The 56112-nt window shown below is 64.1% G+C and carries 57 protein-coding genes and 1 pseudogene (2 of these 58 running past the window's edge); 34 read left to right on the top strand and 24 right to left on the bottom strand.

Going from position 1 to position 56112, the window contains the following annotated elements:
- Positions 1-769: the 3' end of an ABC transporter ATP-binding protein gene (locus IVB42_RS40875; RefSeq protein ID WP_247472156.1), read on the top strand. It extends 869 nt beyond the left edge of the window; the window shows 769 of its 1638 coding nt (coding positions 870-1638); its start codon lies beyond the left edge, outside the window; its stop codon occupies positions 767-769.
- Positions 770-775: 6 nt separating this feature from the next.
- Here the strand turns inward: IVB42_RS40875 and IVB42_RS40870 are convergent, their stop codons facing one another.
- Complete coding sequence (locus tag IVB42_RS40870) at positions 776-1666, bottom strand: NlpC/P60 family protein (RefSeq protein WP_018454692.1); 891 nt, start codon at positions 1664-1666, stop codon at positions 776-778.
- Complete coding sequence (locus tag IVB42_RS40865) at positions 1659-3032, bottom strand: leucyl aminopeptidase family protein (protein WP_085361623.1); 1374 nt, start codon at positions 3030-3032, stop codon at positions 1659-1661. The genes IVB42_RS40870 and IVB42_RS40865 overlap by 8 nt, the downstream gene beginning before the upstream one ends.
- Before the next feature lie 202 nt (positions 3033-3234).
- Here IVB42_RS40865 and IVB42_RS40860 point away from each other — a divergent pair, with 202 nt between their 5' ends.
- The 3 genes from IVB42_RS40860 to IVB42_RS40850 all read left to right on the top strand — a co-directional run bounded on the left by IVB42_RS40860 (position 3235) and on the right by IVB42_RS40850 (position 6150).
- Positions 3235-3438 (top strand): hypothetical protein, encoded by a 204-nt coding sequence (locus IVB42_RS40860; RefSeq protein WP_018454690.1) that lies wholly within the window; start codon positions 3235-3237, stop codon positions 3436-3438.
- A gap of 281 nt (positions 3439-3719) precedes the next feature.
- The gene (locus IVB42_RS40855; protein WP_247472154.1) at positions 3720-5228 is read left to right on the top strand and encodes a metallophosphoesterase; all 1509 of its coding nucleotides are present in this window, start codon (positions 3720-3722) and stop codon (positions 5226-5228) included.
- A 94-nt stretch (positions 5229-5322) separates the two neighbouring features.
- On the top strand, positions 5323-6150 hold the full coding sequence (locus tag IVB42_RS40850) for a tetratricopeptide repeat protein (RefSeq protein WP_026232795.1): 828 nt from the start codon (positions 5323-5325) through the stop codon (positions 6148-6150).
- A 74-nt stretch (positions 6151-6224) separates the two neighbouring features.
- On the opposite strand, the gene IVB42_RS40845 is transcribed toward IVB42_RS40850, so the two are convergent.
- The 10 genes from IVB42_RS40845 to IVB42_RS40800 all read right to left on the bottom strand — a co-directional run bounded on the left by IVB42_RS40845 (position 6225) and on the right by IVB42_RS40800 (position 15145).
- Entirely contained in the window at positions 6225-7199 is a 975-nt protein-coding gene (locus IVB42_RS40845) for a type II secretion system F family protein (protein ID WP_018454686.1), read from the bottom strand.
- A 9-nt stretch (positions 7200-7208) separates the two neighbouring features.
- Entirely contained in the window at positions 7209-8186 is a 978-nt protein-coding gene (locus tag IVB42_RS40840; protein ID WP_026232794.1) for a type II secretion system F family protein, read from the bottom strand.
- A gap of 16 nt (positions 8187-8202) precedes the next feature.
- A complete protein-coding gene (locus tag IVB42_RS40835; protein WP_026232793.1) occupies positions 8203-9666 on the bottom strand; it encodes a CpaF family protein in 1464 nt (487 codons plus the stop codon).
- Between the two features lie 21 nt (positions 9667-9687).
- On the bottom strand, positions 9688-10956 hold the full coding sequence (locus IVB42_RS40830) for an AAA family ATPase (RefSeq protein ID WP_018454683.1): 1269 nt from the start codon (positions 10954-10956) through the stop codon (positions 9688-9690).
- Positions 10953-11690, bottom strand: a complete 738-nt coding sequence (locus tag IVB42_RS40825; RefSeq protein ID WP_018454682.1) for a CpaD family pilus assembly protein — start codon at positions 11688-11690, stop codon at positions 10953-10955. Before IVB42_RS40825 ends, IVB42_RS40830 begins: the two co-directional genes overlap by 4 nt.
- Before the next feature lie 17 nt (positions 11691-11707).
- Positions 11708-13183: a type II and III secretion system protein family protein gene (locus IVB42_RS40820; protein WP_026232792.1), complete on the bottom strand. Its 1476-nt coding sequence runs from the start codon at positions 13181-13183 to the stop codon at positions 11708-11710.
- Between the two features lie 11 nt (positions 13184-13194).
- Positions 13195-13992 (bottom strand): Flp pilus assembly protein CpaB, encoded by a 798-nt coding sequence (cpaB, locus tag IVB42_RS40815; protein ID WP_247472153.1) that lies wholly within the window; start codon positions 13990-13992, stop codon positions 13195-13197.
- A 127-nt stretch (positions 13993-14119) separates the two neighbouring features.
- On the bottom strand, positions 14120-14644 hold the full coding sequence (locus IVB42_RS40810) for a prepilin peptidase (protein WP_018454679.1): 525 nt from the start codon (positions 14642-14644) through the stop codon (positions 14120-14122).
- Between the two features lie 122 nt (positions 14645-14766).
- The gene (locus tag IVB42_RS40805; RefSeq protein WP_162496356.1) at positions 14767-14907 is read right to left on the bottom strand and encodes a hypothetical protein; all 141 of its coding nucleotides are present in this window, start codon (positions 14905-14907) and stop codon (positions 14767-14769) included.
- A gap of 73 nt (positions 14908-14980) precedes the next feature.
- Positions 14981-15145: a Flp family type IVb pilin gene (locus tag IVB42_RS40800; protein WP_007599783.1), complete on the bottom strand. Its 165-nt coding sequence runs from the start codon at positions 15143-15145 to the stop codon at positions 14981-14983.
- Between the two features lie 261 nt (positions 15146-15406).
- On the opposite strand from IVB42_RS40800, the gene IVB42_RS40795 reads away from it, so the two are divergent.
- From IVB42_RS40795 to IVB42_RS40780, 4 genes are all read left to right on the top strand, one after another.
- Complete coding sequence (locus IVB42_RS40795) at positions 15407-16234, top strand: sterol desaturase family protein (protein ID WP_018454677.1); 828 nt, start codon at positions 15407-15409, stop codon at positions 16232-16234.
- A 152-nt stretch (positions 16235-16386) separates the two neighbouring features.
- Positions 16387-16881, top strand: coding sequence for a pilus assembly protein N-terminal domain-containing protein (locus IVB42_RS40790; protein ID WP_018454676.1), 495 nt, complete (start codon positions 16387-16389; stop codon positions 16879-16881).
- Positions 16882-17151: 270 nt separating this feature from the next.
- A complete protein-coding gene (locus tag IVB42_RS40785) occupies positions 17152-17724 on the top strand; it encodes a TadE/TadG family type IV pilus assembly protein (RefSeq protein ID WP_026232791.1) in 573 nt (190 codons plus the stop codon).
- A gap of 23 nt (positions 17725-17747) precedes the next feature.
- Positions 17748-18368: a TadE/TadG family type IV pilus assembly protein gene (locus IVB42_RS40780; RefSeq protein ID WP_247472152.1), complete on the top strand. Its 621-nt coding sequence runs from the start codon at positions 17748-17750 to the stop codon at positions 18366-18368.
- 101 nt (positions 18369-18469) lie between these two features.
- On the opposite strand, the gene IVB42_RS40775 is transcribed toward IVB42_RS40780, so the two are convergent.
- From IVB42_RS40775 to IVB42_RS40765, 3 genes are all read right to left on the bottom strand, one after another.
- Positions 18470-18682, bottom strand: a complete 213-nt coding sequence (locus IVB42_RS40775) for a cold-shock protein (protein WP_007599788.1) — start codon at positions 18680-18682, stop codon at positions 18470-18472.
- A gap of 269 nt (positions 18683-18951) precedes the next feature.
- Complete coding sequence (infA, locus tag IVB42_RS40770; protein WP_007599789.1) at positions 18952-19239, bottom strand: translation initiation factor IF-1; 288 nt, start codon at positions 19237-19239, stop codon at positions 18952-18954.
- Positions 19240-19262: 23 nt separating this feature from the next.
- A complete protein-coding gene (locus IVB42_RS40765; protein WP_247472151.1) occupies positions 19263-20804 on the bottom strand; it encodes a DEAD/DEAH box helicase in 1542 nt (513 codons plus the stop codon).
- Between the two features lie 479 nt (positions 20805-21283).
- Here IVB42_RS40765 and urtA point away from each other — a divergent pair, with 479 nt between their 5' ends.
- The 15 genes from urtA to IVB42_RS40690 all read left to right on the top strand — a co-directional run bounded on the left by urtA (position 21284) and on the right by IVB42_RS40690 (position 35303).
- Positions 21284-22606, top strand: coding sequence for an urea ABC transporter substrate-binding protein (urtA, locus tag IVB42_RS40760; protein WP_026232789.1), 1323 nt, complete (start codon positions 21284-21286; stop codon positions 22604-22606).
- An 84-nt stretch (positions 22607-22690) separates the two neighbouring features.
- Positions 22691-24298, top strand: a complete 1608-nt coding sequence (gene urtB / locus IVB42_RS40755; protein WP_018454671.1) for an urea ABC transporter permease subunit UrtB — start codon at positions 22691-22693, stop codon at positions 24296-24298.
- Positions 24295-25473, top strand: coding sequence for an urea ABC transporter permease subunit UrtC (urtC, locus tag IVB42_RS40750; RefSeq protein ID WP_026232788.1), 1179 nt, complete (start codon positions 24295-24297; stop codon positions 25471-25473). Before urtB ends, urtC begins: the two co-directional genes overlap by 4 nt.
- Positions 25470-26231: an urea ABC transporter ATP-binding protein UrtD gene (gene urtD, locus IVB42_RS40745; RefSeq protein WP_018454669.1), complete on the top strand. Its 762-nt coding sequence runs from the start codon at positions 25470-25472 to the stop codon at positions 26229-26231. The genes urtC and urtD overlap by 4 nt, the downstream gene beginning before the upstream one ends.
- A gap of 3 nt (positions 26232-26234) precedes the next feature.
- Positions 26235-26930, top strand: coding sequence for an urea ABC transporter ATP-binding subunit UrtE (gene urtE, locus IVB42_RS40740; protein ID WP_007599806.1), 696 nt, complete (start codon positions 26235-26237; stop codon positions 26928-26930).
- A 30-nt stretch (positions 26931-26960) separates the two neighbouring features.
- A complete protein-coding gene (locus IVB42_RS40735; protein WP_018454668.1) occupies positions 26961-27791 on the top strand; it encodes an urease accessory protein UreD in 831 nt (276 codons plus the stop codon).
- Between the two features lie 24 nt (positions 27792-27815).
- A complete protein-coding gene (locus IVB42_RS40730; RefSeq protein WP_018454667.1) occupies positions 27816-28118 on the top strand; it encodes an urease subunit gamma in 303 nt (100 codons plus the stop codon).
- Between the two features lie 9 nt (positions 28119-28127).
- Positions 28128-28433, top strand: coding sequence for an urease subunit beta (locus tag IVB42_RS40725; RefSeq protein WP_007599812.1), 306 nt, complete (start codon positions 28128-28130; stop codon positions 28431-28433).
- Between the two features lie 57 nt (positions 28434-28490).
- A complete protein-coding gene (locus IVB42_RS40720) occupies positions 28491-29030 on the top strand; it encodes an HD domain-containing protein (RefSeq protein ID WP_026232787.1) in 540 nt (179 codons plus the stop codon).
- 37 nt (positions 29031-29067) lie between these two features.
- The gene (gene ureC / locus IVB42_RS40715; protein ID WP_018454665.1) at positions 29068-30783 is read left to right on the top strand and encodes an urease subunit alpha; all 1716 of its coding nucleotides are present in this window, start codon (positions 29068-29070) and stop codon (positions 30781-30783) included.
- A gap of 142 nt (positions 30784-30925) precedes the next feature.
- Positions 30926-31225 carry a putative quinol monooxygenase gene (locus IVB42_RS40710; protein ID WP_007599815.1) on the top strand — a complete coding sequence of 100 codons (300 nt, stop codon included), beginning with the start codon at positions 30926-30928 and terminating at the stop codon, positions 31223-31225.
- Positions 31226-31239: 14 nt separating this feature from the next.
- Entirely contained in the window at positions 31240-31857 is a 618-nt protein-coding gene (locus IVB42_RS40705; protein WP_018454664.1) for an urease accessory protein UreE, read from the top strand.
- Entirely contained in the window at positions 31838-32566 is a 729-nt protein-coding gene (locus IVB42_RS40700; protein WP_018454663.1) for an urease accessory protein UreF, read from the top strand. The genes IVB42_RS40705 and IVB42_RS40700 overlap by 20 nt, the downstream gene beginning before the upstream one ends.
- Positions 32567-32724: 158 nt before the next feature.
- Entirely contained in the window at positions 32725-33348 is a 624-nt protein-coding gene (gene ureG, locus IVB42_RS40695) for an urease accessory protein UreG (protein WP_026232785.1), read from the top strand.
- Positions 33349-33644: 296 nt separating this feature from the next.
- Positions 33645-35303 carry an HWE histidine kinase domain-containing protein gene (locus IVB42_RS40690; RefSeq protein ID WP_018454661.1) on the top strand — a complete coding sequence of 553 codons (1659 nt, stop codon included), beginning with the start codon at positions 33645-33647 and terminating at the stop codon, positions 35301-35303.
- Between the two features lie 7 nt (positions 35304-35310).
- Here IVB42_RS40690 and IVB42_RS40685 read toward each other — a convergent pair whose 3' ends face one another.
- The 5 genes from IVB42_RS40685 to IVB42_RS40665 form a co-directional block, all read right to left on the bottom strand.
- The gene (locus IVB42_RS40685; protein WP_026232784.1) at positions 35311-35940 is read right to left on the bottom strand and encodes a TetR/AcrR family transcriptional regulator; all 630 of its coding nucleotides are present in this window, start codon (positions 35938-35940) and stop codon (positions 35311-35313) included.
- Positions 35941-36007: 67 nt separating this feature from the next.
- Positions 36008-37150 carry an OpgC domain-containing protein gene (locus tag IVB42_RS40680; RefSeq protein WP_018454659.1) on the bottom strand — a complete coding sequence of 381 codons (1143 nt, stop codon included), beginning with the start codon at positions 37148-37150 and terminating at the stop codon, positions 36008-36010.
- Positions 37151-37326: 176 nt separating this feature from the next.
- Positions 37327-37782, bottom strand: a complete 456-nt coding sequence (locus IVB42_RS40675; RefSeq protein WP_018454658.1) for a hypothetical protein — start codon at positions 37780-37782, stop codon at positions 37327-37329.
- Positions 37783-37858: 76 nt separating this feature from the next.
- Positions 37859-38230 (bottom strand): DUF883 family protein, encoded by a 372-nt coding sequence (locus IVB42_RS40670; protein ID WP_026232783.1) that lies wholly within the window; start codon positions 38228-38230, stop codon positions 37859-37861.
- 78 nt (positions 38231-38308) lie between these two features.
- Entirely contained in the window at positions 38309-39421 is a 1113-nt protein-coding gene (locus tag IVB42_RS40665; RefSeq protein WP_026232782.1) for an AI-2E family transporter, read from the bottom strand.
- A 210-nt stretch (positions 39422-39631) separates the two neighbouring features.
- Here IVB42_RS40665 and IVB42_RS40660 point away from each other — a divergent pair, with 210 nt between their 5' ends.
- The gene (locus IVB42_RS40660) at positions 39632-40450 is read left to right on the top strand and encodes a L,D-transpeptidase (protein ID WP_204513289.1); all 819 of its coding nucleotides are present in this window, start codon (positions 39632-39634) and stop codon (positions 40448-40450) included.
- 17 nt (positions 40451-40467) lie between these two features.
- On the top strand, positions 40468-41121 hold the full coding sequence (locus tag IVB42_RS40655; protein ID WP_018454654.1) for a DUF2865 domain-containing protein: 654 nt from the start codon (positions 40468-40470) through the stop codon (positions 41119-41121).
- Between the two features lie 48 nt (positions 41122-41169).
- Here the strand turns inward: IVB42_RS40655 and IVB42_RS40650 are convergent.
- Positions 41170-43140 (bottom strand): annotated as a pseudogene (locus IVB42_RS40650) (methyl-accepting chemotaxis protein).
- 273 nt (positions 43141-43413) lie between these two features.
- Between IVB42_RS40650 and IVB42_RS40645 the strand changes: the two are divergent.
- Positions 43414-43569 carry a Thivi_2564 family membrane protein gene (locus IVB42_RS40645; protein WP_007599832.1) on the top strand — a complete coding sequence of 52 codons (156 nt, stop codon included), beginning with the start codon at positions 43414-43416 and terminating at the stop codon, positions 43567-43569.
- A gap of 98 nt (positions 43570-43667) precedes the next feature.
- On the opposite strand, the gene IVB42_RS40640 is transcribed toward IVB42_RS40645, so the two are convergent.
- From IVB42_RS40640 to cysD, 3 genes are all read right to left on the bottom strand, one after another.
- On the bottom strand, positions 43668-45833 hold the full coding sequence (locus IVB42_RS40640) for a malate synthase G (RefSeq protein WP_018454653.1): 2166 nt from the start codon (positions 45831-45833) through the stop codon (positions 43668-43670).
- Between the two features lie 294 nt (positions 45834-46127).
- Positions 46128-48044, bottom strand: a complete 1917-nt coding sequence (gene cysC, locus IVB42_RS40635) for an adenylyl-sulfate kinase (RefSeq protein WP_018454652.1) — start codon at positions 48042-48044, stop codon at positions 46128-46130.
- 19 nt (positions 48045-48063) lie between these two features.
- Positions 48064-48858, bottom strand: a complete 795-nt coding sequence (gene cysD, locus IVB42_RS40630) for a sulfate adenylyltransferase subunit CysD (protein ID WP_026232781.1) — start codon at positions 48856-48858, stop codon at positions 48064-48066.
- Between the two features lie 245 nt (positions 48859-49103).
- Here cysD and cysG point away from each other — a divergent pair, with 245 nt between their 5' ends.
- The 8 genes from cysG to cysW all read left to right on the top strand — a co-directional run.
- A complete protein-coding gene (gene cysG, locus IVB42_RS40625) occupies positions 49104-50528 on the top strand; it encodes a siroheme synthase CysG (protein WP_018454650.1) in 1425 nt (474 codons plus the stop codon).
- On the top strand, positions 50525-50842 hold the full coding sequence (locus tag IVB42_RS40620; protein WP_007599842.1) for a DUF2849 domain-containing protein: 318 nt from the start codon (positions 50525-50527) through the stop codon (positions 50840-50842). Before cysG ends, IVB42_RS40620 begins: the two co-directional genes overlap by 4 nt.
- Positions 50843-50853: 11 nt before the next feature.
- A complete protein-coding gene (locus IVB42_RS40615; protein WP_018454649.1) occupies positions 50854-52509 on the top strand; it encodes a nitrite/sulfite reductase in 1656 nt (551 codons plus the stop codon).
- Entirely contained in the window at positions 52496-53011 is a 516-nt protein-coding gene (locus tag IVB42_RS40610) for a DUF934 domain-containing protein (protein WP_018454648.1), read from the top strand. The genes IVB42_RS40615 and IVB42_RS40610 overlap by 14 nt, the downstream gene beginning before the upstream one ends.
- On the top strand, positions 53008-53739 hold the full coding sequence (locus IVB42_RS40605) for a phosphoadenylyl-sulfate reductase (RefSeq protein WP_018454647.1): 732 nt from the start codon (positions 53008-53010) through the stop codon (positions 53737-53739). Before IVB42_RS40610 ends, IVB42_RS40605 begins: the two co-directional genes overlap by 4 nt.
- 108 nt (positions 53740-53847) lie before the next feature.
- Positions 53848-54861 (top strand): sulfate ABC transporter substrate-binding protein, encoded by a 1014-nt coding sequence (locus IVB42_RS40600; RefSeq protein WP_018454646.1) that lies wholly within the window; start codon positions 53848-53850, stop codon positions 54859-54861.
- A 36-nt stretch (positions 54862-54897) separates the two neighbouring features.
- Complete coding sequence (gene cysT / locus IVB42_RS40595; RefSeq protein ID WP_083926373.1) at positions 54898-55734, top strand: sulfate ABC transporter permease subunit CysT; 837 nt, start codon at positions 54898-54900, stop codon at positions 55732-55734.
- Positions 55735-55744: 10 nt separating this feature from the next.
- A protein-coding gene (gene cysW, locus IVB42_RS40590) for a sulfate ABC transporter permease subunit CysW (protein WP_018454644.1) crosses the window boundary here: on the top strand, positions 55745-56112 show its beginning. 544 nt of this gene lie beyond the right edge of the window; only the first 368 of its 912 coding nucleotides appear in the window; the start codon lies at positions 55745-55747; the stop codon falls past the right edge of the window.

Raw genomic sequence — 56112 nt, 5'->3', positions numbered from 1 at the left:
CAAGCGGGGGCTGATGCGTAAGACGGTCGGCCACATCAAGGCGGTCGACGGCGTCAGCGTCGCCGTGCGCAAGGGCGAGACGCTCGGCGTTGTCGGCGAGTCCGGCTCGGGCAAGACCACGCTGGGGCTCGCATTGCTGCGGCTGATCTCCTCGAACGGACGCATTGTGTTCCTGGGAAAAGATATCCAGGGCCTGCGCTTCAAGGAGATGCGGCCGTTCCGGCGCGACATGCAGATCGTGTTCCAGGATCCGTTCGGCTCGCTCAGCCCGCGCATGTCGGTCGCCGACATCGTCGCCGAAGGCCTCACCGTGCATCAGCCGCAGCTCTCGCGAGGCGAGCGGGAGGAGCGCGTCGTCAAGGCGCTCGAGGACGTCGGACTGAAACCGGATACTCGCCACCGTTATCCGCATGAATTCTCCGGCGGCCAGCGCCAGCGCATCAGCATCGCGCGGGCGGTGGTGCTGGAGCCGGATTTCGTCGTCCTGGACGAGCCGACCAGTGCGCTCGACATGCTGATTCAGGCGCAGATGGTCGATCTGCTGCGTGAATTGCAGCGCCGGCGCGATCTCACTTACATGTTCATCTCGCACGATCTGCGCGTCGTCGCCTCGCTCGCCAGCCATCTGATCGTGATGCGTGGCGGCAAGGTGGTCGAGGAAGGTCAGGCCGCCGAGCTCTTCAAGAACCCGAAGACGGATTACACGCGCGCGCTGTTTGCGGCGGCGTTCCGGCTGGAGACGGCGGAGAACGGGTCCGCGGCGACGTAGCCTCCGTCAGAGCCGCTTGATCGCGGCGACCTCGCTGCCGGCTTGCTTGATCCTTGCGATTGCCGGCTCGATCGGCTCGATCACCGTTGCCATGTGATGCGCATTGGCGTGAACCATGGTGCTGCCATCGCGGACGATGGCGACATGACCTTTCCAGAAAATGAGATCGCCGCGCAGCAAGCTGCTTTGCTCATGGGGCTCCAGCGCGCGGCCGAGGCCGGCCTGCTGCATGTCGCTGTCGCGCGGGCAGCCGATGCCCGCCGATGTCAGCGACATCTGGACCAGGCCGGAGCAATCGACGCCAAGGCTGCTCTTGCCACCCCAGAGATAGGGCGTGCCGACGAAACGCTCGGCGACTGCGACGAAATCCGGCTCGCAATGACCAAGCGGGGCGAGATGGGCCTTCGGCAGATAGTGTCCGTCGCGTGTCACGGCGAAGCTGCCGTCCTCGCGTGCAACCGCGATCTTCGATCCCATCACCAGCGTGTCTGCTGGCCGCAGCTTGATCGAGGGACCGGGGAAGGCAAAGGTTCGTAAAGCACTGACCATATGGGTCGGCGCGGCCGCGGGCTTCATGAGCGCTGCGTCCGGCAGCCAGCCGACATAGCCGTCACCTGAAAGTTGACCCCATGCCCAGCCTTCGCCGTTGCGGTCGTAAACCGTGACGCCCTCGCCGCGCAACGCTTGTGTCATTAGCATCGCGTTCGACGACGGCTGCTCGCGCACGGGCGCGATCGCCGCGATGATCTCGAATTCCTCGCCCGTGACGAAACGATCCGCCTGCACCTTGCTTTCGAGGTATTTCGCGGCGATGTCGCCGCGCGACGGTGTCAGCCTTGGATCGTATCTTGGATCGTGACTTGGATCGTGGCTTAGATCGTGTTCTGGATCACGCATAGCGCTCGCTCAGCAATGTGTAGATCGCGCGCGCGGCCTGGCACTCGCCGCCCTCGGGGCGTGCGGGCTTCGCCGACGGCGTCCAGCCGTAGATGTCGACATGCAGCCAGCTCCTGGCATGCTCGACGAAGCGTTGCAGGAACAGCGCGCAAATGATCGAGCCGGCAAAGCCGCCTGATGGTGCGTTGGTGATAGTGGCGGTCTTGGAATCCAGCCACGCATCGTAAGGCGGCCACAGTGGCATGCGCCACAACGGATCGTTCTCCCTCGCCGCGCATCGTGCGACGTCAGCGGCAAGCGTCTCATCATTGGTGTAAAAGGGCGGTAAATCCGGCCCCAGCGCGACGCGTGCCGCTCCCGTCAACGTGCCGAGATCGATCAGCAGGTCCGGCTTTTCCTCGTCCGCAAGCGCCAGCGCGTCGGCGAGCACCAGCCGCCCCTCTGCGTCCGTATTGCCGATCTCGACCGTGATGCCCTTGCGCGAGGTGAAGATGTCGAGCGGGCGGAAGGCATTGCCCGCGACCGCGTTCTCCACGGCCGGAATCAGCACGCGCAGTCGCACCTTCAGCTTCGCATCCATCACCATGCGCGCCAGCGCCAGCACGTTGGCGGCGCCGCCCATGTCCTTCTTCATGATCAGCATGCCGCTCGGAGGCTTCAAGTCGAGCCCGCCGGTGTCAAAGCAGACGCCCTTGCCGACCAGCGTCACCTTGGGATGAGCCGGGTCGCCCCAGCCAATGTCGATCAGCCGCGGCGCGCGGCTAGATGCCATGCCGACGGCGTGGATCAGTGGAAAATTCGTCTTTAAGTCGTCACCGATGGTGCAGGCAAAGCTTGCGCCGAATTCGGCGGCGAGATCCTGCGCGGCTGCGGCCAGCTCCTCCGGCCCCATGTCGTTGGCCGGCGTGTTGATGAGGTCGCGCGCCAGCATTGCGGCGTCCGCCATGCGATTGATGTCGGTCGCGTCGACGCCGTCGGGGGGAACGAGGCTGACCTCGGGGCGATCGGCCTTGCGGTACCGGGCGAAGCGGTAGCTGCCGAGCGCGAAGGCGAGTGCGGCGAGCCGTGCATCCTGCGGTGCATTGGCGAAGCGATAGATGCCCGGCGGCAGGAGGCCGGGCAGGGCGCCCGGTCGGAACAGGTCGCGCGATTTTGCACCCTCGTCCTCGAGCCCGAACAGCACTTGCGCGATCGCGCCATCGGGCGCGGGCAGCGCGAGATAGCCGCCCGGCTTTGCGGTGAAGGCGCTCGCGGTGGCGAACTGGCGTTGCGCCGCCGGTAGCCCCTCGGCGACCTGATCCCAGCTCGACTTGGTGACGAAGGTGATCGGGATGGCGGTAGGCGACGTCTCGAAGACAGAAGGCATTGGCGGGTCCGGATCGTCAGATCGAGCGGGTCATACGAACGGACGAGATTTCGCAGAGTTTTGCCGCCGCCGCAATCAGCTTTGCTGCCACCGTTCGGCGGTCCGCTACTCGCAGCAAAGGGGCCATGCTAGGTTCCGGCAACGGCCGTCAGGTGTGCAGATCTCCGGCGGCCGACGACAAAGCCGGCCGGGAGGAAATGCAATGGAATTTGTGTGGAGCGTGGTCACCTTCATCGGGCAGGCGGTCGAGGCGATTTTTGGCTATGTCGAGCATCATCATTGGATATTCGCGTTCCTTGCCGGCGGTTACGTCTTCTATCTCCACGACCGCTCCGTTCACGCGCGGTTCGATGCATTGGACAAGCGCATTGATGAAATTCGCAAGAGGCTCGCTATCGAATATTGATCGGGTGAGCGAAACCATCATCGGGCGAGCCCCGTCTCATGCCGAGGACACGATCCACGCGAGCGGCCGCAGGGCTTTACTAGCGCTGCGGTTGTGGCATTATTGCCCAATATTTTAGATTGTGTCGTACGGTTCTGCACGGAGTGCAACAACAGGGGATGGGGTCAATTCTTACCCGGCTCATCATGGCCCGGGCTGATTGATACCGGACTGAACCTGATCGTCGAAGGCATTTCTCTCATCGTTTGCGCGGCGCGGCATTCGCAAATAAGCGACGCAAAATGGATAGATCGTTCGTCATCGTACAGATTTCCGACCTGCATCTGGACGGGTCTGGTCGACTGCTTGCGACCATCGAGACGCTCAATGCCGCAATTCGCGAGAGGATGGCGGACTTCGCGGATGTTCCCGATCGCATCCTGCTGATCACCGGCGATATCGTGGACGACCCGGCGCCGCCTGCGCTCGACGAAGCGATCGCCGTCATTGCGTCCTTCCGGCAGACCGGGCTGTTCACCGACATCCAGGCAATTGCCGGCAATCACGACGTCAAGCGACCGAGCCAGCGTGCAGGTCGCCACGATGTTTATGATTACCTGCATTTGCCGCGGACCTCGAAGAGCGTCTACTACCGTCAGGCCGGCCTCGATCTGGTGCTGCTGGATTCCAACCGCGCGAGCCTCACGACGCTCGTGAGCGGCAACGTCGACCAGAGCGCCTATAGCGCCATGGTTTCGGATTCCGCGCGGCTGAGCGTCAAGCTCGCGGGCAGCCTCCGGTCGGGCGGCCGCGCCGATTATGCCGAGCCGGTGGAAAACCTCGTGCGCGTGCTGGCGCTGCACCATCATCCACTGCCGCAGGCGACCGGAGAAGGAAAGCGGTTTCTCGGCGTGCCCGACGAGCCGCTGATGTATCTCGCCGCGCCCGCGACCTTCCTCGAAGCGGCGACATCGCTCAATGTCGATCTGGTCCTGCACGGACACCGGCATGTCGAAGGGCTGACGCGTTATTCGATTCCCGATCCGCGCGCCACGTCGAGCGAGAGCGCTGAAGCATTCTGGCGCACGATCTACGTCCTGTCCTGTCCGTCATCGACCGGGCAGGCCGGTGACGATGCCGGCTTCAACGTCATCCATTTCGGCCCGATGTCCGACCCGATGTCCCATGGCGGCCGCACAGAGTATCGCTTCGCGATCGCCCGCTACTCACGTCCGCGCAAGGATGGTGTCTTCAGGCCGCTCGATTCCAACCTGCCGCACGGCGTCGTCAGACTGCCGGCCGGACGGGATTTTTCCCGAGATCCGGCCGTCCAATCGGGCATCGAGATCGACGCATGCACCACGCTGAAACGGAATCAGGTCGCAGCATTCGCGCGCCGGCTCCTGCTGCGCCGCGCCTTCTATGCCGACGACGAGGTGGATTGGGCCAATTTGCTCCACGTCTATCTCGTGACCTCTCATGTCTGGGCCGATCTGGAAAGCAAGTTCTCGAGATCCGCACGCAAGCATGATGTCGAGGCCGCGGTGACGTCACTACTGCGCCGACTGATCGAGCAATCTGCAAATGTGCTCGGCATCGACGACGTTCAGCTCGACGAGCTCCGCGCGAGGCGTCTGGTCAATCGTGACGATCTTCGACGCGAATTGCCGAGGGTCGTGCGTCCGGGCATCGATGTCGCGATCGAGACGCGGCAACGACTGCAATTGCTGCGGGACCTGAACGAGCAGGCGAAGGCGCTCGGCCTCGATGCGGGTCTCGGCGGCGAGGTGCCGCCGCAGGCGCCGCAGTGACGGGCCCGGGCCGGGAGCATTAACCGGCCGTTAGGGTTAACAGTCTATTGCTGGCGCGTTCGGCTCGATCAATCGGCTCGAGAGTCAAAGCGTCATGCGTCAACGGTTCAGTCGTGAACGGTTAAGTCTTGCCCGGCTTCTTGCGTCCACCTCGCTGGTCGCAGCGGTGGCCATGGGTCTCGGCGGCTGCACGGCGATGTCGAAACTCTCCGACGTCACGGGCTCGGTCGGGCCGCGGGCGGAAGCCGCTCCCACCGATCCCGCGCGCGCTGCTGAAGTCTATGGCGAGCGCTATCGTGCCAATCCCAAGGACGCCGACGCGGCGCTCGCCTACGGCCAGGCCCTGCGCGCCAACGGCCAGCGCGCCCAGGCTGCCGCCGTGCTCGAGCAGGCGACCATCGCCAATCCCGGCAACAAGGCGCTGATGGCCCAATACGGCCGCGCGCTCTCCGACAACGGCAATTTCCAGCAAGCCTTCGACGTGCTGTCGAAGGCGCATTCGCCCGATAACCCGGATTGGCGCCTGCTCTCGGTGCAGGGTACCGCGCTCGATCAGATGGGGCGTCACGAGGAAGCGCGCTCCTACTATGCGAGTGCGCTCAAGATCGCGCCTGGCGATCCCGGCGTGCTCTCCAATCTCGGCCTGTCCTACATGTTGTCGAGAGATCTGCCGAAGGCCGAAGACGCGCTGCGCCAAGCCTATGCCTCGCCGCACGCAAGCGCGCGGGTGCGGCAGAATCTCGGTCTTGTCGTCGGTCTCCAGGGCCGCTTCGCCGAAGCCGAGACTATTGTGAAGGCGGACCTGCCGCCGGACCAGGCTACGGCCAATGTCGCCTATCTCAAGGAAATGTTGACCCGCAGCGACGTCCGGCGTGGTGCGCCGAAGCGGACGCCGGTCGCCTCGCTCGGCCTGCCCGACTGATCAGACGTGATCTTCCGATCTTGATCTTCCAATCTTGAAGGCATCCTCGGACCGTACGCGGTCCACGTCTAAGGTCATTGCATCTCGGTGACCTTGATGCCAGTCGGTCCAAGGATGACGACGAACAGCACCGGCAGGAAGAACAGGATCATCGGTACCGTCAGCTTCGGCGGCAGTGCCGCGGCCTTTTTCTCGGCTTCGTTCATGCGCATGTCGCGGTTTTCCTGCGCCATCACCCGCAAGGATTGGCCGAGCGGGGTGCCGTAACGCTCCGCCTGCTGGAGCGCGAGACATACCGACTTGACGCCCTCGAGCCCGGTGCGCCGCGCGAGGTTCTCGTAGGCGACCTTGCGATCCTGCAAATACGACAGCTCGGCCGTGGTCAGGGTGAACTCCTCCGATAGCGCGATCGACTGGCCCACGATTTCGACCGCGACCTTCCGGAACGCCATCTCGACCGACATGCCGGATTCGATGCAGATCAGGAGCAGGTCGAGCGCATCGGGAAAGGCGCGCTTGATCGAGAGTTGGCGCTTGGAGATCGCGTTCCTGAGGAACAGCATCGGCGCCTGGAGTCCGAGATAGGCCGCACCGACGCAGATGCCGATCTTGATCGGCATGGACTGCTGCATATGCGCGATCAGGAACACGTAGACGACCGAACCGACGAACAGCACGATCGGGGCAACCAGGCGGGCAAACAGGAAGGTGATGTAGGGCGCCTGGCCTCGATAGCCGGCCATGATGAGCTTGTCCCGCGCAGCTTCCTGCGCGAGCCATTTGGTCAGGTTGAAGTCATCGACGACCTTCGAGACGAGCTGCTTCGGCGTCTGGCGCAGCGAGACTTTTTCACTCTTGTGGAGGCGCTCGCGCTCGCGCTGCCGGATGCGCTCACGTTCGTTCGCCACCGCCTTCATGCGCTTGGAAAGGCCCTCGCCGGCGAACAGCGGCATCACCAGCGTATAGACGGTGGCGCTGGCGGCAATGGCCGCCAGCAGCATCGTCATGAAGTGGACGTCGTGAAGTTTCGCAACGAGGAACTCTACCATAAGACACCATCAGAAGTCGAAATTGATCATCTTCTTCATCACCATGATGCCGATCGACATCCAGACAACACAGCCGACCAGCATGAGCTGGCCGGTGGGATGAGTCCAAAGCATCGAGATGTATCCTGGCGTTGTGAGGTAGACGAGGAACATCACGATCGGCGGCAGCGAGCCGATGATGCCGGCCGAGGCCTTGGCTTCCATCGACATCGCCTGGATCTTCTCTTTCATCTTCTTGCGGTCGCGCAGCACCTTGGAAAGGTTGCCGAGCGCTTCGGAGAGGTTGCCGCCCGATTTCTGCTGGATGGAGATGACGATGCCGAAGAAATTGGCCTCGGGCAGCGGCATGCGATCGTAGAGCCGCGTGCAGGCCTCGCCGAGCGGCATGCCGATCGCCTGCGTCTCGATGATGGACAGAAACTCGGAGCGCAGCGGCTCTGGCGCGTCGGCGGCGACCACCTTGATCGATTCGAACAGCGGCAGGCCCGCCTTGATGCCGCGGACGATGACGTCGACGGCATCGGGCAAGGCGGCCAGGAACTTGTTTTCACGGCGCTTCTTCAGGAAGCCGAGCGCCCAGCGGGGCAGACCGAGGCCGCCGGCAAACGCGAAGCCGGCGGCACCGAGCAGGCCGCCGCCGATGAACAAGGCGACTGCGAACAGCACGCCCGCCACGACGGCGGACACGATCCAGAATTTCTGCGGCGCCCAATCGAGGCCGGCCTGCGACAGGCGGACACTGAGCGGTACGCTCTTCTCCTGCTGGCGCCGCGCCTCGAGATCCTTGAGCGAGGTTTCGACCTGCTCGCGGCGCGAGCGCTGCGTCTTCTCGGCGGCGCGGGCCGTGGGCGCCTCGGCCCGCGAGATCGAGGCGCGGCGGCTCTCGGCCTTCCGTTCCCCGGACAGCATTGGATAAAGGAAGACCCAGGCGAGGCCGCCGACGGTGGCGGTGGCAAGGAAGGCGAGGGCAAGGACTTGCATGTTCATGGCTGCGTTGACCTGCTCACGTCGTGGGCGCCACTTCCGCCGCGTCGAGCGCCGCGGCAAGGCGCTTCTCTTCGCCGTAATAGCGGGCGCGTTCCCAGAATTTCGGGCGGCCGATTCCGGTCGACCGGTGCCGGCCGATGATCTTGCCGTTGGCGTCCTCGCCGACCATGTCGTAGAGGAACACGTCCTGGGTGATGATGGTGTCGCCTTCCATGCCCATCACTTCGGTGATGTGGGTGATGCGGCGTGAACCGTCGCGCAGGCGCGCGGCCTGGACGATGACGTCGATCGAGGCGCAGATCATCTCGCGGATGGTGCGTGAAGGCAGGGAGAAGCCGCCCATCGTGATCATGGATTCGCAGCGCGATAGCGCCTCGCGCGGATTGTTGGCGTGCAGCGTGCCCATCGAGCCGTCATGGCCGGTGTTCATGGCCTGGAGCAGGTCGAACGCCTCGGGTCCGCGGACTTCGCCGACGATGATGCGCTCGGGACGCATACGCAGGCAGTTGCGCACCAGCTCGCGCATGGTGACCTGGCCCTCGCCCTCGATGTTGGGCGGGCGGGTTTCCAGTCGCACCACGTGCGGCTGCTGGAGCTGGAGTTCGGCGGCGTCCTCGCAGGTGATGACGCGCTCGTCGTGCTCGATGTAGTTGGTCAGGCAGTTGAGCAACGTGGTCTTGCCCGAGCCGGTACCGCCGGAGATCAGCACGTTGCAGCGGACGCGGCCGATGATCTGGAGGATTTCCGCGCCTTCCGGCGAGATTGCGCCGAACTTGACGAGCTGATCGAGCGTCAGCTTGTCCTTCTTGAACTTGCGGATCGTGAGCGTGGGGCCGTCGATTGACAGCGGGGGCACGATGGCGTTGACGCGGGAGCCGTCGGCCAGGCGGGCGTCGCAGATCGGCGAGGATTCGTCGACGCGCCGGCCGACCTGGCTGACGATACGCTGGCAGATGTTGAGGAGCTGCTGATTGTCGCGGAAGCGGATACCGGTGCGTTGGATCTTGCCGGCGACCTCGATGTAGACGGTGTCGGCGCCGTTGACCATAATGTCGGCGATGTCGTCGCGCGACAACAGCGGCTCCAGCGGACCGTAGCCGAGGACGTCGTTGCAGATGTCGTCGAGCAGCTCTTCCTGCTCGGCGATCGACATCACGATGTTCTTGATCGCGATGATCTCGTTGACGATGTCCCGGATTTCCTCGCGCGCGGACTCCGAATCGAGCTTGGCAAGCTGGGCGAGGTCGATGGCCTCGATCAGCGCGCCGAAGATGGTCGCCTTGACCTCGTAATAATTGTCCGAGCGGCGGGCTTCCATGGTCGGCGCAGGCTTCGCCGGGGCGAGCGGCGGCGAGGAGATTGCCGGCGGCGGCGGCACGCGCGACATGGCGGGCGCCGAAGCCTGGGCAGGCTCTGGCGACACGGCACCGGGCTTCGGGGCCCGGGCGTCGGCGTCTGTTCCGCTACGCTTACCGAACACTTAAAAACTCCATGCGGCGACCTATTTTCCCCGCAACTTGTCAATCAGGGGTGAAAGCAGGGACGACTTTTGCTTCTTCGTTTCGCTGCGGCCGGTCAGGCGCTGGGCGATCTGAAGGAACATCTCGATCGACTTATGGTTGGCCGAGATCTCCGCGATCATCTGGCCGTTATTGGCCGCCGAGCCGAAGATCTGCGGCTCGAACGGAATCGAGACGACCGGCTGGCTCTCGATCGCCTTGGCGAACTCCGCCGCGGCGATTTCGGGCCGTTTCGGCACGCCGACCTGGTTCAGGCAGTAGAGCGGCGGCCGGTCGTTGGGGCGCGCGGCCTTCAGGAGATCGAACAGGTTCTTGGTGTTGCGCAAATTGGCGAGGTCGGGCGCCGCCACGATCAGGATGTCGTCCGCTCCGATCAGGGCGCGTTTCGTCCAGCCCGACCATTGGTGCGGAACGTCGAGGACGATGCAGGGCATCGTGGAGCGCAACGTGTCGAACACGGAATCGAAGGCGTCGGCGCCGAAATCGTAGACCCGGTCGAGCGTCGCCGGCGCCGCCAGCAGACTGAGGTGGTCGGTGCATTTCGACAGAAGGCGGTCGACGAAGGCGGTGTCGACGCGATCGGGTGAGAATACGGCGTCGGCAATGCCCTGCGGTGGATCCTGGTTGTAGTCGAGTCCGGCCGTGCCGAAGGCGAGGTCGAGGTCGGCGACGACCGCGTCCATCGCGAGATCGCGGGCGATCGCCCAGGCGACATTGTGGGAGATGGTTGATGCGCCGACGCCGCCCTTGGCCCCGACCACGGCGATAATGCGGCCGACGGCCTTGGCTTCCGGCGCCGAGAACAGGTTGCAGATCGAGCGCACGACGTCGATCGCGCCGACCGGCGCGAGCACGTAGTCGCTGACGCCGCGGCGGACCAGCTCGCGGTAGAGCGTGACGTCGTTGATGCGGCCGATCACGACCACGCGGGTGCCGGCATCGCAGACGGTCGCGAGATGGTCGAGCCCGCCCAGGAGGTCGTTGCGGCCGTCGCTTTCGAGCACGATCACGTTCGGCGTGGGGGCCGAGCGGTAGGCTTCCACCGCAGCCGCCATTCCGCCCATCTGGATCTTCAGATGGGCCTTGCCGAGACGGCGATCTTCGCCGGCTGACTGCACGGCGGCCGCCGTTTCCACGGTCTCGCAGAAAGCCTGGACGGAAACGCGGGGCGCCGGCGCAATATGCTCCTCGACCGGTGGGAGCGATGCCTCGGACTGATCTTCTTGGGGCTGGCGAGCGTAGCTGATCATCTGCCGGTGTCGCTGAGTTTGGCCTTGTCGGCCTCAGGATAGGCGACCGCCGTCGGCATTCCCTTGCGATACTTCTCGAACGCGGCGGTCCGCCGCGGCGTGTAGGACGGCGTTTCGGGCCGCGGCTGCTCGAGATCCGACGGATTGTCGACCATCGCTGCGAGGTTGCGCTGATAGGCGCAGCCGTAATTGTAGTAGTCCTTGTTCTCGAACCAGCTCTTGTTCTTCATCGAAGGGCCGATATCTTCCGGCCACAGGCCGCAGGGACCCGCGACTGCGGCGATCTTGGAATAGGTGAGGCGGATCGGCGGCAGGAATCGCTTGTCGTCCGGCGTGTAAGAGCGGGCGTTGATGCCGCGCGGCGGAACGCCCGCCGCCGACAGCATTGCCTGGATTTCGCGCATGGTGTCCGCGACCGGACGCGCGTTGGGCGTGCCGGACGGTACGTCGATCCGGATCGCGCCGGTGCCTTCGTGCATCCAGGCCGACGCGACGCCCATCACGTCGGCGCGCTGGGCGGCGGTCAAGCCGCCGCGGGCATGGCCGACGAAGACGACGATGGAACGATTCTGCTCCTCGATCGCGATCGGATGGCGCTGCTTGTAGTCGTCGGGAATGGAGGCCGTGACCGCTTCGTCATGCTGGCAGCCGCCTAGGGCGAGCGCCATGCCGACGAGCGCGCCGCCGAGGTGGATGGCGCGCCTGCGAATCTGGGGTGGTCTAGTGATCTTCATGAAGTCCCCGTTCCGCCTCAGTCGGTGATGAAGCCGTAGGTGCCGCGGTAGTTCTTGGCCGGTTCGGTCCGGCCGGGCACGCCGTAGATGCGGTTGATGTTGCCGAGCAGTTCGGCCTGCGGATCAGCCGGTGCGGAGAAGCCATCATCCGGCCGCGACAGGTCCTTTTGCGCAACTGCGCGAACGATGTAGGGCGTCACGATCACGACCAGCTCGGTCGCGTTGTTGACGAAGTCGCGGCTACGGAACAGCGTGCCGAGGACCGGGAGCTGCATCAGACCTGGCAGTCCGCTGACCGCTTGCTTGGTCTGCTGCTGGATCAGGCCAGCCATCGCCATCGCGCCGCCTGAGGGAATTTCCAGCGAGGTTTCTGCGCGGCGGGTCTTGATCGAGGGCACCGTGAGCGAGTTGACCGAGGTCGAGGTCACGGCCTGGGACAGCGTGATCGCGTTTTCGTTCGAGAGCTCGGACACCTCGGTCATTACCCGCAGGCTGATCTTGCCCTCCGTGAGAACGACGGGGGTGAAGTTGAGCGAGATGCCGAACTTCTTGAAGCTGATCTGGGTGGTACAGACGTGCGTGGTGGGGTCGCACGCATAGCCCGCAGGCACCGGAAATTCACCGCCGGCAATGAACGTTGCCGATTCACCGGAGATCGCGGTCAGGTTCGGTTCGGCCAGCGTCCGGATCACGCCCGCGGTCTCCATCGCACGCAGCGTGGCCTGCACCGACGGGGCCGCGCCGAACTTCGTGGTCAGGTTATTGCCGTCGACGAGGTTGTGGCCAAGAGCCGTGAACGGATTGGAGTTGCTGAAGCTGACGACCGAGGTGCCGTAGCTGAGGTTGGCGGTGAGGTCGATTCCGAGCTGCTTGACGATGCTGCGCTGCACTTCCGCGACCGTCACCTTGAGCATGACCTGATCGCGGCCGCGGACCACGATCGAGTTCACGACCTTCTCGGGGCCGCCGGCGAGGCGCACGGCGAGGTCGTTGGCCTGCTGGGCTTCGGCCGGATTCGCGGCCGAGCCGGTCAAGATGATGCCGTCGCCTAGCCCGTCGATCTGGATGTCTGAGTTCGGCAGGACCTGCTTCAGCGCGGCCCGCACGCCGTTGAGGTCGCGCTTGACCGCGATGTCATAGGCCGCGATCTGCTGGCCGGCGGAATCGAAGAACACGATGTTGGTCTGCCCGATCGAGGCGCCAATGATGTAGGCACGCTGCGCCGAGCGGACGACCGCGTTGGCGATCTTCGGATCGGCGACAAGCACGTCCTTGATGTCGCGCGGAAGGTCGATCACGATCGACTTGCCGATGCCGAGCGAGAGGAATCGCGCGTTCATCTGACCGTCGGCCGCAGCCTGCGCCACAGGGCGATAGTCGGCGGCGACCACAGGGGTGAGCACCGGGTTGAGCGCGAGCGCGACGGCGGCCGAAAACGACAGGGCGCGGACCACCGGGGTTCGCATCGTCGCCAAATTCGCCCTGCATTTCATGTCGACAGTCCTCATCGTGCCTTCGCCGTCGAGCTTGGGATACCGTACCGAATGATCGAAATGCCCTCGCGCTTCTGTGCGGAGTCATCGAGCGTGATCTCGCTCAGCTTGACATCGACGATGCTGCGCAGCGCCAGCGACAGCGTGCCGCTCTGGCGTGCGGAGGAGAACGTCGCAGTCTGCGCAGGATTGAGTTCGAGAGTGACGGTCTTGCCGACCACCGCGTTCTGGCCGTCCTTCTCCTTGGGAGCCTGGTCGATGGCCAGGACGCGGATATTGGCCAGGATGATCTCGGACGTGACGACATCGGGAGCGCCGCTGCTCTGGTCCGGGTTCTTGAGACGGCGCGTCAAAAGCACGTCGACGCGGTCGTTGGGCAGGATGAAGCCGCCTGCGCCGGTTTCCGGCGAGATCTCGGTCGAGATCGCCCGCATGCCGGTGGGCAGGATTGCCGCCATGAAGCCGGAGCCTTCGGCCTTGACCAGCTTCTGGTCCCGGATCGGCTCGCCCTGGATGAAGGGAGATCGTGCGATCGAGCCGGTGACCTGGGTTACCCCCTCGGGGCGCTCGTTGCGGCGGATGAAGGTGGCGCTGGCGGTCGCGGACGGCCAGGTCTGCCATTGCACGTCTTCCGGCTTGACGGTCTGGCCGAGGCCGATGTCGTTTTTCGCGACCAGGACGTCGACGGTGGGAAGCTGCGCGACCGGAGCAGGAGGCGGTGCAGAATTGTCCGAGCCGCTCGCCAGATACGCGGCGACACCGCCGGCGCAGATGGCGACCGTCAGGACGACAATGCGTGCCCTATTCATACGCTTCACTTTCCAACAAACGCCGCGACGCTGACGCCGCCGTAATCGGCAGTTGACCAGCTATTCGTCAAAGCATGGTTAATGAGGCGTATCTAAATCGCCTTAACGCCGGGTTTACCCGATGCGTTCAGCGCAATGCGAGGTGAGCGAGGTCGATCGCCTTCACCCATTCGGTCTCCGGGTAGACCATCAGCGCGCTCAGTGCGAGCGCGATGCCGTAGGGAATGCCGCTGTCCTTGGCGTGCAGCCGCGCGAGCCAGGTCTGGCCAGCGAGCCCGTAAGGCAGCGGCCACTGCCGGAACTGGAGCAGGAGCAGCGTCAGCGCCCCGCCGAACAGCGAGGCGTAGAGCAGGAAGTTCATCAGCTGTGCGAACCCGAACCAAAGCGCGACGGAGGCCGCCACCTTGGCATCGCCGCCACCGACCCAGCCCATCGCAAAACAGGTGAAGGCCACGACTAGGACGAGCGCGCCGGCGCCGACATGGCCCAGCATCTCGTAAGGTGCCATGCCACCGGCGAGAGCGAGCGCGAAAAAGCCGGCGACCAGCGCCAGCGATACGCGGTTGGAGATCGTCATCGTGAAGAGATCGCTTGCGGCGGCAAACGCCATCAGGGCCGGGAAGAGCAGAAGGCGCGCAAGGTCGAGGATCATGGGCTGCGTCTTGAGGCCTGGGTGTGCCGCGGAGCTGGCGTCGCCGGATTCTAGCCGGCAGTGCTAAACAAACCGAAAACGGCGGCGGCGGTCTTGAGGGGTAGAACCAGCCGAAGGCGTGCTCACCAGAGGGAGGCGATGCGTGCGGCGAGCGCGACGGTCGCAAGCAGCAGGGCCAGGCAGACCCAGTAAGCCGGCGAGCCGGTCTGCGCCGCCTCGGCCGCGTTCGCCGCGACCACGGCATCGGTTCTGTACTTGCTCAACGCCACTGGAACTCGCCGTCTTAAAAACAAAGGCCCCGGAAATCCGGGGCTTTTGCAGTCGTTGATCGATCGCCTACTTCAGCGAGCTGCTGATCGAGGTGAACTTGGCGTTCAGCGTGGTGCCGAGATTGTTGACGACGGTGATGATGGCCAGCGCGATGCCGGCGGCAATCAGACCGTATTCGATGGCGGTGGCGCCGGATTCATCTTTCGCGAAACGCGCAATCAGGTTCTTCATGAACAAAACTCCATCTGGGGTGGGATCGCCTCGTTCGGCGGTGTGCTTGACGCAACGACCATGAGATCCGAGCTCTTTCGGGAGAGTTAATTCGATCGGGCAAACGCGCTTGCCGCTGGCCAGAGTGAATTTCGCCTTAAGGCAGCCAGCTGCAATTCGTTCCGGTTCCGGATGTGCAGCAAGCGCAGCACCGGCTTCACCCTCCCTTAAATTTGGGGGAGTACGCGTAGGCGGGACCAGCAATTCGCAAGAGAGGCGACAATGTCGAGCCTGCCCATGGAAATCGCCCTGATGCTTGGCGAGACCATCGCGAAGGTGATCCCCGCGACCTTCGCGCTCGCGGTGGTCTTCACCGTGCTCGAGCATGTCTGGGCCTGCAATCCCGGCGTGCCGTGGTGGCGCAAGCGGGAGATCGTCACGGACATCTGCTACTGGTTTATCGTTCCGGTGTTCGCACGTGTCATGCGGATCGGCCTTCTGATCGTCGGTGCGAGCTTCGTCTTCAACATCCATGATGCCGACGGGCTCATCGCCTTCTACGACAATGGCCACGGCTCGCTGGCGCTATTGCCGCTCTGGGTCCAGGCCATGCTGTTCCTGGTGCTGTCCGATTTCATGCTGTACTGGCTGCACCGGTTGTTCCACGGCGGTGGGTTCTGGAAGTACCACGCGATCCACCACTCCTCGGAGGAGATCAGCTGGATTTCTGCGGCACGCTTCCATCCCGTCAATCTCGTGCTCGGTACCATCGCGGTCGACGTCGTGCTGCTGATGGCCGGCATTTCGCCGAACGCCATGGTCTGGCTCGCCCCGTTCACGACCTTCCATTCGGCCTTCGTGCACGCCAACCTGAACTGGACCTTCGGGCCGTTCAAATATGTGTTGGCGACGCCGGTGTTCCACCGTTGGCACCACACCGCGCTAGCAGAGGGCGGCGACACCAATTTTGCCGGCACGTTCCCGATCTGGGACTTGCTGTTCGGCACTTTCCGCATGCCCGAGGGGCAACTGCCGCAGGATTACGGCAAGGATGAAGCCACCATGCCGAAGGAAATCGGAGGGCAGCTTGCCTATCCGTTCCGCCGCTAGGTTCTCGAGAGCCGCGAACGCCAGTCCGTTCAAACAATAGTCCGAGAGTTTGCGGAACGTTCACGAATTGAGGGCAGGTTAGCCGGGTCGGGCACCGGCTCGGCTGTTATCTGATCGCTTCTGCCGGTTTGTGACGTCCCGGGGGTAAGAGTATGCGTAAACAACTGCTGCGCCGTCATGCGCGCGTCTGTCTTCTGGTTGCGACAGCGGTGCTGGCATCGCCGGCTGCCGTCATTGCCGAGTCCGCCGATACCATCGCCGTCAATGTCGACCAGGCCAAGCTGGTGCGGCTGCCTGGCAAGGTGGCAACCATCGTGGTCGGCAATCCCCTGATCGCCGACGTCACGCTCCAGCCCGGCGGCATGATCGTCGTCACCGGAAAGGGCTATGGCGCCACCAATTTCATCGCGCTCGACCGCGGCGGCGAGATCCTGGTCGACCGCCAGGTCCAGGTCGAAGGTCCGAGCGACCGGCTCGTTACCGTCTATCGCGGGATCGAACGCGAGTCCTACAGCTGCGCGCCGCTTTGCCAGCGCCGCGTGACGCTCGGCGACAGCGACACCTACTTCAACAGCACGATGAGCCAGGCCGGTTCGTTGAGCAGCTCGGCGAGCGGCAGTGCCGGTGCGGGCGCCAAGACGAACTGACTAAGGCGAACTGAGCAAGACGAACCAAGTAAGACGAACCAAGTAAGACCAACCAGCAAGTTTGATTGGCGGATTTGGGGGCAAGGATCGTCCCCGCCCGCCGCACGCGCGCGAGTTTCTCTTTCCGTGTCCTCGTCTCCCTGGTCCGGGTCGTTCGCGGTTAACGCGCTCTTAACGGCCCGGGCCGCCGGGTGCGGATCGCCTGAAACACTTAAACAATCAGTTTCCGCTATTGAACATGGCAGATGATTGCTGCTGCTGGGGAATTTGATGCCTTCGCCTGCACCTACGAGATTCAGGCTCCTCGCCACGTTGCGCCGGTTTCGTGGCAGCCGCCGCGGCTCCGCAGCCGTCGAGTTCGCGCTCGTTGCGCCGATGTTCTTTGCGTTGCTGTTCGCCATCATCGAGTCGGCGCTGATGTTCCTGGCGAGCCAGGTGCTCGAGAGTGCCTCGCAAAATTCTGCGCGCGTGTTGCTGACCGGGCAGGCGCAATCCGGCACGCTCACGGCCTGCGCGGTCTCCGGCGTCAGCACACCCTGCTCGCAAACGACGTTCAAGGCTTACGTCTGCAGCCAGATCCCGGCGCTGTTTGATTGCACCAAGCTCTACGTCGACGTCGTGAGTACAAACTCGTTCGGAGCGCTGAGCCTCACCAATTATGGTGATTCCTGCAGCTTCAATCCAACCGGCGTGCAGTACAGTGCCGGGGCCGCCAACCAGGTCGTCGTGGTGCGGCTGTTCTATCAGTGGCCGCTCTTCGTCACTGGCCTTGGCTTCAACATGGGCTGCAACAACAAGCGGCTGCTGATTGCGACCGCGGCCTTCAAGAATGAACCCTTCTGAGACAGATGGATCCGAGCGGACAGATGCAGGCGATTGCGAATATCTGGAGGAATGCCCGTAACTCCGTGCGCGACTTCGTCGCCGACACGCGTGCGATCGCGGCGACCGAGTTCGCGGTCATCGTGCCGCTGATGCTGGTGATGTTCTTCGGGACCGTCGAATTTTCATCGGCCGTGGCGATCAATCGCAAAGTCACAATGATTGCACGGACTCTGTCCGATTTGACGTCGCAGTCGACATCGGTCGACGATGGCGACATGCAGGACACGTTCACGGCAAGCATATCGATGATCATGCCGTACGACGCTACGCTCGTGAACGGCACGGTCCTTCAGATCTATATCGACTCAAGCAAGGTCGCCAAGATTCAATGGAGCAAGTCCGCCACCATTGCCAACGGTGCGACGCAGGCCACGCTGACGGCTCCGCCCCCGACTCTGGTAGCTGGCACCACGGTCACCTCGATGATTCCGCCATCGCTCTTGATCGCGTCGACCTACCTTATCTTCAGTCAGGCGAGTTACGTCTACACGCCTTGTGTCAAATTCGTCCTGAAGACGGGCATCACGCTGAGCGATGTCTCCTACACGCGGCCGCGCCAGGTCACCTGCGTTCCTTACACGGGTGTAAAGTCGCCGTGCTGAAATACGAGAGCAGATCCTGGAATAAAAAAAGGCCGGGCATCGCGCCCGGCCTTTTCATTGATTGGTTCGCTCGAGCCGATCGGGGCCCGTAAGCGGTAGGCTCAGCCGGCGGAGCGGAGGTTGTCGGCTGCCGACTTGCCGGAACGGCGGTCGGCGACGATCTCGTAGGAGATCTTCTGACCTTCGCGCAGCGTGCCGAGGCCTGCACGCTCCACAGCGCTGATGTGAACGAACACGTCCTGGCCGCCATCGTCGGGCTGGATGAAGCCGAAGCCTTTGGTCGCGTTAAACCACTTCACGGTTCCCATGCTCATGGGGGTAGTCCCTTCTCAGATAACACAATGTCAGAGCCCGCTTGCGCGGACAGGTTAGATCGAATTTTTGGAAGGGTCGTCAGCGTGTCTGAACCGGCTGTACCGGTGGATGCTAATGTCGTCCGGCCGAAAATCGATTAAGTCATTTTATTGGAAACAGACACCCAAAACAATGCTGACGTGCACGATTTTTTGATCCGCCGTGATGGTCACGGCGGATCAGCATACACGTCGGAATTACAGGTCCGCGCTCGCGCGCTGGGCCCCCGCTAGCGGCGGCGGAACTGGCCGCCGCGCTGTCCGGGACGCGGAGGTCCGCCCATCCCGCTCGGACGTTCGTCCTTGTGGCGGAAAATCAGCCGGCCCTTTTCGAGGTCATAGGGCGACATCTCTACCGTCACGCGGTCGCCCGCCAGAGTCTTGATGCGGTTCTTCTTCATCTTGCCGGCGGTGTAGGCGACGATCTCGTGTCCGGCGTCGAGCTGCACGCGGTAGCGCGCGTCGGGGAGGATTTCGGTGACCAGTCCTTCGAACTGGATCAGCTCTTCCTTAGCCATGAATTTCTCCAGGTCGTGGACGGCTAGTGCGAATGGGGTTTGCGGTTCGGTTGGCCGTTCGGCCGACTCTCGCGGCGCAAAAAGGCAACGCCTTGTATCCCATCAGACGCCCCGGCGCTATGCGCGGAACGCTGTTCCGGACGGGCGTTTGGCGAAGAATGCGCCTTGCCTCCGGAGCGGCTGCGAGGAGCTGCCTTCGGGCCACTGCCGGGCCTTCCGTCGCCCTGCTTGGCGGCACTGTGGTGGCGCCCGTCCGCATGCCTTTCGTCGGCACGGCGACCGTCAGCGTGGCGTCCCTCACCATGCCTTGCGCCTTGCGGACGCTGGCCCGGGCGGCCCGGCCGACCCTGTCGTTGCTGCTGCGGGGGAGGGCCCGCATCGCGGCGGCCGGCGTCGGTGCGGCGATCCTCACGCGGCAGCGCCACTTTGATCAGCCGCTCGATGTCGCGGAGATAGGCGAGTTCCTCGCCGCCTGCGACCAGCGAGATCGCGGTGCCCTCGGCACCCGCGCGCGCGGTGCGCCCGATGCGGTGCACATAGGTCTCCGGCACGTTGGGCAGATCGAAATTGATGACGTGGGTGATGCCGTCGACATCGATGCCGCGGGCGGCGATATCGGTGGCGACCAGGGTACGGATCTCGCCGGTGCGGAACAGAGCGAGTGTCCGTTCGCGGTGGTTCTGCGACTTGTTGCCGTGGATGGCGCTGGCGGGGATGCCGGCCTTCTCGAGCGTCTTCACCACCTTGTCCGCGCCGTGTTTGGTGCGGGTGAAAACCAGCGCGCGGTTGACCTGCTCCTGCTTCAACAGCTGGGCGAGGAACGCCGGCTTGGCGGAGAAGTCGACCTGGATGATGCGCTGCTGGATGCGCTCCACGGTCGAGGAGACCGGGGTCACCGCGACGCGGGCGGGGTCGCGCAGCATGGCGTCGGCCAGCTCGGCGATGTCCTTCGGCATGGTGGCCGAGAAGAACAGCGTCTGCCGCTTGATCGGCAGCTTGGCGACGATTTTGCGGATGTCGTTGATGAAGCCCATGTCGAGCATGCGGTCCGCCTCGTCGAGCACGAGGAATTCGACGCTGCCAAGCTTCAGTCCGTTGCTCTGCACGAGGTCGAGCAAACGACCGGGGGTGGCGACCAGCACCTCGACGCCCTGCATCAGCGAGCGGACCTGACGGCCCATCGGCACGCCGCCGATGGCGAGCGTCGAGGACAGGCGGATGTGACGGCCATAGGCGTTGAAACTGTCGAGGATCTGGCCGGACAGTTCGCGGGTCGGCGACAGCACCAGGACGCGGGTCGTCTTCGGCTGCGGCTTGATGCGATTCTCGAGCAGGCGGTGCAGGATCGGCAGCGCGAAGGACGCGGTCTTGCCGGTTCCGGTTTGGGCGATGCCGACGACGTCGCGGCCGGTCAGCGCGGTCGGAATTGTCTGGGCTTGGATAGGGGTGGGGGTGACGTAGTTCTCTTCGGTGAGAGCACGGGCGATGGGCTCGGCGAGGCCGAAATCCTGAAACGAAGTCAAAAGATGGGTTCTTTCCATGTCAAAAGCGGGCTCCCGGCGCATTCGGCGCGGCGCGCGCAAAAGGGTGTCGAGTGGGACACCTGCGTGTTTGGGGTGTCGGATGGCTTGATGGGATGGGGCAAGCCAGACGCCCGTAAGGGCTTAAGAACACGCGGCTCGCAACGGTCTCCTGATTCGCAAGAGACCTCGACCTCATATGGAACATTGAGGCGGCGCTTTCAAGGCACGCCCCACAGAAACGGCGATCGCGGTGCAGAAATAGTTATGCCGGAAATTTAGCCAGAGTGACAAATTTGCTCAGAAAATAACCTGCCTGCCGCATTCGCATACATTAGAGTTGCTCAATGTTTAGGCGGCGCGGCCTGTGCGATACTTCGTTTTCTGTCAATTTCACCAGCAAAAACAATCGGTTGAAGGGTGTCTAATCCATGGCACAGTTCTTGCGAATCCGTTAATCGCAGGCGGCCGTTGGGGCCGTTTCGCAGCGTTTTTCACGTCTGCGTCAGGGAGATGAGACACTCATGCATAGCAAATCCACTCACGATATAGCGGCGCCATTTAGCCGCCGTGGCGTTCTCGCCGCGACCGCCGGACTGATGCTTGGTCTGGCTTCCATTTCTGGTGCGAAAGCCGCGGACGACACCATCAAGGTCGGCGTGCTTCACTCCCTCTCCGGCACCATGGCCATCAGCGAAACCACGCTGAAGGACACCATCCTCTTCCTGATCGACGAGCAGAACAAGAAGGGCGGCGTCAACGGCAAGAAGCTCGAAGCCGTGGTCGTCGATCCCGCTTCGAACTGGCCGCTGTTCGCCGAGAAGGCGCGCGAGCTGATCACCAAGGACAAGGTCTCGGTCGTGTTCGGCTGCTGGACCTCGGTGTCGCGCAAGTCGGTGCTCCCGGTGTTCAAGGAGCTGAACAGCATCCTGTTCTACCCCGTGCAGTACGAGGGCGAGGAGAGCGAGCGCAACGTGTTCTACACCGGCGCCGCGCCGAACCAGCAGGCAATCCCCGCCGTCGACTATCTGATGAAGGACGAGAAGGTGAAGCGCTGGGTGCTCGCGGGCACCGACTACGTCTATCCGCGCACCACCAACAAGATCCTGGAAGCCTATCTGAAGTCCAAGGGTGTCGCCCAGGAAGACATCATGATCAACTACACGCCGTTCGGTCATTCCGACTGGCAGACGATCGTGGCCGACATCAAGAAGTTCGGCTCGGCCGGCAAGAAGACCGCTGTGGTCTCGACCATCAACGGCGACGCCAACGTTCCTTTCTACAAGGAGCTCGGCAACCAGGGCATCAAGGCGAAGGACATCCCGGTCGTCGCGTTCTCGGTGGGTGAGGAAGAACTCGCCGGCATCGACACCAAGCCGCTGCTCGGCCATCTCGCCGCCTGGAACTATTTCCAGTCGATCAAGTCGCCGGAGAACGAGAAGTTCATCAAGGCGTGGCAGACCTACACCAAGAATCCGAAGCGCGTGACCAACGATCCGATGGAAGCGCACGTGATCGGCTTCGACATGTGGATCAAGGCGGTCGAGAAGGTGAAGTCGACCGATCCGGACAAGGTGATCGATGCGCTCCCCGGCATCGAAGCCAAGAACCTGACCGGCGGCACCTCCAAGATGCTTCCGAACCATCACATCACCAAGCCGGTGTTCATTGGCGAAATCAAAGCCAACGGCCAGTTCGACGTGGTGTGGAAGACCCCGGGTCTTGTCGCGGGCGACGCCTGGTCGAAGGAGCTCGACGGCTCCAAGGACCTGGTCGGCGACTGGGTCGGCAAGAAGTGCGGTAACTTCAACACCAAAACCAACAAGTGCCTCGGTTCGGGCTCCTGATCCGGATCTGACGCTCCATTGCACGATCGGAGAAGGCGGCGATCCCGCCGCCTTCTCCACCCTTTTCTGCCGGGGTCTTTCACAGTGCCAGCCAATTTGTCCGCCCGCCTCTGTTCGCTCCTGCTCTCGTTCTTCCTGATCGCGTTCGCACTGCCGGCCTTGGCCGGCCCGTTCGAGGATGCGGTCGCCAAATTCGCCAACGACGATTATTCCGACACGGAGGAGGCGATCGGCGTGGTCGCAAGCAGCGGCAATACGCTGGCCTTTCCGATCATCAGCGCGCTCCAGGACGGCCGGCTCATGGCCGACCCTGATAGCAAGAAGGTTTACGTCAGCGGCACCGACGGCAAGTCGATCGATGCCACGACCGGTCAGGCCGTGGCCAGCGTGCCCGACAGTGCGAGCGCGGTCCGCCTCAACAACCGCCTTCGCCGCAGCGTCGATGCGGCGATCGGCAGCCTGACGCTGCAGTCACCCGACATCGGAGCGCGGCTCCAGGCCGCGCAATCCGTCTTCAAGTCGCATGAGGAGACGTCGCTCGAAGCGGTCGATGGCGCGCTCGCCAAGGAAACCAACCGATCCGTCAAGGCTGCGCTGGGCGACGCCCGCGCGGCGATCCTGTTGTTCAAGCCGGATGCCACCGAGCTCGAGAAGCTCGAAGCCGTTGCCACCATCAAGGCGCGCGGCGACCAGGAGGCGATGGCGCTGCTGACCGGCATGGGCGACCAGCCGGCCTCGGTGACCAAGGCTGCCGCGAGCGCAATCGGCTCGATCCAGAGTTCGCTCGCGGTCTGGTCGATGGTGCAGAATGCCTGGTACGGCCTCTCGCTCGGTTCGGTGCTGCTGCTTGCTGCGATCGGGCTTGCCATCACGTTCGGCGTGATGGGCGTCATCAACATGGCCCATGGCGAGATGGTGATGATCGGGGCCTACACCACCTTCGTGGTGCAGGAGGTGATCCGTACCCGCTATCCCGTCCTGTTCGACTATTCGCTGCTGATCGCCGTGCCGCTCGCCTTCCTGGTGGCCGGCGCGCTCGGCGTCGTGATCGAGCGCAGCATCATCCGCTTTCTCTATGGCCGTCCGCTGGAGACGCTGCTGGCGACCTGGGGCCTGTCGCTGGTGCTGCAGCAGGCCGTGCGCACCATGTTCGGCCCGACCAACCGCGAGGTCGGCAACCCCTCCTGGATGAGCGGCGCGTTTGAGATCGGCCAGATCACGGTCACCTATAACCGGCTCTGGATCCTTGTCTTCACGCTCGCGGTGTTCGTCATTCTGCTCGCGATGCTGCGCTACACGGCACTCGGGCTCGAGATGCGCGCGGTGACACAGAACCGGCGCATGGCGGCTTCGATGGGCATCGCCACTTCGCGGGTCGACGCGCTGACTTTTGGTCTCGGCTCGGGCATTGCGGGCATCGCCGGCGTGGCGCTGTCGCAGATCGACAATGTCAGCCCCAATCTCGGCCAGAGCTACATCATCGACAGCTTCATGGTCGTGGTGTTCGGTGGCGTCGGCAATCTCTGGGGCACGCTGGTCGGCGCCTTCACGCTCGGCATCGCCAACAAATTCCTGGAGCCGGTCGCCGGCGCCGTGCTCGGCAAGATCGCCATCCTCGTTCTCATCATCCTGTTCATTCAAAAACGGCCGCGCGGCCTGTTCGCGCTCAAGGGCCGCGCGGTGGAAGCATGACCCCTCACATGCTGACGCGATCGCTGGACCGCGGCGCGACCATCTTCCTTGCCATCGTCGTGGCCTGCGGCATCCTCATCCCGCTCTCCAACCTGCTGCTGCCCGCAGGTTCGTTCCTGCAAGTGCCGACCTATCTCGTCGCGCTCTGGGGCAAATATGTCTGCTACGCGATCCTGGCGCTCTCGATCGACCTGATCTGGGGCTATTGCGGCATCCTCTCGCTCGGTCACGGTGCCTTCTTCGCGCTCGGCGGCTACGCGATGGGCATGTACCTGATGCGGCAGATCGGCAGCCGCGGCGTCTACGGCAATCCGATTCTGCCGGACTTCATGGTGTTCCTGAACTATTCGAAGCTGCCCTGGTACTGGTACGGCTTTGACATGTTCTGGTTTGCCGCGCTGATGGTGCTGATCGTGCCGGGCCTGCTCGCCTTTTCCTTCGGCTGGCTCGCCTTCCGCTCGCGCGTCACTGGCGTGTATCTGTCAATCATCACCCAGGCGATGACCTATGCACTGCTGCTCGCCTTTTTCCGCAACGATTTCGGCTTCGGCGGCAACAACGGCATGACCGACTTCAAGGACATCTTGGGCTTCAACGTGCAGGCCGAGGGCACGCGTGCTGCGCTGTTCGCGCTGAGCTGCCTGGCGCTGATCGCCGGCTTTCTGATCTGCCGCGCCATCGTCTCGTCCAAGCTCGGCAAGGTGCTGATCGCCGTGCGCGATGCGGAATCGCGCACGCGCTTCCTCGGCTACCGGGTCGAATCCTACAAGCTGTTCGTGTTCACAGTGTCGGCCTGCATGGCCGGCGTCGCCGGCGCGCTCTATGTGCCGCAGGTCGGCATCATCAACCCGAGCGAATTCGCGCCGGGCAATTCGATCGAGGCCGTGATCTGGGTCGCGGTCGGCGGCCGCGGTACGCTGGTCGGCGCCGCGCTCGGCGCCGTCGTCGTCAACTACGCAAAGACGTTCTTCACCTCCGGCATGCTCGCGCCCTACTGGCTGTTCATGCTGGGTGCCATGTTCATCCTGGTAACGTTGCTGCTGCCTAAGGGCATCGTCGGCACTTTCAACGCCTGGTGGGACTCGTCGAAGGAAAGGCGCGACGCCGCGACCATTGCGAGCGCCGCGGCCGAAGACGGCGTCACCCAACCCAAAATGGCGGAGGAGGCGCAATGAACGTCATGGACACCCGCGCGACCTCCGCAATGCTGTATCTCGACGGTGTGCACGTCTCGTTCGACGGCTTCCACGCCATCAACAACCTCTCGTTGACGCTCGAGCCCGGCGAGATGCGCGCCATCATCGGCCCGAACGGCGCCGGCAAGACCACGATGATGGACATCATCACCGGAAAGACCAAGCCCGACGAAGGCACCGTGCTGTTCGACGGAGTCACCGATCTGACGCGACTGGACGAGACCCGCATCGCCGAGCTCGGCATCGGCCGTAAATTCCAGAAGCCGACCGTGTTCGAGAGCCAGACCGTGCAGGACAATTTGCTGCTCGCGCTCAATGTCGACCACAGCGTCAAGGGTACGCTGTTCTGGCGCGGCAGCCGGGCGGAGGCCGAGCAGATCGACAAGGTGCTGGAGACGATCCGCCTCACCGATGCCCGCAACCGTCTCGCCGGCAGCCTCAGCCACGGCCAGAAGCAGTGGCTCGAGATCGGCATGCTGCTCGCCCAGGATCCGAAACTACTGCTCGTCGACGAGCCCGTCGCCGGCATGACCGACGTCGAGACGCATCTCACCGCCGAGCTGCTCAAGGAAATCAACAAGACCCACACCGTGATGGTGGTCGAGCACGACATGACATTCGTGCGCGAGCTCGGCGTCAAGGTCACTTGCTTGCACGAGGGTACCGTGCTCGCGGAAGGCACCATCGACCAGGTCTCGTCCAACGAGCGGGTCATCGAAGTTTATCTGGGGCGCTGAGCGATGCTTGAGGTCAAGGACATCAACCTGTTCTACGGCGCGGCGCAGGCACTACGCGGCGTGTCGATTGCGGCCGAGCCCGGCAAGGTCACCTGCGTGCTCGGGCGCAACGGCGTCGGCAAGACCTCGCTCCTGCGTGCCATGGTCGGGCAGTACCCGATCTCCTCGGGCGCCATCGTGCTCGACGGCAACGATATCACGGGCCTGAAACCCTATGAGCGCGCGCGCAAGGGTATCGGCTTCGTGCCGCAGGGGCGCGAGATATTTCCGCTTCTGACGGTCGAGGAGAATCTCAAGACCGGCTTCGGGCCGCTCAGGCGCGAGGACAAGCACATTCCGGACGACGTGTACTCCCTGTTTCCGGTGCTGCAATCCATGCTCGGACGGCGTGGCGGCGATCTCTCCGGCGGCCAGCAGCAACAGCTCGCGATCGGGCGCGCGCTGGTGATGCGGCCGAAGCTGCTGCTGCTCGACGAGCCGACCGAGGGCATCCAGCCCTCGATCATCAAGGACATCGGCCGTGCCATCTCGTACCTGCGCAATCTCGGCAACATCGCCATCGTGCTGGTCGAACAATATCTCGACTTTGCCTGCGAACTCGGCGACAGTTTTGCGGTGATGGATCGCGGCGCGGTGAAGTTCACCTGCGACCGCTCCAATCTCGACGCGAGCGAAATCAGCCGCCAGATGGCGCTGTAGGCCATTCTGCCGCGACCGGCTGGGGGGCGGATGCGCAGCGACGTTCTAACGGCATCTTCGGTGTTCGACGCCAACCGTGCCCGCGGCGCGGTGCGCTTCGACGTCCACGCGCGCGACGGTGTGACACGTCGCGGGATATTGCATGAGTCCGGCTCCCTGCGCGTGCGCTTCCCTTCGCCGGAGGACGAGGGGCTCTCCGGCGTGTTCGTCAACACGGCCGGTGGTGTCGCCGGCGGCGATCGCTTCGACATCGAGATCGCTGCCGCAGATGGTTCGAAGCTGACGCTGACGACGGCGGCCGCGGAAAAGGTCTATCGCGCGCCCGGTCAGGCGGCGGAGCTCAATATCGCACTGAACGTTGCCGCAGGCGCACATCTCGGCTGGCTGCCGCAGGAGACGATCCTGTTCGACCGCGCGCGCGTGCGTCGTCGCTTCGACATAGACCTCGATGCGACTGCCTCGCTCCTGCTGTGCGAGATCGTGGTGTTCGGCCGTACCGCGATGGGCGAACGGATGGAGCAGGGTGAGTTCGTCGATCGCTGGCGGCTGCGTCGCGGCGGCAAGCTAGTGTTCGCCGAGACCGTCAGGCTCGACGGCAATATTGGCGCAAAGCTTGCGCGATCGGCGGTGGCCAGGGGCGGCGCTGCGATTGGCACGGCGCTGATCGTGCCCGGCGACGAGGCCCTGATCGAGCGCATCCGCGAGGCCTCGGAATCCTTCGCCAGCGAGGTCGGGATATCCGCCTGGAATGGCTTTGCAATGGCGCGGTTCTGTGCCCAAGATGCGGCGCGTCTGCGCGCAGACATGATGACCGTGCTGGCGCGCACCGGCGCGGCGCTGCCGCGGCTCTGGTTGAATTGACGAAGTGAACGGAAGAGATTTCGTATGAACCTGTCTCCTCGCGAAAAGGACAAGCTTCTGATCTCGATGGCGGCGATCGTGGCCCGCCGCCGGCTGGATCGCGGCGTCAAGCTCAACCATCCGGAGGCGATCGCGCTCATCTCCGATTTCATCCTCGAAGGCGCGCGGGATGGCCGCACCGTCGCCGAGTTGATGCAATCGGGTGCGCAGGTTCTCACCCGCGACCAGGTGATGCCGGGCATTCCCGAGATGATCCACGACATCCAGGTCGAGGCGACGTTTCCGGACGGGACCAAGCTCGTCACTGTGCACGAGCCGATCAGGTAGGAGCGAAGCATGATCCCCGGCGAACTCTTCATCCAGGACGGCGAGATCGAGCTCAACGCCGGCCGCAAGACGGTGACGCTGACGGTCGCCAACACCGGCGACCGCCCGATCCAGGTCGGCTCGCACTACCATTTCTTCGAGACCAACCCGGCCCTGAAGTTCGACCGCAAGAAGGCCCGCGGCATGCGCCTCGACATCGCCGCCGGCACCGCGGTCCGCTTCGAGCCCGGCCAGACCCGCGACGTCCAACTCGTCGCGGTGGCCGGCAAGAAGACCATCTACGGCTTCCGCGGCGACGTGATGGGGAAGCTGTGAATTCCACAGGAACGAGCGTGGCGCGGCATGGTTGAGGCGAAAACGGAGGACTTTGCCATGCTGTCACCTGTCCGCCTCGTCTCCGAAGCCGCCGAACTCGCCGCGCGCCGTCACAACGGCATGGCGCGCAAGGGCCGCGGTCATGAGCCTTACATCAACCACCTCGCCGAGGTCGCGAACCTGCTTGCGACCGCGACCGACGGCGCCGACGCCGAACTGGTTGCAGCCGGCTGGCTGCATGATGCGATCGAGGACACCGACACCACGCGCGAGGAGCTCGCGCAAAAATTCTCCGACCGTGTCGCGTCGCTTGTCGACGAGTGCACCGACGATATGAGCCTGTCGAAGCCGGAGCGGCGGCGGCGTCAGGTGCTCGACGCACCGAAAAAATCGGCTGGCGCCAGGCTGATCAAGATCGCCGACAAGATCAGCAATATCGGCGCGCGCGTACATTCGGATCCGACGGCCGAGGAACGTGACGATCTCGTCGATTATACCGACTGGGCCGAACAGGTTGTCGCTGGTTGCCGCGGCGGTAACTCTTGGCTCGATACGACCTTCGACGACATGGTGCTCACAGCGAGAACCTCTCTGTGAGCACCGATCCAGAATTCAAACGCAAACGGGGCTTGTGATGTCCGTCAAAATAAAGCGTTCCGTCTATGCCGACATGTTCGGCCCGACCACCGGCGACAAGGTGCGGCTGGCCGACACGGATCTCATCATCGAGGTCGAGAAGGACTTCACCAGCTACGGCGAGGAAGTGAAGTTCGGCGGCGGCAAGGTGATCCGCGACGGCATGGGCCAGTCGCAGGTCACCAACAGGCAGGGCGCGGCCGACACAGTCATCACCAATGCGCTGATCGTCGATCACTGGGGCATCGTGAAGGCCGACGTCGCGATCAAGGACGGCATGATCGCCGGCATCGGCAAGGCCGGCAATCCCGACATCCAGCCCGGTGTCACCATCATCATCGGCCCCGGCACGGACGTGATCGCGGGTGAAGGCAAGATCCTCACCGCGGGCGGCTTCGACAGCCACATCCATTTCATCTGTCCGCAGCAGATCGAGCACGCGCTGATGTCGGGCGTCACCTCGATGCTAGGGGGCGGCACCGGCCCCTCGCACGGCACGTTCGCCACCACCTGCACGCCGGGGCCGTGGCACATGGGGCGGATGATCCAATCGTTCGACGCATTCCCGGTCAATCTCGGCGTCTCCGGCAAGGGCAACGCCTCGCGGCCCGCCGCGCTGGTCGAGATGATCAAGGCCGGCGCCTGTGCGCTGAAGCTGCACGAAGACTGGGGCACCACGCCTGCCGCGATCGACAATTGCCTGTCGGTCGCCGACGACTACGACATCCAGGTGATGATCCACACCGACACGCTCAACGAATCCGGCTTCGTCGAGGATACGATCAAGGCGTTCAAAGGCCGCACCATCCACGCCTTCCACACCGAGGGCGCCGGCGGCGGTCACGCCCCCGATATCATCAAGGTCGCAGGGCTGAAGAACGTGCTGCCGTCCTCGACCAACCCGACGCGGCCCTTCACGCGCAACACCATCGACGAGCATCTGGACATGCTGATGGTGTGCCACCACCTCGATCCCTCGATCGCGGAAGACCTGGCGTTCGCCGAAAGCCGCATTCGCAAGGAGACCATCGCGGCCGAGGACATCCTGCATGATCTCGGCGCGCTCTCGATGATCTCCTCGGACTCCCAGGCCATGGGCCGCCTCGGCGAGGTCATCATCCGGACCTGGCAGACCGCCGACAAGATGAAGAAGCAGCGCGGTTCGCTGCCGCAGGACAAGGGCAAGGACAACGACAATTTCCGCGTCAAGCGCTACATCGCCAAATACACGATCAATCCCGCGATCGCCCATGGCGTTTCGAAGCTGATCGGCTCGGTGGAGAAGGGCAAGCTCGCCGATCTCGTGCTGTGGTCGCCGGCCTTCTTCGGCGTCAAGCCGGATTGCGTCGTCAAGGGCGGCATGATCGTCGCCGCTCCCATGGGCGATCCCAACGCCTCGATCCCGACCCCGCAGCCGGTGCATTATCAGCCGATGTTCGGCGCCTTCGGCAAGGCGCGCACCGCGTCCTCGGTGGTGTTCACCTCGAAGGCCGCCATCACCGGCGGCCTCGCGCGTAAGCTCGGCATCGACAAGAAGCTCTATGCGGTCCAGAACACCCGCGGAAAAATCTCGAAGAAAAGCATGATCCACAACGACGCCACGCCCAATATCGAGGTCGATCCTGAGACCTATGAGGTCCGCGCCGACGGCGAGCTTTTGACCTGCGCCCCCGCCGAGGTGCTGCCGATGGCGCAGCGATATTTCATGTACTGAAATAGCGCCTCAACGCATGTCCCAGGACCATGTCCTGGTCGCATATCCGGGAGCGGCTTTTCCGGGTTTTGCGTTCGATCCCGCCTGGTCTAAGGTCCCGCCCGGTATCTGAAGCCCAGAAGAAAAGCCGGGAGGATTTCTCGTGATCTACGTCGTCGCCACCTTGACCATCAAGCCTGAAACGCGCGCCGAATTCATTGCAGCCGCCACCGCCTGCATCAAGGAGACGCGGAAAGAGCCCGGCAATATCGCCTATGATCTGCATGAGAGCGTCACCGATCCCGCCAAGATGGTGTTCGTCGAGCAGTGGGAGAATGCCGAGGCGCTGGTGCCGCATCGCGCCATGGAGCACATGAAGACGTTCGGCCGCGTCGCGGTGAAGTGTTTTACGGCGCCGCCGAAGATCGAAGTGATCACGCCCGAGAAGGTCGAGACACGGTAACGGGGTAAACGCGGATGATCCGGGCGACGCAGGTCAGGGGACAACACCGCTTCGCGGAAGCGCCGGCGGATACGGTCGTGCTCGATTTCGACGATCGGCACCGCCGCCGCATGGCAATGACGGGGACGCGGGGACTCGAGTTCCTGCTCGACCTGGAGAATGCCGTCGCGCTGCGCGGCGGCGATGCGCTGGTGTTGGAGGACGGCCGGCTGGTCGAGGTGGTCGCTGCGCCCGAGCCGCTGCTCGAGATCCGCGGCCACGATCCGCACCACCTTATTCGTGTCGGCTGGCATCTCGGCAATCGCCATCTGCCGACGCAGATCATGGCCAAGAGCCTGCGCATCCGCCGCGACCACGTCATCGAAGCCATGGTGAAGGGCCTCGGCGCGCGCGTGATCGAGATCGAGGCGCCGTTCGATCCCGAAGGCGGCGCCTATGCGGATGCCGGACATGCGCATGGACACGACGACCACGCGCATCACGATCACGGCCACGATGATCATCACGGTCATGATCACCATCATGATCATGCCGCACATGGCGACGGTCACGATCACCATCACCACCACGACGAGCATTGCGATCACCCGGACCATCACCACGGCCACAAGCATGCTCATGACCACAAATGAGCCGGTCGCGGCCCGCGACCTCGCGGAGTGCGAGGCGGCGGCGCTGTACCGGTTGATGACCTGGCTGTCGCCGGCGTTTCCCGTCGGGGGCTTTTCCTACTCCAGCGGCATCGAATGGGCGGTCGAAGCCGGTGACATCAACGACACCGCGTCGCTGGCGGACTGGCTCGATGCGATGCTTCGCGATGGCTCTGGCTTCTGCGATGCGACGTTTCTGGTCCACGCCTATCGCGCCACTGAAGCGGGCGAGGGCGACACCTTGGGCGATATCGCCGAGCTCGCCGCGGCCTTCGTGCCGTCGCGCGAGCGGCAGCTGGAGACGACATCGCAGGGCCGTGCCTTCATCGACATCGCCCGCGCCGCGTGGGATGCAGACGGGCTGGATGCGATGGTTGCGGCATGCCGTACGCCACTGGTCTATCCCGTTGCCGTTGGCGTGGTCGCTGCGATGCACGGCGTGCCGCTGGCGCCGACGCTGCACGCCTTCCTGCATGCGCTGGTCTCGAACTGGATTTCCGCGGCCAGCCGGCTCATTCCGCTCGGCCAGACCGACAGCCAGCGCGTGCTGGTGAGGCTGGAAGCCGCGGTTGCCGCGACGGCGAATCGTGCGCTGAATGCGACATTGGACGATGTCGGCGGCGCGACGTTCCGCGCCGACCTCGCCAGCGTGCGGCACGAGACGCAATATACGCGGCTGTTCAGATCTTGAGCGGGTTCGTCGCTTTCACTGTCGTCCTGGCGAAAGCCAGGACCCATAACCACGGGTGCGCGTGGTTATGCACAGATGTGGCTGCAGCGTGCCGTGACAATCGGATTCAGTGGTAACGGGTCCTGGCTTTCGCCAGGACGACGATAGGAAAAAAAGCAATGGCTACATCTCACGGCCCCTTGCGTGTCGGCATCGGCGGTCCGGTCGGATCGGGCAAGACTGCGCTGATGGACCTGCTCTGCAAGACCATGCGCGAGCGCTACGACATCGCCGCGATCACCAACGACATCTACACCAAATGGGATGCGGAATTCCTGGTACGCTCGGGCTCGCTGACGCCGGATCGCATTGCCGGGGTCGAGACCGGCGGCTGCCCGCACACCGCGATCCGCGAGGACGCCTCGATGAATCTCGCCGCGGTGGCGGATATGCGCGCCAAGTTTCCCGGACTCGATCTCGTGCTGATCGAATCCGGCGGTGATAACCTCGCTGCCACTTTTTCCCCGGAGCTCGCCGATCTCACCATTTACGTCATCGACGTGGCGGCCGGCGACAAGATCCCGTCCAAGGGCGGCCCCGGCATCACCCGGTCCGACCTCCTTGTCATCAACAAGATCGACTTGGCGCCCCATGTCGGCGCCTCCCTGGAAAAGATGGAGACGGACGCCAGGCGGATGCGCGGCGAGCGGCCGTTCGTCATGACCAACCTGAAAAAGAGCCAGGGGCTGGACCGCATCATCGGCTTCATTGAGGCCAAAGGCGGCTTGAAACGGGCCGGCTGACCGGCGCGACGACCTAACGCAGGCGTTTCCCCCGTTAACACCGTGGGCAGAGCCGTGTCCGCGGAACAAATTTCGGTCACGGCAATTGATTACCTCCGGTGCCCGGAGCAAATCCAACTCGGCCGGACCATCGGCGGGCCGATTTAAGCTTCTCAGGCGACCAAGTTGCGTACCGATGCCTCCTCCTTCATTATCTCGGCGATTGGGGTTCACCCTGTTTCGGCACGTGCCCGTTCGAGCGGCGTCCATATGCTCCGTATTTATTGCCGACCTCCTGCTTTCGCCTGAGTAGTCGCGTGGTCCGGCTGGGTTTCATCATCGGCTTCATTGCTCTTCTCGGGGCCTTGCTCTCCGGGCTTGCGGCTTATCGCGTCCACGACCAGGAGCTGGCGCTGGACCGGATCGCGCTGGCGCGCGCGATCGATGTCCATGCGAGCCTGGTCCAGGACCGGCTCACCGAGCGCGAACTGCTCGCGCGGGTTGCCTCCGGCCTGTTCCGGGCGCCGTCGGTGCTCAAGCCCAACATGCTCGAGCCGCTGCGCTCGGCCATCTACGCCTTCAAGACCGATTTCGTGGTGGCGGGCTGGGTCGCCCGCCTGAAGCCGAACGAGCTTGCCGCAGCACAAGCCGCGATCGCGAGCGCCGGCTTCCCCAATCCGCGAATCCGCAGCTATGAGGACAAGCCGATCGATCCGGCAGGTGTCACCCAGCCGATCGATGTGCTGATGGATCTCGAGCCGCGCAGCAACGAGACCAAGGGGCTGCCCGGCCGCAGTTACGACCAGGATCAGGTGCGCGGCGCCATGCTGGCGCGCGCCAGAGTGGAGAAGAGGTCGGTTGCCTCAGAACCGGTTGCCCTCCTGCGTGGCGACGGGTCGATCGGCATCATTGTGGCGGCTCCCGTCATCCCGGAGGGCGCGACGGAGCCGGCGGGCTTCATCACATTTTCCTATGAGCTCTCTTCCCTGATGCTGACCAACGACGACATGTCGTTGTTCGCGGTTGCGCTGAAGGATCCGCGCCGGGAGGGTGGCGAGTTGGTCGCCAACGATCAAGGCGTGGTCTCGGCCCGCCCGACAGCGGCCGATGGGCCGGCGCCGTCGGCGACGCGCACGGTGAGCTTCGGTGGTCGCGACTGGCAGCTCGGCTATTACGCCAAGACCAATTCGGCGCGCCGCGCCGAGCAGACTGCGATCATCGTGGCGGCGATCGGCCTTGCGATCACCGCGATGGTGTGCGGCCTGTTCGGCTATGTCGCCTACAACAATTTGCGGCTCAGCCGGGAAATCCAGGTCAGAATCGGCTTCGAGCGCCGGCTGACGGCTGTCATCGACGAGCTCAACCATCGGGTCAAAAACATCCTGGCGGTGATCCAGTCGATCGTGACCCGCACGCTGCGCCATGGCTCCGACATCGATGTCGCGCGCGAGCTCCTGATCGGCCGCATCCACGCCATGTCCAACGTCGTCTCGCTGCTCAGCGAGAGCCAGTGGCAGGGTGTCAAGCTGAAGGGCCTGTTCGAGGCGCGCGCCATCCCGCATGCCGACCGCATTGCCGTCACCGGTCCTGATATCGCAGTCAGCGCGCGCGCGGCGCAGAGTCTGTCGCTGCTGTTCTTCGAGCTCGCCTCGCACTCCGACGAGGGCCTGTCGCTTGTCGGCAAGCATCCGCACATCACTGCCAATTGGACGGTGACGAACGAGGGGTCCGGCGAGGTCTTCTATTTCCGCTGGGAGGAGTTCAACACCAGCGAAGCGACGCGCCGCCCCGATTCCGACTTCGGCCTGATCCTGCTCGACCGCGTCGCGCCCGAGGCGCTCGGCGGCACCGCCAAGCGCTATTTCACCGATGTCTCCTATGTCTACGAGCTGACCGCGCCGATGGAGACGGTCGAGGACATGACCGAGCGCGACCGCACCGACAAGCTGTCAGCACCGATCCGGCCTGCGCGGTAATTCGAGGCTAGCTCTTCGGCCGCAGCACGAGGTCAACCAGGGTCCGCGCGTAGGCCGGCGTGATCGGCGCGATGCCGAAGACGTAGCGGTAGAACAGGCTGCCATAGATCGCGTCGTAGAGATCCTGGGGCGGTGCTTCCGCCAGAATGCTGCCGTCGTTCTGGCCCGCGGCGATCATCTCGATCAGCGCGTCGCGGCGGAATTGCAGGTAGCGGGCGTAGAACAGCTCCGCCGAGCCGGTCTTGGAGATGCATTCGGAGATGACGGCGAGCTGGACCTTGCCGAACTCGCCCTGGAGGGCTTCGGCATAGGCGGCGGCATGGCGGCGTGCGCGCGCGGCGGGGCTGCCCGAGCTTGCATGCGGCAGCGGCAGCATCTGCGCGGCATGGTGAAGAAAGGCGTCGATCAGCAAGGCTTCGCGCGACGGCCACCATTTGTAGATCGTCATCTTGGAGACGCTGGAGTGGCGCGCGATCGCGTCAATGGTGGTGGCGGCAAGGCCGGTAGTGGCCATCAGCGCATAGGCGCTTTGGAGAATGGCGTTGGTGGTCTCGATCGACCTTGGCCGGCCGCGCCGGGGCGCGCCGTCGGCTCCCTCATCCCCGCCATTCGCCATCACCACGCCCGGCCTCCCCATGCAATCCGCTGCCGCTCCGCATAGCCCAGCCGTAATGGCCGGCCTAGGGGAATCGGAAGGTGCCGGGTTAGGCCTGTTGCCGCAAGGCCGCGGGCAGGTCCTGCCGCTTCGACCAGGCGATGTAATATGCGACCGCGGCCATCGCCGCGAAGCCGGCCAGGCTCACGGCAATCTGCATCACCACCAAATTGGCGCCGGTGATCAGGATGAGATGGCCGGCAAACGACAGGAACACGCCGACGCAGAACACCGCGAGCCATTCCTCGCCGCATCTGATCACCGCCTGAAGCGGCTTCAGTCGCAGGCCGGGATGATCGGCCGGGACGAAATATGTCGCGAGGAAAGCGAGCGCGAGGAAGTGGACCACGCGATAGGGGGCGAGGTCTTCCTTGTCGGTCGGCGTGATGGTGTTGAGCGCGATATCCGGCAAATAGGCCGCTAGCGTCGGCGAGTGTCGCATCAGCGTGATTGCCATCGCGAATACGAGATAGGCGCCTGCGAGCACGCGCAGCCAGGACAGGCCATGCAGCGCGCGGCCCGACGTGCCGGTCACGGCAAACCAGCCGCCCAGCACCATCAGCATCTGCCAGCAGAACGGGTTGAAGGTCCACTCCTGGTCCGGATAAACCCGGAAATTCCAGCCGAACCAGCGCGCCGCAACGTACAGCGCGACCGACGCCGCCAGCGTCAGGTTCGGACGCCGCAACAGCCCCCACAGCGCGAGTGGAAGGAGGGCCATCAGCGGGATCATCAGCTGAAGAAGATCGAGGTTCAGCGGCTCTTCCTGAAGCACCAGTCCGCGTATCAGGATCCGCAGCGGATGCTCGATGATGCCCGAGATGTTGTATTCGTTGATGATCTCGGGCGCCATCGATTGCGAGGCGACATAGGCGATGGCGTCGATGTAGATCACGAACAGGACGACATAGGCGGCGTAGAGCCGCCACATGCGCTGGAAGATGCGCGTCGCCGCGACGACGTAGCCGCGCTCCAGGGCGATCTTGCCGTGAATGATGGCCATGCCATAGCCGGCCACGAACACGAACAAGTCTGCGGCGCCGCTGAAGCCGAAATTGCGCAGCGTCAGCAAATTGACGACGTTGTTCGGGATGTGGTCGACGAAAACCGACCAGTTGGCGATACCGAGCGTCAAATAGAGCCGGGGGTCGTGTTGAAATGCGGCGAGGTTCGCCTGGACGGACGGTTTCATCGAAAAAATGGCTTTTGGAATCAGGGGCGCTGCTTTTAGCGGCAACCGCCTGCCTATCCGAGTAGCGTTTGCGTGATGGCGCAGGCAAACGGCGCGAAATTGGCGCGGGGCCGCCGGTGCCGATTGGATAGGCGCGTTCGCGGGACCCGTGACGAAATTTTCTAACCCGGTAGCTGCTACTCGGCAGGCTCAGCCGAGGCCTCGTCGGGTACGCCGGCGCGGCTCGCCATGAGTCCGAGGGCGACGCCGCCGATCGCCAGGATCGGCAACAGCCGCTTGATCCCGATGGCGCGAACGATCTGGAGACCGGTGGCGAGCAGCATGGGGTCCGCGAGCATGCTCGAGGCCGCCGATTTCGTGGCGCGCTCGGCCGCGATATGAGCTTGCTTGCGCAGCTGCCGTTTGTAGACCCAATAGCTCACCGCCGCGGTGAGGGTCAGCAGAAAGAAAATGCCCGCACCGGCGAGGCAGGCCTGCACCGGACCATATTTGTTGAGCACCGAAATGAATGCCGCCGCGCACAGGAAGCACGTGGTGATGAAGAGTGCGAACGCCGCGCCTGCTGCCAGCGAGGTCAGCCGCACAGTGGTGCCGGTGGATGCGCTGATCCCGTCGATGATGCGCTGAAACATGGTCTTGCTCCTCAGATCCCCACAAGCCGGCACCGGCGGCGCCGCTGCGCCACCGTCTCGATACCCGTTCGCGATCTCAGCGACGCCAGACCGCGCCGATCAGGAAGCCGATGCCGAGCGCAAGCCCGACGGTCGCGAGCGGCCGCTGCGTGATCGCGTCCTCCAGCGTCTCCTCGATCGAGCCGTAGGCCTCCTGTGCCGCGCCCATCATCGCGCTGCCGCGTTCCGACATGTCGTCGATCGCGGAATCCACGTTTTCGCGCGCTTGGCTATAGCCGCGGCGGGCTTGCTTGCTGGAGGAGTTGGCAAAAGTATTGAGCGCGTCGGTGATCTGATCAGTGAGGGCGGCGATATCGCTTTTCACGGCTGCTACATCCTTCTCGAGGCGTTCTCTGGTGGCTTTGTCGGTCCAGTCTCTCATCCCGGCTTCGGCATTGGTGGTGGACATCAGGGGCTCCGGGCTGTTGACGGTTGAGACAGCCGGGAAACGTTTCGTCGTGGTGTAAGTTCCGTTCACGGAAACCGGTCAGTCCTGCGGGAGCTGCGGCGAATCCTCAGGCAACAGATGCTCCTTCAGGATCAGGGCGACGATCAGCAGCGGCGACGATAGGAACGCGCCCATCGGGCCCCACAGCCAGGTCCAGAACGCCAGCGCCAGCAGCACCGCGAGCGCATTGAGCGCCAGCCGCCGGCCGATGATGGTCGGCGTGACGAAATGTCCCTCCAGGAAGGTGATGCCGCCAAAGGCGAGCGCCGCCATCAGGCCGCCGCTGACGGTCGGGAAGGTGACCAGCCCCACCACGACCAGAATGGCGAACATGGCCACCGGTCCGATGATCGGAATGAAATTGAGGGTGGCCGCCAGCGCGCCGAGGCCAGCCGGATTGGGCATTCCGGTGAGGGCGCAGACGATTCCGGCGGCGACGCCGACGCCGACGTTGATCAGGGTCACAGTCAAAAGGTAGTTGCCGAGATGGACCTCGATCTCGTTGAGGATGCGAAGCGTGCGCAGCCGTGCGTCGTGATCGCTGAAGGTCATGATCATTGCCCGTCGCAGGTCGCGCCAGCTGGCGATGAACAGGATCAGGGTGACGAAGAACAGCAGGAATTCGGTAAAGGTCGGTGACAGGAATTCAATCGTTGGCTGCACCCACTCGAATTTCGGCATCTGGAAGCTTGGCAATCCCTCCGAGCCGCCGAGCATCGTCTGCAGCTCTCGCCACAGCGCCAGCGGCCGGTCGAACACGTGGACCTTGTCTTTCAACTGCGCGCCGAGTTCGGGCAGGCGCGAGCTCCATTCCATCGCCGGCGAGGCGATCAGCGCGACGATGAAGCCGACCACGGCGGTCACCGCGAACACGATCAAGACGGCGGCAAGCCCGCGCGGCACTTTCCGGTACTCCAGAAAGGTCGCTGCCGGCGAGAGCATCGTGCCGGTGACGAACGCCATCACGACAGGCAAAAAGAACGCCTTTCCGACATAGAGCACCGCGACGATTGCGATGAGGAGCAGTCCGGCGAGCGAGAAGGCGACGAGTTCGGTGCGGCGGATCACCGGCGGGAGTTCGCCGTGGCTCTCGGGAAGCGGAGTGCCTTCGCCATTGCCGGGAGTCATACGTTCACTGGGAAGGACGCGCACAATACCTCTCCGGCACGGAGACTTCAGTCCTCGCGCCCATGACCAGGGGAGAACGTCCTCGCGCCCTGCGGGTTCCATCGCGGCTTCGCGAAGAAGCGCTCGCTTGACTCTGACGTCGCTGCTGCATCCCGCCGCGGAACTTGTAGCGGTTGGACCGCGTTGAACAAACCAGCGCATCACCCTGATGCAGGCATCCACACGGGGCAGCACATGACGAAGTTCTCTGCAGTCCGACGCCGCTTATCGCAGCGCCGCATCACCGCTTTTGCCTTTGCAACCGCTTTGCTGGCAGTGCCGTTCGGCGCCGCAAGCGCACAGACGCTGGGCTACACCTATCCGCAAGATCAGGCTTACCCGCAGGACCAGGGCTATTCGCAGGGTTATGCGAGCCCAAGCTATGCGAACCAGGGCTATGCGAACCAAGGCTATGCAAGTCAGAACGCGCAAGCGCCCGACGAGGATGCCGCGCTGCCAGATCGCCTGCGCAGGCAGATTGTCAGCTTCGACCGCAGCGAGCCGGCCGGCACCATCGTCATCGATACCAACAATACTTACCTTTACTATGTGCTCGGCCAGGGCCGCGCGATCCGTTATGGCGTCGGCGTCGGCCGCGAGGGCTTCACCTGGTCGGGCGTGCAGAGCGTCAGCCGCAAGGCGGAGTGGCCGGACTGGCATCCGCCGGCTGAGATGATCGCGCGCCAACCCTATCTGCCCCGCTTCGTCGCTGGTGGCCCCGGCAATCCGCTCGGCGCGCGTGCGATGTATCTCGGGTCGAGCGAATACCGCATCCATGGCACCAACGATCCCACCACGATCGGGAAGTTCGTTTCGTCCGGTTGCATCCGCATGACCAATGAGGATGTCACCGACCTGTTCGGCCGTGTCAATGTCGGCGCCAAGGTGGTCGTGCTACCGAAGAACGCGCCGCTGATGGCGAAAGGCAGTGATTCCGTGCGCAAGCGCCCAGCCGTGACCGCGCTGCCCTCAGGCCGGCAGGCGCTGAACATTTCGAATTCGGCCGTGAACTAAGGGTCGAGTGAGGTCACATGAAGAGACGTTCGATCGGCAAACTCGCCGGGGGCGCGGCGGCGTTCGTCGCCATTGCCTCCTTCGGCCTCGCGCTGACGCCATCCGCCCATGCGGAGGACTTTTTCTCGGCGCTGTTCGGCGGCTTCCGCGGACGGCCGGCGCCCGAGATTCGCATGCCTTTCCAGACCGATGACACGCCGCGCTACGACCCGCCGCGCCAGCGGGCCTCCTACGGTGGCGGCACGGCCTATTGCGTGCGCGGCTGCGACGGACGTTATTTCCCGGCGCAGGGAAACGATTCCGAGAGCAAGGCGCAATCCTGCAAGAGCTTCTGCCCGGCCTCGGAGACCTCGCTGGTCTATGGCGGCAACATCGACGACGCGACGACGGATAAGGGGAAATCCTATTCCGACCTGCCTAACGCGTTCCGCTATCGCAATGAGATTGTCGCAGGCTGTACCTGCAACGGCAAGGATCCGGTCGGGCTCGCTCAGGTCAAGGTCGACGACGATCCCACCTTGCGCAAGGGCGACATCGTCGCGGGCGCGGACGGCCTGGTGGTCGCCAGCCGCAATGCCAACGACCGCCGCGGCGTCGCGATGAATTTCTCGCCGCTGCCCGACTCGGTTCGCGCAAGATTCCGCCAGGTGCCGGTGGTGGCGAAGGAATAGGCCTCAACGTCGTCCTGGCATTCGCCAGGACGACACCAAGAGTGTGGGCTATGCCGCCCGGATCTTGCCGAGGAAGTCGCTGACGTCATGGCCGAGCTGGCGGCTCTGGCTCTCCAGCATCTCGGAGGCGTGTTTCACGTTGTCGGCGGCAGCGGCAGCAGCGTCTGCATCGGATTTGACGCCGGTGATGTTGTCCGAGACGTTCTTGGTGCCCTGCGCCGCAAACTGGGTGCTGCGGGTGATCTCTTGGGTGGCCGCTCCCTGCTCCTGCACGGCGGCGGCGATTGCGGTCGCGACCTCGTTCACTTCGCCGATGATGCCGCCGATGGTCTGGATGGCGCTGATGGCGTCGGCCGCGACCCTCGATCGTGGCGTTAAGCGCGAGCAAATTGGTCTGCTGCGCAATGGTGTTGATCAGGCCGACGACCTCGCCGATGCGGCCGGCCGACTTTTGAAGTCCCTGCACGTGCCGTCGGTCTCGCGCGCCTGGGTCACGGCGCGGCTGGCGATGCCCGCGGCATGCGCGGCCTGCTGACTGATGTCGTTGATCGAGGCGCTCAGCTCTTCGGCGGCGGCGGCGACGCTGTCGACGCTCATGGAGGCGTCATTGGAGGCCTTGCCGGCGATCTGCACGCGGTCGTTGGTCTGCCGCGACACCGCGGAGAGATCGCCCGAGGTCTTGCGCATCTCGCCAGAGGCTTCGCTCAATTCGCCGAGCGTTTTGCGCACCGCGCCCTCGAACTCGCCGACATAGGTCTCGACCGCGCGCTGGCGCGCGGAGGCGCCCGCATTGCGTTCGCGCTCCTGCGCCTCGATCGTGAGCTTGTCGTTGGCCTGCTGCTTGAAGGTCTCCAGCGCGCCGGCAAGCGCGCCGATCTCGTCGTTGCGGTCGAGATAGCCGCTATCGACGGCAAGGTCGCCGCCGGCGACCTTCAGCATGGCGTCCCGGATGGTGTTGAGCGGAGTGATGACGCGGCGGCTGACCAGCATGATCGCGCCGACGGCAAGCCCCACGGCGAGCGCCAGCAGCGTAAGCTGCACGATCAGTGCGCGCTGTGCGGCGCCGCGCTGCTCCTGCGTGTGGATCTTGGCAGCATCGAGCGCACCTTCTGCCACTGTGACGGCGCTCGCCATACGGGCGACCGTGAGCGGGCTCCATTGGTTCGCCGTCATCTCGGGCTTCTCACCCTTGACCAGCGCGTCCGTGAGACGGTCGCGCAAGGCCAGATATTGCGGCTCGAAATACGAGGTCTTGGCGGAGGCCATCGCGGAGGCGAGCCCCGACGGCAACTGCATGCCGGACGTCGACAGCTCCAGCGCCTTCCACATCGCGCTCGTGCCGCCGACATGTTGGGTATAGGCGTAGCGGCCCTCCGTCGTGATCTTGCCGGCGGCCAGCCCGGTCGAGACGATCAGCGATGCTTCGCCTGCGGTGTTGCGGAGCAGCCAGGCGTTCTGCTTGATCGACAGCAGCTGGTCGATCGCGGCGTCCAGGTGATTGACCGTGGCGGCCAACGTGTTCGAGAGCTTGTCGAGCGTGTCGAGCAGGCCCTGCGTTGTCTCCATATATTCCTTGGGCAGACCGGCGCGGCGTTGGTCCTTCGGCTTGGCTACATCCTCCCAGAACTGCTTCTGCTCCTCGATCAGCAGCTTGTAGAGGCGCGCAAGCTCCGGTACCAGCGTGCCTGATTGCGGAAAGTCCATGGCCGGCAGCAGCTCGATCGCGCGCGCCATGGCGGGCATTTGGGCATCGCGCAGCGCGCGCAGATATTTCTCGATCTCGCCGTCCATCGGCTCGGTCGCATTCAGGAGGCGGACCGTGGTCGAGCGGTCGGTGCGCAGATTGTGCATCGCCTTGAACAGATCGGCGGACGTGTCGGCGATCTGCGAGATGCGGTTGGCGGTCTTCAGGCGATCCCAGGACTCGTAGGCGGTGAGCGAGAGCGCGATCACCACGCAGATCGACGTGATCGCGATCACCGCCTTCAGCAGCGCGGATACGGTCAGTCGATTCAGCATCGAAGTCCCCCAATTCCCAATACAAAGTTCGTAAAGGCGCCCCGGCAACAGCAGAAAAAGGGGCCCGTCAGACAAGGCAATCGCATGCCGTTTGCGGCTCAGGGCCCAAACGGTTTCCGCATCTGAAAGGAAAAGGGTAAAGTTTTCAGCAGGCCGGCTGATCGTAGAAGTACGTATTTACTAGAAGTTGCAAAGGGTTGCGTCGATGGAACCAAGCCACGAGCTGCGCGTTAGGAGACTGTCAGCAATTTTGCCTAAAGGGGGGTCCTAGCGATGCTGGTCGGCGTACTCGTCACCTTTCTCGTCGTCATTCTCGTACTTTACCTCATCAACATGCTGCCGATGGACGGCCGCGCCAAGCAGATCGCGCGCGTCGTCGTCATCATCATCGGCATCGTCTCGCTGCTGAAATATCTGGCAGTGTTTTAGCCGGGCGCTTAGCTAGCGCAACGAAAAAGCCCCGGCGCGAGCCGGGGCTTTTGGTGTTCTAGTCGGGTCGGCAGGCCGCCTTGTCAGCCAGGGCGTTGTCAGCCAAGGGCTTTGGCCTCGCGGCGGCGGGCGGTGAGGATGTATTCGGTGTAGCCGTTCGGCTGCTCGCGTCCCTTGAAGATGAGGTCGCTGGCCGCCTTGAAGGCTGTGCCGTCGAAGGCGGGCGCCATCGGCTTGTAGATGGGATCGCCCGCATTCTGCTTGTCGACGACCACCGCCATGCGCTTGAGCGATTCCATCACCTGCGCCTCGGTGATCACGCCCTGGTGCAGCCAGTTGGCGAGGTGCTGGCTGGAGATGCGCAAGGTGGCACGGTCTTCCATCAGGCCGACGTCGTGGATGTCAGGCACCTTCGAGCAGCCGACGCCCTGGTCGATCCAGCGCACGACATAGCCCAGAATGCCCTGGCAGTTGTTGTCGATCTCCTGCTTGACGTCGTCGGGCGCCCAGTTCGACTTCGACACGGGGATGGTGAGGATGTCTTCGAGCTTTGCCCGTGGGCCGCCCTTGGCGAGCTCCTGCTGGCGCGCGGTGACGTTGACCTGGTGGTAGTGCAGCGCGTGCAGCGTCGCGGCGGTCGGCGAGGGCACCCAGGCGGTGATAGCACCGGCCTGCGGATGGGCGAGCTTCTGCGCCAGCATGTCCGCCATCTTGTCCGGCGCGGCCCACATGCCCTTGCCGATCTGGGCATGGCCGGGCAGGCCACAGGTCAGGCCCATATCGACGTTCCAGTCCTCATAGGACTTGATCCAGGGCTGCGCCTTCATCTCGTTCTTGCGGATCATCGGACCCGCCTCCATCGAGGTGTGGATCTCGTCGCCGGTGCGGTCGAGGAAGCCGGTGTTGATGAACATGATGCGCTTGGAGGCGCGCTGGATGCAGGCCTTGAGGTTGACGGTGGTGCGCCGCTCCTCGTCCATGATGCCGACCTTGAGCGTGTTCTCGGGCAGCGACAGCATCTTCTCGACGCGGTCGAAGATCTCGCAGGTCAGCGACACCTCGTCGGGGCCGTGCATCTTCGGCTTGACGATATAGGCCGAGCCGGTGCGGCTGTTCTTGACCTTGGAGTTGCCTTTCAGATCATGGACAGCAAGAAGCCCGGAGACGGCGGCGTCGAGCAAGCCTTCCGGAATCTCCTCGCCCTTGTCGTCCAGCACCGCGTCGGTGAACATGTGGTGACCGCAATTGCGCATCAGCAGCAGGCTGCGGCCGTGCAATTTCACTTCGCCTTTGCCGTCAGGCATCTTGTAGCTGCGGTCGGCATTGAGCGAGCGCGTCAGCGTCTTGCCGCCCTTCTCGAAATCGGCCGACAGCGTGCCGTTCATCAGGCCGAGCGTGTTGCGATAGACCAGCACCTTGTCCTCGGCATCGACGGCAGCGACCGAGTCTTCCATGTCGAGAATCGTGGAGACGGCGGACTCCATGACCATGTCCGCGACGCCGCCCGGATCGTCCTTGCCGATCGCGCTGGTGCGGTCGATTTTTACCTCGACGTGCAGGCCGTTGTTGACGAGCAGTACCGCGCTCGGTGCGGCTGCGTCGCCCTGGAAGCCTGCGAATTGCGCGGCGTTCTTCAGGGCGGTGGCGTTGCCGCTCTTCAGCTTCACCGCGAGCTGGCCCGCGACCACGCTATAGGCGGTGACGTCGGTGTGACTGCCGGTCGCCAGCGGCACGGCGGCATCGAGGAACGCTTTTGCCTTGGCGATCACCTTGTCGCCGCGCGCCTTGTTGTAGCCCTTGCCGCTCTCGGATGGATCGTGCGGGATCGCGTCGGTGCCGTAGAAGGCGTCATAGAGCGAGCCCCAGCGCGCATTCGCCGCGTTCAGCGCATAGCGTGCGTTGGTCAGCGGCACGACGAGCTGCGGGCCGCAGATCTTGCCGATCTCCTCGTCCACATTGGCGGTCTCGACCTTCTGCGTCGCCGGCTCCGGGAGGAGATAGCCGATCTCCTTCAGGAAGGCGGTATAGGCGTTGAGGTCGAACGCCTTGCCCTTGTTGGCCCGGTGCCAGTCGTCGATCTTGGCCTGCAACGTGTCGCGCACCGCCAGCAGCGCGCGGTTCTTCGGCCCCAGCTCCTTGATGATGGCGGCGAGCCCGGCCCAGAACGCATCCGGCGCGATCCCCGTCTTCGGGGCCGCTTCCTTGGCGATGAAATCGAACAGGACGGGAGCGATCTTCAGTCCGTGGGCGTCGACGCGTTTCATGATGGGCTTTCTTGTTGGAAATGGCTGTTTTTGGCTGCTTTTGACCCGACAGCAGCAAAATGCGCTCCAAGGAGCGGCTTTCGGGGTCTTATTAGCCCCAAAATCGGGGCCGTGAGAAGGCCCCCAAAAGTTGTCAAAATGTCAAGGCGAGGTGGGCGGCCCACGCACGGTGTCATTCCCCGCGAAGGCGGGGAAATCCAGTACGCCGCGGCCTCTCGCCTGAATCACTGCTGTCGGTGGAATGCTGGGTCGCCCGGTCAAGCCGGGCGACGACAGCGGAGCAGCAGCCCGGCTTCAAATATTCGCGGCGAGGTCCACGAGTTCGTCGAACAGCACGCCGGTCGTCTTGAGCATCTGTTCGATCTCGTCCGCCGCCTCGGCGACCGTCCGCGTCGAGGTGTCGATCACGAGCTCGGCGGCCTCGGGCCGCTCGTAGTCGGTGCCGATACCGGTGAACGACGCGAGCGTGCCGGCGCGGGCCTTCTTGTAGTGGCCCTTGGGGTCGCGCTCCTCGCAAATTTCCGCCGGCGTCGCGACGTAGATCTCGCGGAACGACGTGTCGGCGATGCGGCGCGCGGTGGCGCGGTCCTCGCGGGCGGGCGAGACGGCGGCGACAATGGCGATGTGGCCGTTACGGGCGAGATGCGTCGCGACTTCGGCGAGGCGGCGGATGTTCTCGCTGCGATCGGCGGCCGAGAAGCCGAGATCGCTGTTGAGCCCGGCACGCAGCGTGTCGCCGTCGAGCAGGATCGGTGAGCCGCCATTGCTGAACAACCGCCGCTCCAGCGCCTTGGCTAGAGTCGACTTGCCGGAGGCGGGGAGGCCGGTGAGCCAGACCACGGCGCCGTTGTGACGATAGCGCGCGGAGCGTTCGTCGGGCCGCAGCGCGGATTCCACCGGCACGATGTCGACGGGCAAGGCGCGCTGGCCGGCATCGACCGACAGCACGAGACCGCCGCCGGCGATGCGCCCGGACACCTCGATCACGAGACGGCCGGTGCGCGGATTTTCCGTGTAGGGATCGGTGGCAATCGGATTCGAAAGGGATATGTCGATCTCGCCGACATGGTTGCGGCCGATTGCCTTGTTCTCGACGCTCGACAGCTCACCGGGATCGACCGCCTTCTCGATGGCGACGACGGTGGCACGGCTTTCCTTCGGTCCGCAGCGAACCAGGAGCTGGTCGCCCTTGGCCAGCGGCTTGTCGTGCAGCCAGAAGATCCGCGCGCGCAGCCGTCGTGTCTCGCGCGGCGCGCTGTTGGCATGCGCGATGATGTCGCCGCGCTCGAGGAACAGCTCGCGGTCGAGCGTGATGCCGACCGAGCGGCCCGCACCCTGGCGGCCTGCGACCGGCGTCACCGGCCAGCTCTCGACCGTCTTGATTCTGGCGATCTTGCCGGCGGGCATGATCACGATTTCGTCGCCGGCAACCAGGCTGCCGGATTCGATCCGGCCCGCCACGATGCGGCGATCGTCGAATTTGTAGATCGCCTGCACCGGCAGCCGCAGCGCCAGCGCTTCCAGCGGCCGGGCCGGCTCGAGCCGGTCAAGCGCTTCGACCACGGTCGGACCCTTGTACCAGCCGATGCGGTCGGTGCGCTCAGCGACGCCGTCGCCCTCGCGGGCGGAAATCGGGATCACGGCCGTGGGCTTCACACCGAGGCCTTGCAGATGCGCCGAGATCTCGTCGCTGATCTCCTTGAAGCGCGCTGCGGAGAAGTCGACGCGGTCCATCTTGTTGACGACGACCGCGACCTGCTTCACGCCGAGCAGATGCAGGAGATAGCCGTGCCGCCTCGTCTGGTCGCGCACGCCTTCGAGCGCGTCGATGATCAGCACCGCGCCGTCCGCCTGCGAGGCGCCGGTGATCATGTTGCGCAGGAATTCGGCGTGGCCGGGCGCGTCGATCAGTACGATGTCGCGCGAATTGGTGCGGAAGCGGATCTGCGTGGTGTCGATGGTGATGCCCTGGTCGCGCTCGGTCTGGAGCGCGTCGAGCAGAAACGACCATTCGAACGGCATGCCGCGCCGCGCGCTGACGGCCTTGAGCATGTCGAGCTTGCCGTCGGGCAGGCTGCCGGTCTCGTGCAGCAGGCGGCCGACCAGCGTCGACTTGCCGTGGTCGACATGGCCGACGATGACGATGCGGACCTGCGGACGCGTGGTGCCGTTCGGGGTGGCGGGCGATGCGGGGGTGACGATCATGTTCATACGACGCTCGCGTCCTTGATCAGAGATAGCCGGCGACGCGCAGGCGCTCGAAAGCGTCCTCGGTCTCGTGGTCGAGCGCGCGGCCGGAACGTTCCGGCACCTTGGTCTGCTCGAGTTCGATCAGGATCTCGTCGATAGTCGACGCGTTTGAGGCGACCGGATTGGTGATGTCCTGATCGCCCAGCGAGCGATAGCGTTTGCCGTTTTGCGACAGATACAGCGGGATGATCGGGATGTTCTCGCGCTTGGTGTAGGCCCAGATATCGGACTCGGTCCAATGCAGGATCGGATGGATGCGCAAATGCGCGCCCTGCGGCGGCGACGCATTGAAATGATCCCAGAACTCCGGCGGCTGGTCGCGCACGTCCCAATTACCCTCCAAGCCGCGCGGCGAGAACACGCGCTCCTTGGCGCGCGTCGCCTCCTCATCGCGGCGAATGCCGGCGATCAGACCGTCGAAACCGTATTTGGCGAGCGCCATCTTGAGGCCCTCGGTCTTGCGCGCGGCGGAACGGGCGGCGGGCGGCAGCGTTGGGTCGACGGCATCAATCGGCGGGCAGGGCTCGACGCGCAGATCGAGATCCCATTCCTTGCCGTAGTGATCGCGGAAGCGATACATCTCCGGAAACTTCTTGCCGGTGTCGACATGGAGGGCCGGGAACGGCAGACGGCCGAAGAATGCCTTGCGCGCCAGCCAGATCATGACATTGGAGTCCTTGCCGAGCGACCACAGCAGGGCGATCTTCTTGAGGCGGCCGAAGGCTTCGCGGAAGATGTAGATGCTCTGGGCCTCGAGCTGGTCGAGATGGTCCATGCTCGGGGCAAGGTCAGAAGAAAATTCTTGCGCGGGCACGCGCTCGGCGAGAGCGGGGCTGTTCAGCCCGCCAGCAGTGGAATTGTCCTTGAGAAGATGCATCTCTGCCACTTTGCGTTTGGAGGCGAAAATTCTATAGTTGCGGTGCAAGAGAGAAGAAAAAATTTTCTCTTTGCGCGCCTGAAACGACACATATATAGAAAATAATTCCAGTCAACCCCGCATGTGGGGTAAGCGAGTATCGTATGCGGTTCTTGCCCGTGTTCCTCGATCTCAAGGCCGGTCCGGTGGTCCTCATCGGTGCGGGTGAGCTTTTGCGCGCCAAGCTGCGCGTGCTGACCGCTGCCGGTGCGCGCATTCGCGTGCATGCGATCGATGGCAATCACGACCTGGGTCTGAGCTCCGAGGACGCGGCGCGTATCGACATCTCGGCCACCGATCCGCTGACCGCCGATCTCTCGGGAATCATCGCGGTGGTTTGCGCCGGCGCCGGCGATGTCGGCGTGGCGATGTCGGTCCGCGCCAAGGCGCTCGGCCTGCCGGTCAATGTCATGGACGATCTCGAGCATTCGAGCTTCATCTTTCCGGCGATCGTCGATCGCGGCGATGTCGTGGTCGCCGTCGGCACTGGCGGCACGTCGCCGGTGGTGGCGCGGCGCGTGCGCGAGAAGATCGAGGCGCTGCTGCCGGCGCGCATCGGCGAGCTCGCCGAGTTCATCGGCGGCTTCCGCAAATCCATCAACGAACGTATTGCCGAGTTTCCGCTGCGCCGCCGCTTCTGGGAGCGCGTCATCGACGGCCCGATCGGTGCCGCCGTATTGGCCGGCCGCAAAGGCGAGGCGGACGCAGCGCTCAAGGCGATTTCAGATCCATCCGCGTTCGCGCGGGCCGACAAGCCGGAAGGATCCGTCGCGCTGGTCGGCGCCGGGCCTGGCGATCCGGATTTGCTCACCATCAAGGCGTTGCGCGCGCTCCAGGATGCCGACATCGTCTTCCATGACGAGCTGGTCTCGCCTGAAATTCTCGACCGCATCCGCCGTGACACCACGCGCGTGCCGGTCGGCCGCCGCGTCGGCAAGCCCGGCATCGGGCAGGACGCCATCAACAAGCGCATGATCGAGGCCGCGCAATCCGGCCAGCGTGTGGTGCGGCTGAAGGGCGGCGATCCCTTCGTGTTCGGCCGCGGCGGCGAAGAAGTCGAAGCACTTCGTGCCGCCGGCCTTGCCTATTCGATCGTTCCCGGCATCACCGCAGGTCTCGGCGGCGCCGCCGATTTCGAGGTGCCGCTCACCTATCGTCACGAAGCAACGCGCATCACCTTCCTCACCGCGCACAAGGCGCGCGACGCAGAAGTCGTGGACTGGTCGACGCTGACCGACGCCAGGATGACCGTCGTGGTCTACATGGGCATGACGGCTGCGCCGGCCATACGCGCCGGCCTCTTGGCCGCCGGCCGTTCGCCGGAGACGCCGGTCGGCGTATTCGCCCGCGTCACGCGTCCCGATGCGCAAGGCGAGATCGGCACGCTGCGCGATCTGCCCGAACTGGTCCGCCGGACCAACGGCGGTCCCGCCATTCTCATCATCGGCGATGTGGTCCGGCATGCCGGCTCGCTTCGCCGCCAAACCCCAAAGCAAATCATCTCTGACCTATTGGATGCAGCCGAATGACCTCCCCGCTTGAACAGAAGAAGATCAAGATCGCCGGCCCCTCGGTCGTGACCGCCAACCGCACCTGGGACGGCATCGTGGTTTACCGCACCGCCGCCAAGAGCTGGTCCGCGGACCTGTCGGAAGCCGCGATCGTGCGCAACTCCGACGAGGCGAAGGCGTTGCTTGCGGAATCCGTTGCCGATGACGTCGGCGCGATCGGCCCCTATATCGCGCCGGTACAGGTCGGTGCAGACGGCAAGGTCGAACCCGGAAATCTGCGCGAACAGATCCGCCGCACCGGCGTGACCATCGGACAGCCGGTTCAGGTTTAAGGCGCTTTCTTATGTATGCTTACGATGAAATCGACCGCACGCTCGTCAACGAGCGCGTCTCGGAATTCCGCGACCAGGTGAAGCGCCGCCTCTCCGGCGAGCTCACCGAGGACGAGTTCAAGATCCTGCGGCTGCAGAACGGCGTCTATCTGCAACTGCACGCCTATATGTTCCGCGTCGCGATCCCCTACGGGACGCTGGCGTCGAACCAGCTGCGGGCGCTCGCCCACGTCGCGCGCAAATACGACCGTGGCTACGGCCATTTCACGACGCGGCAGAACATCCAGTTCAACTGGATCAAGCTCGCCGAATTGCCGGATGCGCTGGCCGATCTCGCCGAGGTCGGCATCCATGCGATGCAGACCTCCGGCAACAACATGCGCAACGTCACCTCGGATCAGTGGGCCGGCGTCGCGCCCGGCGAGATCGAGGATCCCCGCATCTGGTCGGAGCTGATCCGCCAGCACACCACGTTGCATCCGGAATTCTCGTTCCTGCCGCGCAAGTTCAAGATCGCGATCACCGCGTCGGACCACGACCGGGCCGCGATCAAGATCCACGACATCGGGCTGAAGCTGATCAAGAACGAGAAGGGCGAGACCGGCTTTGAGGTGCTGGTCGGTGGCGGGCTCGGACGCACGCCGTTCATCGGCAAGACCATCAAGCATTTCGTCCACGGCCGCGACATTCTCAGCTACATCGAGGCGATTCTGCGCGTCTACAACCAGTACGGCCGCCGCGACAACATCTACAAGGCGCGCATCAAGATCCTGGTGCACGAGCTCGGCATCGAGAAGTTCTCGCGCGAGGTCGAGGAGGAGTGGCAGCACATCCGCAACTCCTCGCTCCAGATCGACGACGAGGTGGTCGAGGACATCCGCTCGCGCTTCACCTATCCTGCCTACGAGAAGCTGCCGCACATGCCGGACGAGCTGCGCCAGGCCGCGGCCGATCCCGATTTCGAGGCATGGCGCAAGAACTCGGTGGCCCCGCACAAGGCCCAGGGCTATTCCATCGTCACGATCTCGCTGAAGCCGATCGGCGCGCCTCCGGGCGATGCCACCGCCGAGCAGATGGATGCGCTCGCCGATCTCGCCGACGAATACTCCTTCGGTGAGATCCGCGTCGGCCACGAGCAGAACCTCGCTCTGCCGCATGTCGCCAAGCGTGACTTGCCGGCGCTGTGGAAGGCGCTCGACAAGCTCGGGCTGGCGACGCCGAACGTCAATCTGATCACTGACATCATCGCCTGCCCGGGTCTCGACTATTGCTCGCTGGCCAATGCGCGCTCGATCCCGATCGCGCAGGAACTGACGCGGCGCTTCGCCAATCATGAGCTGGCCAATCTGATCGGCCGGTTGCACATCAACATCTCCGGCTGCATCAACGCCTGCGGCCATCACCATGTCGGTCATATCGGCATTCTCGGCGTCGAGAAGAACGGCGAGGAGGTCTACCAGATCACCATCGGCGGGCGCGCCGACGAGAGTGCCGCACTCGGCAATCTGATCGGCCCCGGCGTCAAGTTCGACGAGGTCGCCGACGTCGTCGAGGACATCGTGGAAGCCTATCTGGCGCTGCGCGAGCGGCCCGAAGAGCTGTTCATGGACACGGTAAAACGCCTCGGCGTCGAACCCTTCAAGGAGCGCGTTTATGCCACTCGTTAACGGCGGAAAGATCGCCGACGACAGCTTCGTCAAGCTCGCCGTCGACACGCCGCTGCCCGAGGGCGGCGACATTCTGGTGCCGGCCGAGCGTTTCGTTGGCGAGGCGGATGCGTTGCTCAAGCGGACCGGCAAGGTCGGTGTGATCTGGCCGAACAATCGCGACATCGCCGAGCTGGTGCCCTATCTCGGCAAGATTGCCGTCGTCGCGCTGGTGTTCCCAACCTTCCGCGACGGACGCGCCTACAGCCAGGCGCGGCTGCTGCGCGAGCGTTACAATTACCGCGGCGAGTTGCGTGCGACGGGCCAGATCCTGCGGGACCAGTTCGTGTTCATGCTGCGCGCTGGCTTCGATTCCTTCGACGTCAAGAAGCAGGCCGACGCGGAAGCGTTCATGCAGACCGCGAAGCGCTATTCGGTCTTCTACCAGCCCACCGGCGATGGCCGCATCACGGCGCTGCACCGGCGCATGCAGCTGCGTCATTCCGAGGGTGTCGGCACGTGAACGCAATCGCGTCTCCAATTTCGGCAATCTCCGCCTCGGCGCTGCCCTCGGCGGAGGACCTCGATCGCGCCTTGCGCGATGCCTCGCCCGCCGAAATCATCGCCGCTGCGCTGAAGACGGTCGGGCGCGACAAGCTTGCGCTGGTGTCGTCCTTCGGTACGGAATCGGCGACGCTGCTCAAGGTGATGGCGGATGTCGATCCGGCGATCCCGGTGATCTTCCTCGACACCGGCTGGCTGTTCGAGGAGACGCTGGCCTATCGTGATACGCTGATCGCGACGCTGGGCCTGAAGGACGTCCGCTCGATCAAGCCTGCCGAGGAGACGCTGTCGCGCGGAGATCCCGACCGCGACCTCTGGTTTTCCGATCCCGACGCTTGCTGCCGTATCCGCAAGGTCGAGCCGCTGGCGCGGGCGCTGAAACCGTTCGATGCATGGCTCAACGGCCGCAAGCGCTTCCAGGGCAACTCGCGCGCCGACATCCCGGTGGTCGAGGACGACGGTACGCGGTTGAAGTTCAATCCCTTCGCCAATGTCTCGCGGGAGGAACTCGAGGCGATTTTCGCCCGCGCCAAATTGCCGCGTCATCCCCTGGTCGCGTCGGGATTTCTATCGGTTGGGTGTATGCCTTGCACGAGCAGAACGGCCGAAGGCGAGGATGAGCGTGCCGGTCGCTGGCGTGGCCGGGCCAAGACGGAATGCGGCATCCACACGATGAAGACTTCGTAGCAAAGTTACGCTGCCCGGCTACGAACAAGAAAATCCGGTTCCGTTGACTTAAGCGCGTTTCGCCCCGAGTTATGCCTGCCATCGATGACGCCGACGTCATTGATGTGAATGGAGATGGACATGATGCGTCGTATCGTTCCGCTCGCGGCAGGACTGCTCGTGACAGGCTTGTTGGCAAGCGCGGCTCTTGCCGCTGACATCACTCTGCTGAACGTCTCGTACGATCCGACGCGCGAGCTCTATGTCGAGTTCAACAAGGCGTTCGCGAGTGCCTATCAGAAGGAAACCGGCAAGAGCGTCGAGATCAAGCAGTCGCATGGGGGCAGCGGTTCGCAGGCGCGCGCCGTGATCGACGGATTGCAGGCCGACGTGGTGACGCTTGCGCTCGCCTACGACATCGACGCCATCGCGGGCAAAGGCCTCACGACGGCCGACTGGCAGAAACGGTTGCCGCAAAACTCGTCGCCCTATACCTCGACCATTGTGTTCCTGGTCCGCAAGGGCAATCCCAAGGCCATCAAGGACTGGGACGATCTGCTCAAGCTCGGCGTCGCCGTGATCACGCCGAACCCGAAGACGTCAGGCGGCGCGCGCTGGAATTATCTGGCCGCCTGGGGCTTTGCGCAGAAGAAATACGGCTCGGCGGACAAGGCCAAGGATTTCATCGGAAAGCTCTATCAGCAGGTGCCGGTGCTCGACACCGGTGCGCGCGGCGCGACCGTGACCTTCGTCGAGCGCGGCGTCGGCGACGTGCTGCTCGCCTGGGAAAACGAGGCGTACCTGGCGCTCAAGGAATTCGGTCCGGAGAAATTCGAGATCGTGGCGCCGCCGCTCTCGATCTTGGCGGAACCGCCGGTGACGATCGTCGATAAGGTTGCCGATAAAAAAGGCACCCGTAGTGTCGCCGATGCCTACCTGCAATATTGGTACACCAAGGAAGGTCAGGAAATCGCGGCGCGCAACTTCTATCGTCCGCGCGATCCCGAGATCGCCAAAAAACATGAAAACTCCTTCGCGAAGGTCGAGCTGTTCACGATCGACGAACTTTTCGGCGGCTGGACCAAGGCGCAGAGGGAACATTTTGCCGACGGCGGCGTCTTCGATCAGATCTACAAGAACTGATCGGGCGCTGTCGGCGGGGCTTAAACAGGGGGCCTGGTGAGCGCAATCGCAGCACGACGCCGGACATTGCCGGGCTTCGGTCTCACCATGGGGCTGACGCTATCCTGGCTGTCGATCATCATCCTGATTCCGCTCGCCGGCCTGTTCCTGAAATCGGTCGAGCTGAGTCCCGAGCAGTTTTGGAACATCCTCTCCAGCCGCCGCACCCTGAATGCGTTGCGCGTGTCCTTCGGACTCGCCTTCGCAGCCGCCTGCGTCAATCTGGTGATGGGCAGCATCATCGTCTGGGCGCTGGTGCGCTACCGCTTCCCCGGTCGGCGGCTGTTCGATGCCATCGTCGACGTGCCGTTCGCGCTACCTACGGCGGTTGCCGGCGTCGCGCTGACCGCGTTGTTCGCCGAGAAGGGCTGGCTCGGCGCGCCGCTTGCGGCGGCCGGCATCAAGGTGGCGTTCACGCCGGTCGGCATCTTCGTCGCCATGATCTTCATCGGTATCCCGTTCGTGGTGCGCACGGTGCAGCCGGTGCTCCAGGATCTCGACCCAGAGATCGAGGAGGCCGCGGGCAGCCTTGGCGCGAGCCGCTGGCAGACCATCATTCGCGTGATCCTGCCCTCGCTCGGTCCGGCGCTGCTCACCGGACTCGCGCTCGCCTTCGCGCGTGCGGTCGGCGAATACGGCTCGGTGATCTTCATCGCCGGCAATCTGCCCAACGTCTCCGAGATCGCGCCGCTGCTGATCGTGATCCGGCTCTCCGAATTCCGCTATGCCGATGCGACCGCCATCGCGGTTGTCATGCTGGTCGTGTCCTTCGTCATTATCTTCGCGGTCAACCGGCTCCAGCGCTGGGCGCAGAGCCGGATTCCGGTGCGGTGAGGACGGGGCCATGACGATGCAGATCGCAGATTCCGTCCCACTCCCGGCCTCCGACGCCAAGGCACGCGCGTACGCAGCCGCCGCGCGGAACAACCTTCGCACCGAACCGCGCGCGGTCCGCATCGTCATCATCGCGCTGGCGATGACCTTTCTATCAGTCTTCGTCGTGTTGCCGCTGGTCGTGGTGTTCGCGCAGGCCTTCTCGAAGGGAATTGGCGCTTATTTCGCCGCGCTGACCGACCCGGAGGCGCTGTCCGCGATCAAGTTGACGCTGTTGGTTGCTGCAATTTCCGTCGGCCTCAATCTCGTCTTCGGCCTGGTCGCGGCTTGGGCGATTGCAAAATTCGAATTCTCGGGCAAGACCTTCCTGATCACGCT

Origin of the sequence: Bradyrhizobium sp. 45, from assembly GCF_023073155.1 — a bacterium.
Taxonomy (GTDB): Bacteria; Pseudomonadota; Alphaproteobacteria; order Rhizobiales; family Xanthobacteraceae; genus Bradyrhizobium; species Bradyrhizobium canariense_D.
Note: the sequence above shows the minus strand (reverse complement) of the source record. Positions and strands in the feature narration are given on the sequence as shown.

Excerpts from the sequence above, each read along its gene's own strand:
- ureC (WP_018454665.1), top strand. The coding sequence starts at position 29,068 with ATGTCCGTCAAAATAAAGCGTTCCGTCTATGCCGACATGTTCGGCCCG.
- cpaB (WP_247472153.1), bottom strand. The coding sequence starts at position 13,992 with ATGAATAGGGCACGCATTGTCGTCCTGACGGTCGCCATCTGCGCCGGC.
- IVB42_RS40765 (WP_247472151.1), bottom strand. The coding sequence starts at position 20,804 with ATGCGCCGGGAGCCCGCTTTTGACATGGAAAGAACCCATCTTTTGACT.
- IVB42_RS40800 (WP_007599783.1), bottom strand. The coding sequence starts at position 15,145 with ATGAAGAACCTGATTGCGCGTTTCGCGAAAGATGAATCCGGCGCCACC.
- urtD (WP_018454669.1), top strand. The coding sequence starts at position 25,470 with ATGAACGTCATGGACACCCGCGCGACCTCCGCAATGCTGTATCTCGAC.
- IVB42_RS40640 (WP_018454653.1), bottom strand. The coding sequence starts at position 45,833 with ATGAAACGCGTCGACGCCCACGGACTGAAGATCGCTCCCGTCCTGTTC.
- IVB42_RS40820 (WP_026232792.1), bottom strand. The coding sequence starts at position 13,183 with ATGAAATGCAGGGCGAATTTGGCGACGATGCGAACCCCGGTGGTCCGC.
- IVB42_RS40810 (WP_018454679.1), bottom strand. The coding sequence starts at position 14,644 with ATGATCCTCGACCTTGCGCGCCTTCTGCTCTTCCCGGCCCTGATGGCG.
- cysC (WP_018454652.1), bottom strand. The coding sequence starts at position 48,044 with ATGAACATGATCGTCACCCCCGCATCGCCCGCCACCCCGAACGGCACC.
- IVB42_RS40865 (WP_085361623.1), bottom strand. The coding sequence starts at position 3,032 with ATGCCTTCTGTCTTCGAGACGTCGCCTACCGCCATCCCGATCACCTTC.
- IVB42_RS40735 (WP_018454668.1), top strand. The coding sequence starts at position 26,961 with ATGCGCAGCGACGTTCTAACGGCATCTTCGGTGTTCGACGCCAACCGT.
- IVB42_RS40670 (WP_026232783.1), bottom strand. The coding sequence starts at position 38,230 with ATGTCCACCACCAATGCCGAAGCCGGGATGAGAGACTGGACCGACAAA.
- IVB42_RS40730 (WP_018454667.1), top strand. The coding sequence starts at position 27,816 with ATGAACCTGTCTCCTCGCGAAAAGGACAAGCTTCTGATCTCGATGGCG.
- IVB42_RS40720 (WP_026232787.1), top strand. The coding sequence starts at position 28,491 with ATGCTGTCACCTGTCCGCCTCGTCTCCGAAGCCGCCGAACTCGCCGCG.
- IVB42_RS40615 (WP_018454649.1), top strand. The coding sequence starts at position 50,854 with ATGTATGCTTACGATGAAATCGACCGCACGCTCGTCAACGAGCGCGTC.
- IVB42_RS40610 (WP_018454648.1), top strand. The coding sequence starts at position 52,496 with ATGCCACTCGTTAACGGCGGAAAGATCGCCGACGACAGCTTCGTCAAG.
- IVB42_RS40870 (WP_018454692.1), bottom strand. The coding sequence starts at position 1,666 with ATGCGTGATCCAGAACACGATCTAAGCCACGATCCAAGTCACGATCCA.
- IVB42_RS40850 (WP_026232795.1), top strand. The coding sequence starts at position 5,323 with ATGCGTCAACGGTTCAGTCGTGAACGGTTAAGTCTTGCCCGGCTTCTT.
- IVB42_RS40845 (WP_018454686.1), bottom strand. The coding sequence starts at position 7,199 with ATGGTAGAGTTCCTCGTTGCGAAACTTCACGACGTCCACTTCATGACG.
- IVB42_RS40775 (WP_007599788.1), bottom strand. The coding sequence starts at position 18,682 with ATGAGCATGGGAACCGTGAAGTGGTTTAACGCGACCAAAGGCTTCGGC.
- IVB42_RS40795 (WP_018454677.1), top strand. The coding sequence starts at position 15,407 with ATGTCGAGCCTGCCCATGGAAATCGCCCTGATGCTTGGCGAGACCATC.
- IVB42_RS40675 (WP_018454658.1), bottom strand. The coding sequence starts at position 37,782 with ATGTTTCAGCGCATCATCGACGGGATCAGCGCATCCACCGGCACCACT.
- IVB42_RS40655 (WP_018454654.1), top strand. The coding sequence starts at position 40,468 with ATGAAGAGACGTTCGATCGGCAAACTCGCCGGGGGCGCGGCGGCGTTC.
- cysG (WP_018454650.1), top strand. The coding sequence starts at position 49,104 with ATGCGGTTCTTGCCCGTGTTCCTCGATCTCAAGGCCGGTCCGGTGGTC.
- IVB42_RS40790 (WP_018454676.1), top strand. The coding sequence starts at position 16,387 with ATGCGTAAACAACTGCTGCGCCGTCATGCGCGCGTCTGTCTTCTGGTT.
- IVB42_RS40855 (WP_247472154.1), top strand. The coding sequence starts at position 3,720 with ATGGATAGATCGTTCGTCATCGTACAGATTTCCGACCTGCATCTGGAC.
- infA (WP_007599789.1), bottom strand. The coding sequence starts at position 19,239 with ATGGCTAAGGAAGAGCTGATCCAGTTCGAAGGACTGGTCACCGAAATC.
- IVB42_RS40725 (WP_007599812.1), top strand. The coding sequence starts at position 28,128 with ATGATCCCCGGCGAACTCTTCATCCAGGACGGCGAGATCGAGCTCAAC.
- IVB42_RS40830 (WP_018454683.1), bottom strand. The coding sequence starts at position 10,956 with ATGATCAGCTACGCTCGCCAGCCCCAAGAAGATCAGTCCGAGGCATCG.
- IVB42_RS40860 (WP_018454690.1), top strand. The coding sequence starts at position 3,235 with ATGGAATTTGTGTGGAGCGTGGTCACCTTCATCGGGCAGGCGGTCGAG.
- ureG (WP_026232785.1), top strand. The coding sequence starts at position 32,725 with ATGGCTACATCTCACGGCCCCTTGCGTGTCGGCATCGGCGGTCCGGTC.
- IVB42_RS40825 (WP_018454682.1), bottom strand. The coding sequence starts at position 11,690 with ATGAAGATCACTAGACCACCCCAGATTCGCAGGCGCGCCATCCACCTC.
- IVB42_RS40660 (WP_204513289.1), top strand. The coding sequence starts at position 39,632 with ATGACGAAGTTCTCTGCAGTCCGACGCCGCTTATCGCAGCGCCGCATC.
- urtA (WP_026232789.1), top strand. The coding sequence starts at position 21,284 with ATGCATAGCAAATCCACTCACGATATAGCGGCGCCATTTAGCCGCCGT.
- IVB42_RS40620 (WP_007599842.1), top strand. The coding sequence starts at position 50,525 with ATGACCTCCCCGCTTGAACAGAAGAAGATCAAGATCGCCGGCCCCTCG.
- urtE (WP_007599806.1), top strand. The coding sequence starts at position 26,235 with ATGCTTGAGGTCAAGGACATCAACCTGTTCTACGGCGCGGCGCAGGCA.
- IVB42_RS40705 (WP_018454664.1), top strand. The coding sequence starts at position 31,240 with ATGATCCGGGCGACGCAGGTCAGGGGACAACACCGCTTCGCGGAAGCG.
- IVB42_RS40700 (WP_018454663.1), top strand. The coding sequence starts at position 31,838 with ATGCTCATGACCACAAATGAGCCGGTCGCGGCCCGCGACCTCGCGGAG.
- IVB42_RS40685 (WP_026232784.1), bottom strand. The coding sequence starts at position 35,940 with ATGGGGAGGCCGGGCGTGGTGATGGCGAATGGCGGGGATGAGGGAGCC.
- urtC (WP_026232788.1), top strand. The coding sequence starts at position 24,295 with ATGACCCCTCACATGCTGACGCGATCGCTGGACCGCGGCGCGACCATC.
- IVB42_RS40600 (WP_018454646.1), top strand. The coding sequence starts at position 53,848 with ATGGAGATGGACATGATGCGTCGTATCGTTCCGCTCGCGGCAGGACTG.
- IVB42_RS40840 (WP_026232794.1), bottom strand. The coding sequence starts at position 8,186 with ATGAACATGCAAGTCCTTGCCCTCGCCTTCCTTGCCACCGCCACCGTC.
- cysD (WP_026232781.1), bottom strand. The coding sequence starts at position 48,858 with ATGGACCATCTCGACCAGCTCGAGGCCCAGAGCATCTACATCTTCCGC.
- IVB42_RS40780 (WP_247472152.1), top strand. The coding sequence starts at position 17,748 with ATGCAGGCGATTGCGAATATCTGGAGGAATGCCCGTAACTCCGTGCGC.
- IVB42_RS40645 (WP_007599832.1), top strand. The coding sequence starts at position 43,414 with ATGCTGGTCGGCGTACTCGTCACCTTTCTCGTCGTCATTCTCGTACTT.
- IVB42_RS40785 (WP_026232791.1), top strand. The coding sequence starts at position 17,152 with ATGCCTTCGCCTGCACCTACGAGATTCAGGCTCCTCGCCACGTTGCGC.
- IVB42_RS40680 (WP_018454659.1), bottom strand. The coding sequence starts at position 37,150 with ATGAAACCGTCCGTCCAGGCGAACCTCGCCGCATTTCAACACGACCCC.